The sequence below is a fragment of the Mesorhizobium sp. M0621 genome, from assembly GCF_040320745.1.
Taxonomy (GTDB): Bacteria; Pseudomonadota; Alphaproteobacteria; order Rhizobiales; family Rhizobiaceae; genus Mesorhizobium.
In genome coordinates this window covers 109,147-161,935 of the sequence record NZ_JAMYQF010000009.1, presented here as the reverse complement: position 1 = coordinate 161,935, position 52,789 = coordinate 109,147, and the positions used below count along the sequence as shown (strand labels likewise).

Sequence of the window (52,789 nt, the reverse complement as noted above, 5' to 3'; positions counted from 1 at the left end):
GGTGTGTCTTCCTAACGCCCCCTGCTCTATAACGGGTTTTCGTCTCTTCTCCTGGGGGGATTCAAAACGCCCCTGGCTCGGGGGGGGGGGCTCCCCCTACACCTCTTCCGGCCCCCCCCGCCGTTCGAAGGCGCGGCACTGCTTGTGGAACGTCTTGGCGAAGGACGGCCTGCAGATGCGTTTGATGAGCGTCTCCGCTTCACCATGCAGGACGAGGCCGGAGGTGATCTGGATGGAGTCGCGCGCCGCCGAAAGCAAGGCCAGCGGATTGGCCACCCCCTGGATCTGCCGTGGGATTCCCACGACGTGGATGCGATCGGCCGGCGGCAGCACGGCGCGAACCGCCGCCCAGACGGCGTCGGCGCCATGCCTGGTCCAGGGCCTCGCATCCGCAAGCAGCGGCGCCGAATAGTCGCACACGCCACAGCTCAGCCATTCGATCACGTGGTGGCCGCTGGCCCGGCGCCGCATCAGCGGCAGCAGCATGACCGGCGCGCTCGTCGCAGTGTCGCTCACCTCGACGACGAGCAGTTCGGCGCTCTTGGGCATCAGCCGCGCGGCGATGCCTTCGACCCAGGCATAGTGCTGATGGGCGGTGCAGACGCCGTCCGCCTGGTGTTGCAGCCAGAGCGGCTTGACGGTCTCAAAGCTGGTGTGCAGCCGTGCGGTGTAGCGCGCGCCGGCGCCGGCGCTGGCGGCAATCGGGGAAACCGGCCCATCGTCCGTCATCGCAACCACTTGCATTGCCCGGCTTGCCACGTGCTTGTCCTGTCATTCCGGTCCCCCACGCAAGCGCCGCAAACCTCGCATCAGTCCCTGGATCGTCTTGAGCAGCCGAGGTTTGGAGCGCACGAACACCTCGGTCCGGTTGCGGAGCTCGAGGGCGGTGGTCACGGCATTGCCCCGCACTGTAATCCCGTGACAAAGCTCGCGCAGGGTCGAACCCGTGGCGCCCATATGCTCCTTGTAGCTCTGGTTGCCTACCGACAGGTCGAAATAGTCGAAACCCTTCTCGCGCGCCCAGCTCATCAACTTGCCCATGATCAGAAGCCCCGGTGAAACGTTGGGCACCGCGCCCTGGTCGATTGATATCAGCAGAGCATGAACAGTAACTTGATGGGTAAGCAGGTATTGGACCGCGATCAGCGCTTCACCGACGCGCAGCCCGAAGAGCCGCACCGACCCATCCGACAGGCCCTCGAGAGCGGCGTTTCGGTAGAAGTCGACAACCGTCCCCTGCGTCAGCAGGTCGAAACGGCCCAGTTCGCGAAAGCGGCTGAGCCGCATCCGGACCAGGCTGCCGAAGATGAGCTCCACCAGAGCCGGTGTGTTGGCCTCGACCAGTTCCACGCTGCCGAGCCGTTCGATCCGGCGCCAGTCCTTGTTGAAGGCCTTGACGAACGAAGGCCTGCATAGGCGCTTGAGGACGGTTTCAGGGTCGCCGTCGATGGCGAGGCCGAAGCTGGTATGAAGGGAATCGCGCGTGGCCGCGAGCAAGGCCAGCGGGTTGGCGACGCCGCTGATCCCTTGCGGAATTCCCGTGATGTGGATGCGGTCCGCCGGCGGCAGCACGGAACGCACCGCAGCCCACGCGGCCTGCGCGGATTGCCTCGTCCACGGGCTCGCATCGGCCAGCAGCGGTGCCGAATAGTCGCAAACGCCACAGCTCAGCCATTCGATCACCCGATGGCCGGGAGCCGGTCGCCGCATCAGCGGCACCAACATCCGGGGCGCGCCCGTCGTGGCGTCGTTCACCTCCACGATCAGCACTTCCGCACCTTTCGGCATCAGTCGTGCGACGATTCCCTCGGCCCACGCATATTGCTGGTGGGCGGTGCACACGCCCTCCGCCTGGTAGCGCAGCCAGAGCGGCCTGGCCGCTTCCAGGCTGGTGTGCAATCGCACCGTGTAGGCATCGTTCGCGGCGACGGTTACGGGATCGAGGGCCTGCCCTTCGGGCAAGCCGGTCGCCGCAGCACTTTGCACTGCCTGGCCTGCCATATCTTCATCTTCTCCTATCGTTTTGCCGTCGCGAACGTGACCGCCCGCCGCCACGAACCCAACCGGCTGTCGCGCGCCTCATCCGGATGCTCGAGATTCCATATGCGGTGATGCGCGAAATACCATGATGCCGCGAGCACGAAGATCTCGGACACGGCGGAACCCACCAGCGCCCACGGCGGAGATGCAATCGCCAGCAGGATCGCGATCAGTACCAGCCCGACAACCGCGCCGCCCAGCGTGGTGAATGCGACGATCCGGAAATCGCCGAGTATCTCAAGCACGATGCGGGGCATGATATAGAGCATGATCGGGACAAAATTCGCGATCACGAAAAGCCCGATGAACCCGACCGAGGCGTCCTGGAGGGCCTGGGATTTAATCATCGGCAGAACGAACATGATGGCGCATCCATAAACCAGGCCGCCGAGCCCCATGACGAGCGCCCAGATCTTCGCCTGCGCCCAGACACGCACTGTTTCGTTGTTCCGCATCAGCCTCGCGAGGTCTGGCTGCGTCATGTTTACGAAAGCAAGACTGATGATGCGCAGCGGGGCAAACAGCACCAGGACCGCCGCCAGCGGTGCGTAGGCGGCAGGCCCGGCAATGCCCGCGACCAGCAGCGCCAGACATTGCCCCTGGATGTTGGTGGTAGTCGCGCTGAATGCCGACCAGCGCAGCTGGTGCCAGAGCCTGGTGTAGCGTCGCCGCGTCGGCATGCGGAAGCTGATGCGAATTGTGCGCCGAGCCAGTCGGACCAGGACGAAAATGCCAAACACATTTGCCGCGGCAAGCGCGTAGAACACGGTCTGCAGCGGGTCCTGGACCTTCCAGATCGTCAGCCCGGTCAGGACAATGCCGGCGATCGTAAAAGCGCCGTCGCTGATGGAAACGACCACCTGCAGGCGACGTGCGAAGAAAGTCGTGCGCATATGGCTGCGCAACGACCAGGCACCGACGAAGCAGCCGGCGGCAATTCCGCTTGGATCGCCAAGGACATGCATCAGTACAGCCGTGCCGACGGCCATCAGCAACGCCACGATCAGCGCCGCCGTTCCGAATGCCACGTCATGGGCATCGACGCCGGCGCTGTTGGTGCTTTTGCTCATCCAGATGCTGGCGGGAACGGCGGTGAGCGACCTGATATAGGACAGGCCGACGCCGCCCATCACCATGCCGATGGCGAAGAGGCCGTAGCCTTGCGCCGACAGCAAGTGCAACAGCATGATGTTGAGGGCGAAGTGAAAGCCGCTCTGCATCGCCTCGCCGCCGATCATCAGCACGAGGCGTCGAACCAGATGGCTCGGGAACGCAAGCTTCACGGTCGTGTCTCCGCTTCGCGGGCAGCCCGCGCCCTGCCCGGCCGCGCCATGGTCGTCTTCAGCTTGTCGGCGGCGATCGCGGTGATCGCGGCGGCCGCGACCGGCTCGGAGAAGATTGCCTCGTAGCGCGCGCGCCCGGCAGCGACAAAACCGCGCCAGGCATGCGGCCGCAGGATGATCTCCTGCAATTTCGCGCCAAGAGCTGCTGCGTCGCCGGGCGGAACATGCCAGCCGGTCTCGCCGTCGCTGACCACCTCCACCAGCCCGCCGATCGCCGACACCAGCGGCGGCCGGCCATAGGCCATCGCCTCGATGGCTACGCGCCCAAGCGATTCCGGACGCCGTGACGGCACGGTGACGATGTCGGCCCAGCGGTAGTGCTCCGAAGGGTCGGGTATGAAAGGCAGGACGCTGACGCGCCCGGTGAGGTCCATGGTCTCGACCAGTTCGGCCAGCGCATGCTCGCGCTCGGTGCTTTCGAAGGCGCCGCCGACCAGCCGCACCTCGATCCTCGCCTGCAGCTCTGCCGACATCGAGGCGATCGCTTCCAGCAGCACCTCCTGCCCCTTGATCCTGTTGATGCGGCCGAGCAGCAGCACGCGCAACGGGCGCTTGCCGTCGTAGGTCGTCGGTTCGACCGCCGCCGGCCCGGCAACGCCGTTGTAGACAACATGGGCGCGCGCGATCCTGGGATCGCCGAACGCGGCGCGCGTCGCGCGCGAGTTGAAGATGAGATCCGCATGGCTCCAATGCATCAGGCCGACGAGTATCCTGCGCATGGCGCCTTCGGGGATTTCGTGGATGTGCAGGACAGCTTTGTGGGGAAGAAGGCGCGCGGCCAGCGCATAATCGGCCACGATCGAGGTGTTGACGTAAACCAGGTCGCAATTCCTGAGGCGCCGCCACGCCCTGAACACGGCAACCGGCAATCGCGCCATCTCGACCGTCGCAAGGCGCGCAATGGCTTGGCGCCTCAGCACCCAGAGCGGTTCGAAGACGATCCGGCTGGCATGCGCTTCCAGAATCTGCACGATCGGCCCGCCGCGCGGCAGAACCACCTCGATGTCGGCCGACGGAAACGCGACGCGCAACGCAGCAACGCTTTCCGCGAAGCTGCGGTCCGAACCATAGAGTTCATAACCCTGATGAACGCAGGCAATCCGCATCTTTGTATCCCGCCGGGTGCTACAACCATCGCGCTGGGCGATAATGTGCAGAGGCCTTGCCGCAAGAATCATGCCGGATTCAGTAGGCCGCCTACCGGCCGCACGACCCTGGCACTGCTTCGTTTCGATACAGCTACGCACAGAAGGGTTGACCGAGAATGAAACAACCACCGGATTCAACACCGTTTTTTTACAACCCCGCGCGATGATCGCTCCCCAAGAATGCTGAAACAGGAAGATGGCATGGAAGTTGCCATCTGTTTCCTAAAAATTCAGTAATCGCTAATATATAGAAGACACCTGAAAGTGCCGCCAGCCATGAAACCAGAGACGCCCGCCATTCTGATCCTGGGGACCCGCGGCATACCCGCGGCCCATGGCGGCTTTGAAACCTTTGCCGAAAGACTGGCGCTGTTTCTTGTCGGGCGAGGCTGGAAAGTTGCCGTCTATTGCCAGGATGAGGTCGAGCGGATCGACCAGCGCGTGCGCAGCGAAACCTGGCGCGGCATAGAACTCATTCACATCCAGGTTGCCTCCAAAGGGCCGCGCGCGACACTGGAATTCGACTGGCAATGCGTCCGCGACGCCGCCAGGCGGCAGGGCGTCTGTCTCGTGCTCGGCTACAACGGCGCGGTCTTCCTGACCTGGCTCAGGCTCAAGCGGCGCAAGATCTTCACCAATATGGACGGCATCGAGTGGCGGCGACCCAAATGGGGCATGGCGGCGCGCACCTGGTTCTGGCTCAACGAATGGATCGGCGCCTGGGCCTCGCATCGGCTGGTGGCCGATCATCCCGCTATCGCAGATCATCTGGCGACACGCCGGCCGCGCAGCGCCATCGCCACCATCGCCTATGGCGCCGATCCGGTGACATCGGCACCGGAAGCGTCGGTCCGGGCGCTCGGCCTCGAGCCCGGGCGCTATCTGATCTCGATCGCGCGCATCGAACCCGACAACAACATCCTGCCGATCGTCGAAGCCTTTTGCTCCGCCAAGCGCGACATGAAGCTGGTGGTGCTGGGAACGCTGTCCGACGACATCCCGTATCATGCCGCCATTCGCAAGGCGGCGAACGGCTCGGTGGTCCTGCCAGGCGCCATTTACGACCAGGCAACGGTGAAGGCACTGCGCTTCCACGCCCGCGCCTATCTGCATGGCCACACGGTGGGCGGAACCAACCCGTCACTGGTCGAAGCGCTGGCAGCCGGCAACATGGTGATTGCCCACGACAATCACTACAACAGATGGACCGCCGGTGCGGCAGCGATCTACTTCACCGACAAGAACAGCTGCGCCGAGCGGATGCAGCTGGCGCTGGACGACGATGACCTGGTCAGGACCTGCGGCGTTGCCGCCAGGGCGCGCGCCCGCGAGGCCTTCCGCTGGGAAGATGTCCTGCTTGCCTATGAAAATGAAGCCTATCGCTTGCTCGGCGTGACCGCCGCCGAGACGGTCGCAATCAGTCGCGCATCAGCCGGCACCGCATGACAGGCTGGTCGCGCCGTCGGGTGCTGCGGACCGCGCTGTCCACGGCGGCGGCGGCCCTTGGCCCTCTCTCGATCGCACCAATCGCCCGCGCCGCTGGGCCGCAGTTTCGGCGCGGCGTCAACGCCTGGCCGTGGTTCTCGCTGACGCGCGAATTTCCCGCGCCACGCACCGACTATGACTGGCCGCCTTTCCAGTCGCAACGGCCGGTTCCCACACCGGACGACCTCGGTCGGCTGCGCAGGACCGGGCTCGATTTCATTCGCCTGCCCGTCGATCCCGGCCCCTTCCTGGCCGCCGACGCCAAGACGCGCGGCCAGTTGCTGGACATGCTGGACGCCGCCGTCACCGCCACGCTCGATGCCGGTCTTGGCATCATCGTCAACGTCCAGGCCAATGGCGCCACGCACTACTGGAACCCCGACCGCATGGTCTCCAGCACCGCCGCACCCGCCTTCGATCTATATCGCGGGCTGGTCGGCGAGCTTGCCGGCAGGCTGGAGCGCTTTCAGCCCGGCAGAATAGCGCTCGAGCCGGTCAACGAGCCGGCGCAGGCCTGCGAATCGAACGTCTGGTCGCAGATCCAGCTTTCACTTCTGACTGCGGCAAGGGCGTCGGCCGCAACCTTGCCGCTGGTCGTCACCGGCGGCTGCGGCTCGATGGTGAGCGGACTGACGGCTCTCGATCCGACGCCACTGTCGCCGTTCGAGCCGATCCTGTTCACCTTCCATTTCTACGAGCCCTATCTGTTCAGCCATCAGGGCGCGCCGTGGATGCGCGAGCCCGTCTACCGGTCGCTCAACAACGTGCCGTGGCCGGCATCCGCCGGTTCGTTGGAAAAGACGCTGGCGTCGGTCAGGGCGCGCATGGCGCAGGACACCGAAACCCCCGAAGACGCCAAGCAGGCCGCCTATGCCGAAACCGAGCGCGTGCTGAAAGTCTATTTCGACGCCCGGCCCGACCGCTGGTTTGTCGACAAATATCTTGCCGAGGTTCGCGCCTGGGCCGACGGCCACGGCCTGGCGCCGGAACGCATCATCATGGGCGAGTTCGGCGCGCTGCGCACCGACGCGCGCTATGTCGCCGCGCCCAACCCGGACCGCGCACGCTACATCGCCGATGTCAGGCAGAGCGCCGAGGAGCTCGGCTTCGGCTGGGCGTTCTGGGATCTCTTCGACGGCATGGGCATGATGGACGACACCACGCGGGCGCTGGACCCGGCCATGATCGAGGCGCTTGGCCTGGCCATGGCGGAGTAGGCACCCGCCATCCCGGCATCTGCCGTAGAGCGCTACGTTTGCGCCGACTGCGGCCTTCGTTGCACCACCGCCCGCGCCGGCCGGTAGAGCACCAGCGCCAGCACCACGAATTTGGTCAGCAGCGTCGTCTTCGACGCGACGCTTTCCGAAGTGTTGATCAGGATGATCCAGCCCAGCATCGGCAGCCAGATGCCGGGATGGCAGCGCCGCGCCACCTCAAACAAGAACAGCACGAAGCCAAACGTCAGCAAAAGGGTGAAGAAGGCGCCCTGGTAGACGATCGTGCGGATGATCGGGTTCTCGATGCCTTGTTCGAGACCGTTGATGCGGCGCAGGCTGTCGACCAGGTCGACATCCGGCCCCACGATCAGATCGCGCCATTCCAGGTATTTGAAGAGTTCGAACATCTCGACGCGGGCGTTGGCGCTGCCGCTGTCCGACACGAAGCGCTCCAGCAGCGCGTCGAAAAAGCCATAATATGCCGCCACGACGATGACGACCGGCAACAGCGCGGCAAGCATGAAGCCCAGTGCTGCACCCAGCAGGTTGACGCGGCCCCGGCGCAATTTGGTGATGCCCTGAAAAAGCAGATAGAAGCCGCCGAGCACGATCGTCGTCACCATAGCCGTGCGGCCGCCGAAGGCGACGAGTGCCGCGCATTGCAGGCCGATCAACCCTATCCGCACAGGCATAGACAGGGATCTCGCACCGGAGAGCAGCGCAAGCACGTAGATCGCTGTCACCATGGCATTGGCAAGCGGATGCCCCTGCAGCGCGCTTGAGCGCAGATCGGTGGTAAACGCCACGCCGTCGAGGCGATAGGGGAAAATCAGCGTTTTGGTGGCGAACTCGAAAAGGGCAAGCAACGCATTCGCCGTCATGACCACGTGAATGACGGTCTGCAGCCCGGCGAATGTCCGTTCGTCATCCTCGCTGAGCATCAGCACCACAAGTGCCGCGGCCAAGAACGTATCGATCATGCCGGCCATGCCGGGACGCTGCCTGGCGATGACGACGAACAGAAGCACGATCGAAATGGCGGCCATCAGCGCGCTGGCCGGTCGCCTGTCGGCGACATGGACGAGGTAGCCGACCGGGTTGCCGAAGGTGCAGGAGCGCCAGGCAAGCAAGAGCACGATGAGATAGGTGGACGGGTGGATCTTGGTCGCCGGGTTGCCGAACAGGCCGTCGTAATTGTAGCCCACGAGCCACAGCATACCGCCCGAGACGCTGAACAGCACCGCCACCGCCGCGATCAGTCCGAAACGCGTCAGCGCATCGACCGACGTGCCGGCGCGGGGTGCGGCAGCACCGAAGTTCGAAGCGCTTGCGCTCCAGCTGGTGGCCATGTCAGGCCGCCTCGTCGACCAGCAAGGCGCCTGTCGGCAGCCGCCCCATGACGGAGACGGCTTGCGACGTCGCGGTGACGTCGCGCATCGGCGTGGCGTTCAACGTGGCGACGAGCACGATCTCGTCGACCATCGCAACCAGCGGCGAGGCATTGAGATTGTCGGCCAATGCGCCGCCGTCGATGACGACGAGCTCGAAGCTTCGGCTGGCCTGGGCCAGCATGTGCTGCGCGAAGTAGATGCCATGCGCTTCCTGGAAGACCGCCTTTGAGCGGCCCCTGCCCAGCAGGGCGACGTTGCTGCCGGCCGCGTAGTGGCTGACGGCTTCAAACGCGTATTCGCCGCGCAGCACGTCGAGGATTCCCGGCTGCGCCTCCTTCTGACTGCCGCCGCCATTGGCATCGATGAACAGCACACGGCTGCCCCTGGACGCCGCGGTATTGGCCAGCAACCGTGCCACCCGGCTGCGCTGCGCGCCCTCGCCCGGCGACGATGTCACCAGGATGGACGGCACCAGCGGCCAGTCCGGCGGCCGCTGGCCCGAACTGAACATGCGCCTCAATGCAAGACCGACGACGGCATCGGTTTTCCGGCTGGACGCGGCGGCCGCACTCCCACCGAACGGCCACCAGCGACGGCCAGTGCCTGACTTTGCCGGCACCACCCCCAGCACCGGCGCTTCGATGGCCGACTGCATCTGGGCGCTGGAAAGCACCGTCGGCGAGGCATATTCGGCGATCAGCGCCAGGCCGGTGCCGAGCCCCAGCCCGCCGAAGATCGCGCCGACAAGCAGCAGCGACAAAGGCGGCCAGCTCTTCTTCAGGGCCGGCATGGCGTTGGAGATGATGCGCGCATTGGTGCTGTCGACATTGATCTGCTCGCGCGTTTCCTGGGCCCGCTGGAGATAGTTCGCGTAGACGGAGCGAACCGCCTCGAGATCGCGCTGCAGTTCGCGCAGCCGCACGGAGGCCTGGTCGGTGTCGAGCGACTTGCTCTTCATACCCGCGACCTTGGCTTCCAGAGCCTGCTGGTTGGCCAGCGCCCGCTCGTAATCGGTCTCGGTGGCGGTGGCGATGCGGCCGAGTTCGCGCGCGATCAGCTGGCGCGTGTCGCGCAGCTGCTGCTGGGCTGCGATCATCGACGGATGGCGCGGCCCCATTTCCGTACCAAGCTGCGAGACCTGATCGACCAGCGTCGCCTCTTGTGCCCGCAGACTGGAGATCACCGCCGAGCGCATCGCTTCCGAGGTGGCGTCCGCAGTGCCGCTCTGCCGGCGCATCTGGTCGACCTGCGCCTTCAGCGCCGCGGTGCGGCTCTGCGCCGCCGAAAGCTGCGTGTTGATCTCGGTCAGTTCCTGGTCGCTGACCAGATTGCCTGCCGCCATCACCATGTTGTTGGCCGACTTGTAGGCCTCGACGGCGTTTTCGGCTTGCTGGACGCGCTTGCGCTGTTCGTCCAGCCGCGCGGTGATGGACTCCGAAGCGTCCTTGGCCATTTTTGCGCGCGCGCTTGCCTGGTCGACCAGATAGGCTTGGGCGATGGCGTTGGCCAGAAGGGCGGCCTTGTCGGCGCTCTTGGCGGTGACGATGACGTCGAGGACCAGGACCTTGTCGGCCCGCTTCACCGCCAGGCGTCGGCGTAACGCGTCGAGCGTCTGCGCCGACCTGTCGCCTTCGGCCGATCCCGAACCGAGCAGGCGCGACAGCAGGCCCTGCCCGTTGAATTCCGGATCCTGCGTCAAGTTTGTCGCCGCGATCGCCCGCATCAGCACGCCTGTCGACTGGACCACGCTGACCTGGCTCTCGACCTGCGTGATGCCGCCGTCGGGTGAGATACGGCTGGGATTGACGTCGTTGGTGACCACCTGCAGGTCTTGCGGATCGATGAGGATTTCCGCCGACGAACTGTAGAGCGCGGGCGTGAAAAGACCGTAGAGCAAGGTGGCCAGCGTCAGCAGCGCGACGGTGCCGAAGATCCAGAACCGGCGGCGCACCAGGATACGCTTCAGATCGCCCAGTTCGACAGTCGAAGCCGCGTATGATCCCGCTTGTCCCGCATCCGGAGAGTGTTGCTGAGGAACCATGGGCAGAGATGATTGCATGGCTGCCTCCGACAATACCCCATATGCCGGCAAGATCAGATTGCGGCACTAACCTAGCTATTCCTCCAACTGTTAAAAGATTGTTAATTATGTTGGGAAGTCATGTGAATTTTGGCACGCAGTTTGCTTAAAAATATACATACCGAGGTGCTGGGTGCACAGCGAGCGGAGACGTATGCGGATGGGGCTACAATTTGACCGGACCGGCAAGGCCGGATACCGCCTTTTCGGGTCTCCGACATGCGGATAAACCTGCGCCTGGACGGCGACCGCGTACGCGCCTTCCATGTTGCGCTGCTGGAACGCCTCGCGGCGCCTGGTGATGTGCAGCTGTCCGTCGATATCAGACCCGCGGGCGGCGGCATCCCGCGCAGCGCCGCGGCCCTGTTTCAACTCGAAACGGCGATACACGGCCTGTCCCATGATGGGCTGGCGAAGCGTGTGCCGCTTTCGATGCTCGCTCCCTACCGGACGCAGTCCCCCGCTTCGCCCGACCTAGTGGTTGACCTCTGTGGCGATGTCGAGTTGGAAGGCACGCGGATCTGGCGCGTCACCTATGATGGCGCCAGCGGCGAAGCGGCCTTGCTGGCCTTGATCCTCGCCGGCCGCACACCGCTTGCCCGCATCGAGGAGAACGGTGTTTCGATTGCCGCCGGGCGCTTGGGGACCGAATATGGCGGCATCGCGCTTGCGTCCTTCCAGGACATGCTGGCGCGCACTGCCAGCCTGATCGTCGCGGCGATGTCGGGTGCTGCCAAGGCCGTGCCTCATCTGCCCGAGCCGGCGCAAGCCGGTGCGCCGCCGCCAATGCCCTCGGCCGGCAAGCTTGGCGTAAGAGCCGGAAAGGCGCTGGCGCGGCGGATCGTCCAGAAGATCTATCACCTTTGCTACAACGCGCCGCACTGGAAGGTCGGCTGGCGGCAAACCAACGGCCGCGATCTGTTCGACCTGCGCGCGCATCCGGCATCGGGCTGGCAAGAGCTGCCGGACGATGGCAGCCGCTTCTACGCCGATCCGTTCCCGATCCTGTATCAGGGTCAGCTGACCCTGTTCGTCGAGGACTATATCCATCGGCTGGGCCGGGCCATCATCTCCGCCGTGCCCTTCGGCCCGTCGGGCCCACTCGGCCGCCCTGAGCCGGTGCTGGACCTGCCCTACCATCTCTCCTACCCCTTTGTCTTCGAGCGTGACGGCGAGGTCTGGATGGTGCCGGAAAGCTGCGCCAACGGCACGGTCGATCTCTACCGGGCCACTACCTTTCCCGGCGGATGGGTCAAGGAGGCGACGCTGCTGTCGGGCGTCGTCGCCAGCGACGCCACCCTGGTCGAGCATGGCGGTGCCTGGTGGATGTTCGCAACCGTCCGGGAAGGCGGCGGTGCCTTCTCCGACGCGCTGCATCTGTGGTCGGCGCCGGATTTTCGCGGGCCCTGGACGCCGCACCCGAACAATCCCGTGCTGATCGACATCGCCTCGGCGCGGCCGGCCGGCCGCATGGTCAAGCGCGGCGACGACCTGCTGCGCCCGGTGCAGGACTGCCGCAGGAGCTATGGCGCGGCTCTCGGCATTGCACGCATTTCTCACCTTGATTTGATCGGCATGGAGCAAGTCGTTGAAACCATCTTAAACTCTGGTGCGCTATGGAGTGGGCGCAAACTTCACACACTCAACGAGGCGGGCGGTTTTGAGTTCATCGACGGCTCGGCGATCGCACCGCGCTGGAAACGACGGATCCGCGATTAACCTAAACATTGGTTACTACCAGACACGCGCGCCGGTTGCTTGAGGTTGATTTGGGTCCGGCAGATATTTTCTACCGCGGATTGCATATCTGGAAGTTACTAGCAGAAAGGGCAGCGAAATGAGTACCGCAGAGGCTGGCCAAACCGAAGTCGAAGTGGCGATCGTCGGCGCCGGAATGGCTGGCACCACCTTGGCAACCGTACTGGGCAAGGCCGGGCGCAAGGTGGCGTTGATCGATCCGCACCGCGTTCATCACGACGAGTTCCGGGCCGAGAAAACTCGCTCGGAACAGATGCAATTGTTCGAGAAGATTGGCCTCGGTCCCGTCATCAAGCCCCTCGTCACCCCGGCGACCGAAATCCATGTCTTCCGCTTGGGACAGTTCTTCCAGCGCAAGCAGGACTCGGAGTTCGCATTCTCCTACGGCCCTCTGGTCAACGGCCTGCGCGACGCCCTGCCGCCGGAAGTGCCGCTGACGGTGGGTAAGGTCGCCGAGGTCTCGACCGGGCCGGACCGGCAGCGGCTTGTACTGGCCGACGGCACCGTCATCAATGCCCGCCTGCTGGTGGTGGCCACCGGCTACAGCGAAGCCGTACGGCGTGCCGTCGGCGTGGAGCGCATCGAGCATTCGAAGGCGCATTCCCTGTCGGTCGGATTCGACCTTGCGATCTCGCCGCAGGAATTCGGCTCCCGGTCCCTCACCTTCTATCCCAGGCGCGTCGCGGACCGCATACCCTTTATTACCATCTTCCCGATCAGAGACCGAGTGCGGGCAAACATGTTTGCCTACCGGACCGTTGCCGAGCCATGGACGCAGGCGTTCCGCGCGAATCCGCAACAAGTGCTTTTGCAATTGATGCCGGAGATATCAGCGCAATGCGGCAACTTCACCGTCGCCAGCCCGGTCGAGGTCAGGCAGGTTAGCCTGACGACCACCACGGGCCACCGCCGCGACGGCGTCGTCTTCATCGGCGACGCGTTCTCCACGACATGCCCGGCGCAAGGTCACGGCATCCACCGAGTGGTTACGGATGTCGATCGCCTGTGCTCGACCTACATCCCCGCCTGGCTGGAAACGCCTGGTATGGGCGCCGACAAGATCAGCGCCTTCTATGACGACCGGATCAAGACCGCCGCCGACGCCAAAGCCATGCGCTCCAGCATCTATGCCAAGGCGATTGTCACCGAGACCGGATTGGAATGGCGCATCCGCCGCCTGCGCAACAACACGGCACGCCAGCTGATGATCATCGGCCGCAAGGTGCGGCATCTGGGACAGCGGCGGGCGGGCGAGGCAATTCCCGAAAGGCGTGCCTAGATTGATCTCCCGACCTAAAGCGCATCATGTTTGAATGGATTCAGCGACGCGCTTGTGGTCTTGATTTTGCTATGTCGTTTCCTCAAAATCGGGACCACTTTTGGACGACATGCAATAGCTCGACGGCATCCAGCAGAAGTCAGCGCCAGGCGGCCTCATTCTTTTGTTCGTAGTCGCTGAAGGCCTTTTTCAGGCCGCCGAGGACTTCTGCCGCAGTTTCGAACATCGCCTTGAACTTGGGCTCGTCCACCTTGCCGATGTCCTCGCGAAGGTGATCTATGGTGTCCTGCAGGCGTGCCTGCATCTTCTGGGTATGGTGCAGTGGATCGCGGTCGGCTTCGCTGGCCATGACTCTCTCCTTCGTTCTGCTGAACCCACCCGCCGAGTTCGATCGGCGAATTGCCACTTCAACGAACAAGACTGAAGTCCGTTCCCCACGTGGAAAGCCGATCGCGAGGCCTGCTTTGAGGGCGCCATGCCTCGAACGACCGAGGCCTCGTGGCGCTGACCGCAAATCATCCTCGAGCCGAAGATCGCAGCCGACCTCACCCCAGCGTCAGCCCCGCCTTCCTCGCCTCCTCGCGCAGGAACGGCAGGCCGACGCCAATGACATCGTGGGGATTGTCCGCCACCGGCCGCCACACGGCCAACCCGCCGGCAATGTCGACATCGACATGGTTCATGCTTTCCAGGGTAATGGCGCCGCTGTAGCCGATGTCCGATATCGCCTTCATGCAGGCCCCCCAGTTGAGCATGCCGCGCCCCGGCACGCCGCGATTGGCCTCGGAGACATGGACGTAACCGAGATAGGATGCGGCGGCGCGGAAGCCAGCCTCAAAACTCTCCTCCTCGATATGCATGTGGTAGGTGTCGAGATGGATGAAGATGTTGTCCGCGCCGATGCGCTCGATGACTTTGGCCGCATCGATGCCGCGATTGATCAGATGCGTCTCGTAGCGGTTGCACGGTTCGATGCCGAGCTTCAGCCCATGCGCCTTGGCTGCCTTGGCGGCGTGCGCGAGGAAGCGGCACATGCCGTCGATTTCCTCGGCCGTCGGCGCACGACCCGAAGTCTTGCCGATCGTGCCATAGGTGACGCCGCCGAGCGCCTCGCTGCCCACCGCCTCGCACACGCCGAAGACCGGTTCGAGGAAAGCCAGCGCCTCGTCCGGCCGCGCCACCACATCGAGTGAAGCCGGCAGTCCGAGCGACGGGACAAGCGCGACACCCCAGCGTTCGGCGAAGGCGCGCGTGCGCCTGGTGTCGATCTCCTCGGGGCGCAGCAGCGGAATTTCCAGCAGACCGATGCCGAGCCCCTTCAACCGCTCCATCCGTGGCTCGATCAGGTCGAGGTTCCAGACAGGGGCAATGGCGAAAGTGTGCAATCCAAGGATGTTCATCAGCTCCAGCCTCTCTGTTCGTGCGTCGCCGCAGCGCTGGTGTCGCCGCCGCCGACGACGACGATGCGGCAGACGACTTCGTTCATGTTGGGTTTGGCTGTGACAAGATTGGCGAGCCAACGGATTCCCGCATCAAGACCCGGCAAGGCTCAAGCCGCGCGATCGGCGGGCCCTCCCCGCCTTCAATCCTGGCAAACAGCGCTTCCATGGCATGGCCGGCGATCTGGCGCACCGGCTGCACCACGGCGGCGATGGCCGGCCATGTCACCTGCATCCATTCGGCATCGTCGAAGCCGACCAGCGAAATGTCGTTGGGGCAGTGCCAGCCACGCCGGCGGAATTCGGACAGCGCCACCAGCGTGCCCTTGAGGAACAGCGAATAGACCGCCGTCGGGCGCTCTCCCTTTGCAAAATAGTCGCGCAACCGCGCCCTGAGCGGCTCGACATCGGTTTCGGCAAGCACAACGTCGATGCGCACATCCGGTGCCAGCGCCCGTGCGGTGGCGCGAAAACCATCGAGGCGGGCGCGTACTGTCGCCGCCTGTTCGCCAAGACCGACGACCAGGATATGGCGGTGGCCCTTGCCGATCAGTTCGCGCGCCACCTCGGCGCTCGCGGAAGCACTGTCGGCCGATACGGTGTCGAAGGCGTCGTCGGACAGCACGCGGTCGATCAGCACGCCGGTCATGCCGTTGGCCTTCATGAATGCGGCCGCCGGGCCGTGCTCGTTGCGCACCGGCGCCAGCACCACGCCGGCCACCCGCCAGTCATGCATGCGGGCCAGGATTTCCGTTTCGCGCGCCTCGGATTCGCGGCTCGATGCCGCCACCAGCGTGTAGCCGCGCTGCTCGGCGAGGCTCTCGAGCTGGGTGACCATCTGGCCGAAGAACTCGCTTTCGAATTCGGGCATGATGGCGCCGATAATGCGGCGCTTGGCTCGGCGCATGTCGGAGGCCAGCGGATCGACGCGGTAGCCCAACAGCTCGACGGCGTCGAAGACACGCTGCGCATTCTCGGGCTTCACCGTGGTGACGCCGGCCATCACCTTGGAGACGGTGGCGGCCGACACGCCGGCACGGCTTGCCACGTCGTGAATCGACGGACGCCGCTGCTGATCCTGCCTATGCGCCATTGGTCCTCCTCCCGAGGTGCGAACGTCAGCATTTGTCGTCCGCTGAAGAATGCGTAAATCGATTTTTCTTTGTTGTAAATCGTTTAATCCAAGGTAATTTGGCCCCCGAGAGAGGGCGATCAGGATCGCGCCGGGAGGAACCGTCATGCCGAACAACGATTTGCCGCTGGTCATCAGCGCGCCGGAGCCACGCACGCTCGACCTCATCTTCACGGCGCCGCAACTGGCTCGCTTCAAGGCGAAATACCGTATCGTCGAGACCACCGCCGACGGCGTTGCGAAACTGCCGGCCGAAGTGCTGGCACAGGCCCGCTACATCGTTGGCCAGCCGCCAATATCGCCCGAAACGCTGGCACGGATGACGGCGCTGCGCTGCGTCTTCAATGTCGAGACCAATTTGATCAACAACATGCCTTACGAGACGCTGTTCGCGCGCGGCATCCATGTCGTCACCACCGGCCTGGTGTTCGCCGAGCCGGTGGCCGAGCTTGGCCTTGCCATGGCGCTCAATCTCGCCCGCGACATCGTCGATGCCGACCTCGCCTTCCGGCAAGGCAGGGAATTGTGGGGCGGCGACGGCAATTCGACGGCGCGGCTCTTGTCCGGCGCCGATGTCGGCATCATCGGCTTCGGCGATCTCGGCCGCGCGCTGAACCGGCTGCTGTCGGGCTTCCGCACCCGAACCAAAGTCTTCGATCCCTGGCTGCCGCCCTCGATCCTCATCGACAATGGCGTCGAGCCGGCCTCGCTCGACGACGTGCTGTCGACCAGCGACTTCGTCTTCGTCGTCGCTTCGGTGACCAGCGAGAACCAGGGGTTTTTGGGCGCCGAGGCCTTTGCCAGCATGCGAAAAGGCGCCGCCTTCATCCTGCTCAGCCGCGCCGGCGTCGTCGATTTTTCCGCCCTGATGGCGGCGGTGAAGAGCGGCCACATCGTCGCCGCCAGCGACGTCTTCCCCGAAGAACCGCTGGCGCAGGACCATCCCGTGCGTGCTCTGCCCGGCTTCCTGCGCTCCGCCCACCGCGCCGGCGCGCTCGACGTCGCCTTCAAGCGCATGGGCGACATGGTGCTGGAGGACATGGACCTGATCGACCGCGGCCTGCCGCCGTTGCGCTCCAAGCGCGCCGAGCGCGAAACGGTATCGCGCATGCGCTCCAAGCCGGCCGACAGGAATTGAAAGGGGCCGTTTTCGTCGCTGTCCAGTTGGCCGGCCTTGACCGCTTCAGCTTGACAAGAGCGCGGCCGACGACGCTGCCTCGTTGGGTACGTTTTCGGACAGTTGGCGTTGGTCGCCAACTCACTGCTGGCAGCCCTCCTCCGCCGAGACGGTTGGCTCAAGTCGCGGCCAGCAGCCTTCGCTGGCGACATGCTGCACGTGCATTCGATGCCGGCCTCCCCGGTCGGAACATTTTCTTTCGGCCCGCATTCTGGAATCCACCGAAGGAGAGTTTTCTTGACCCGACTGCCTCAGGATAAAGACCGGATTGAACGTGCCACCCGCGAGGCTCGGTCCATCATCGCCATCGAACGTCAGGCGCGTGAGGCAAAGACGGCGCGGCTGCGAGAACTGCGGCTTTCGTCGGAGACACCGGCTTCGAGTGCGACGGCAAAGCGCAAGCCCCGCGCCCGAAAAGCGACAGGCAAAACTATCGACGTGAGGTGAGCTTGTGCTCGACGTTGTATTCGAACACGGAGATCGCCTGGGTTCCTGGAACGAAATACCTTTTGCGAACTTGCAGGCGTCAAGAGCGCTTGTGAGCATTGCGCGCCCGCCAGCCGCATCGCAGCGTTCATGGCTGTTTTTTTGACCTGCGTGCGACCGCTTCCATGAAGGAGCGTGCTGCAGCGTCGCAAGCCGTTCTGGAGGGTCCGTTTGCGAACAGCACGACCTCCGCGGCTTTCTTCGACATGCCGTATTTCTTTGCAAAGACCGCGGTGTCGTAAGGTTCGTCTTCAACCCCGGGCGTCGAGGACGTGACCCTGACCTTGGTCATTGCCGAGTCCGCCTGAAACTCTCGAGCAACTCACTTTCATTTCGACAGCCATTCTCGAAAAGCGAGAACACCGTGGCTGCCAGCCGCTGCACGTCCGGCTCCACCGACATCGGGTTCAGTTTGCGTTCGGAGCAGACCTGATCGAAGACGCGTTGGCATAGCTGCAGGTCGGAAGGATAAAAGCCGGGATGGCGCTTGTTAGGGCTCGACATGAGAATCCCCACTCCGAGCAGCGCCCACTTGCCTGACGCTGTGATCGAAAATCTAAATTGGCCGCGAGGAGAGTCAATATCGACGTAATCACCGTACGGATCGTACAATTCTCCCGCGGGCAAACTCTGTCGTTGGCTGGCTTTCGAAGGCTTCGCAGGAGCCGGGTGCCAGATGGCGCCATTGTCGTTAGCCGACGGATTTCATCGGCCCTCCCCGTGACCCGCCTCGCTCGGACAATATGTCGGTTTCGTACCAAGCGGCGCTTGGTACGTTTCTGACACTAACGTTTGGGTCGATCTTTTCGTATGCGAGCGGCTTTGGGGGGATGCCGTGCATCGAATTCCTAGGTTTATTCGTCAAGACGGTTTATATGTGGGCAATCGTCCGCACGTTGTTACGGGCGCGGACGGCTGGGAGATCAGATGGCTCTTGCCCTGCATTGGGCCGCGCCATGACTAATCCCGATAAAACCCCAGAACCCGACCAGAACCACCAATACCGAAATCAGCTTTTGCGGCGGATGAACTCGGATGACCTCGCGCTGCTCAAACCGCATATGCAGCGCTGCGCGCTGCCGTTGCGCATGATGCTGGTGACCCCAAATGTCCCGATCGAGGCGGTCTACTTCATCGAACAGGGCATCGGCTCGGTGGTCGCCAGGACGGCGAGCGGCCACGAGGCCGAAGTGGGCTTCATCGGCTTCGAAGGCATGACCGGAGCTTCGCTGGTGATGGGCGACGACCGTGGGGTGCATGCATGTTTCGTACAACTCGAAGGCGAAGCCATCCGCATCGAAGCCGGCGCCTTCAATGCGGCATTGGCGGCAAGTGCGACCTTGCGCATGTTCCTGCTACGCTTCGTCAATACGCTCCAGACCCAGACCGGCTGCACCGCGCTCGTCAACGCGCGGCTGAAGCTCGAGGAGCGGCTGGCACGCTGGCTGCTCATGTGCGACGACCGGGTGCCTGGCGAACACCTCGCCATCACGCACGAATTCCTGGCCATCATGCTTGGTGTCAGGCGGCCAGGCGTCACCGTCGCGCTCCAGTTGCTCGAAGGCCGCGCGTTGATCCGCTCGCGCCGTGGTGAGATCGTCATTCGCGATCGGGCCGGACTGCTGGAACTCGCCAATGGCAGTTACGGCGAAGCCGAGGCCGAATATGTCAGGCTGATCGGCGAGATCGGCCAAGTTTGAATCGGCCAAGCCTGAATCGGCCAAAGACTGATTAAGAGCGGTCGTCACCCGCGGCCGGCTTGCCCGATGGGCCGACCTTGCCGGGCCGTGCCGCACTGCCTCCAAAGGCATCCGCTGCGCCGTGCCGGCTAATTGGCAGCCCGGCATGCTCCAGGCTTGCGAGCTTGCATTTCGTCTGTTCGGCCGCCGCTCCGACAAGGCAATCGATGGCGACCATGGCGCCGGCATGCTCGCTGGCGGCGACCGCCTGGCGTATCTTGCTCAATTGCGCGTGCGTGTAGTCCAGAAGCTCGACTAGGTCGGTATGATCCAAACCGCCCTCCATCACAGGATGTCGAGAGGCCGATATGAGGTCGCTCTTGGCACCGGGATACGCCCATTTGCAGGACTTGCATAGCCAAACTGTCAAAACCGTACGGTTTGCCTGCTCTATTGGCCAAAGGTCCTTATTTGCGCCGGCCCGACAGTGTGGGATTGATATATAAGCAAGTGCTTGAATAATGGTTCGTACGTCTATCGCGGTGACGATGTCGTGCCAATTCGTGAGAATCTCGCCGCCAACCTCAGGCGGCTGATCAAGCGCCACGCTTCCGTGAGCGCGGTGTGCCGTGAGCTTGGCATCAACCGCACCCAGTTCGAGCGCTATCTGCAAGGCCGGGCCATTCCGAACAAAGCCACTGCTGGGCTGATCTGCGATTATTTCCAGATCGACGAGAATGAGCTGTATCGCGAGCCCGCCGCCACACCAGCCAAGGACGACGGCCACGCATCGCTGTGCCAGACACTGTATGAGAACATGGTGCGGCCCCCGTCGCCCGCCATCGCCGGCGGCACCTATTTCACCTATTTTTCGGTCCCCGGCCGCCCCGACCTTCTGATGCGCTCGGTCACCTTCGTGCGGCGCGAGGCCGAGCTGGTCACCTTCAGGCGGGTAACGCGGTGGGCCCCGGGCGATGGCCAGGGCGGAGCGAGAATACCTGGCAACCATTATGGCGTGGCGATCTCGCGCCTGAACTGGATCTACTTCAGCGGCATCAACCGCCGCCAGACCGGCGAGCCCTCGATCGTCACCGTGCAGTGGGCCCCCATCTCGGAGCCGGTTCTGGTCGGCAAGGCGATCGTCCTGGCCGGATCGGGGCCGGCCTTCGTGTCGGTCATCATGCGGCAGGACGTCACCGGTATCAGCATGAGACGGGCGATGCAGATAGCTCATATCGTCAGTCTCGACGACCCCGGCGTCGATCGTCTGGTGGTCAGTCTCGCGCGTGAAACCTGATCCGCCGGCGCCCAACGGGAAAAATTCGGGAAAATTTCAAGCTTTCTCGACTATATTTTTCTTCGATCGGGCGGTTTTGCGCAAAACAAGCCGGAACTTTCATCCAGACCTGTCGTTTTCCAAGACGATCGTTGCTCGACGATCTCAAGGCAACAGGGAGGATCATACCATGAACATCAAAATGATCTGCTTGGGCGCCATGGCGCTTTCGATGGTCGGCGGCGCGGCGTTCGCCAAAACATCGGCTCTCGACGATCCGGCCAAGATGCAGCCCTTCTACACCGACACCGGCATGAAGACGATGGTCAGCAACGACGCCTTCGTGAAGGCGTGGAAGGCCCTTACGCCGGACGACCAGACCGCGATGATGAAGGCCTGCGAGGACGAGGCGAAGGACGCCAACGCGGCCAACACCCACCCGGAATTCTGCAGCAGTGTGAAAGCAATCGGCGGCAGCAAGTAGCAGGCCACCGGACTGACGAGGAGGATCAGCGCCGCCCCTGATCCGCCTGCCGGCACCTTCGTATAGTGACGGGGAAAAAGTGCCCGGCCGGGCGATGAGGGGCGGCATTTGCGAACATGAGGTATTATCGTCATCAACGGACACCGACACTCATTTCTCACCGTTTCGCGGCAAGCTGCGCCTGCCCTTTCCCCGTTATCTCCCTATTCCGGTCATGTTGCGTTGCGATAGATTTGTTGCATTGCGATATCAGCCCGCCCGACCGATACTGCCAAGGGCTCGGGGCTGGGCGTGCACGAAGGAGCCATCGTGGCAGCATCGTTCCGGCCGGACATACAGGGATTGCGCGCGCTCGCCGTCGGCGGCGTCGTCGCCTATCATTTCGGCCTCACCGCGCTGCCCGGCGGCTTTGCCGGCGTCGATATCTTCTTCGTCATCTCCGGCTGGCTGATATCAACCCACCTCATGCAGGAGATCGGTGATACCGGCCGGCTCGACCTCTGGCGCTTCTATGCCAGGCGGGCGCGGCGGCTTTTGCCGGCAGCTTTGTTCGTCATCCTGGCGACGCTCGCCGCCGGCTACTTCATCCTGGCGCCGCAAGAGCAGGCGCTCTACTCGCACGGCGCCATGTTTGCCTCCGCCTACACCATCAATCTGTGGCTGCTGCGCTGGTCGTTCGACTATTTCGCCGCCGATGCCACCAGCAATCCCTTCATCCACTTCTGGTCGCTCTCGGTGGAGGAACAGTTCTATCTGGCCTGGCCGGCACTGCTTCTGCTGGCCGCCTGGCTTCGTCCAGGCCGGCGAACGGCCGTGGCGGTGATCGGCGCGGCCGGCCTCGCCTCCTTCGCCGCCTGCATGTGGCTGACCAGCGCAGCGCCTGCCTGGGCCTTCTACTTCTCGCCACTGCGTGCCTGGGAGTTCGCTGCCGGCGGCCTTGCGACGCTGGTGCCTGCGGCTTTCCTGCGGCACCAGCCATGGTTGCGGCCTGCACTTGGCTGGCTCGGCCTGGTGCTGATCGCGGCGGCCTACCTGCGCTTAAGCGAGAACATGCCCTTCCCCGGCTGGCGTGCGCTGCTGCCGGTTGCCGGCACCGTCCTGGTGCTGCTGAGCGGCGCCGGCGCGAAACAGACCGGCAAGCAGGCCGAACAGCGGACCGGCTGGCGGGCTTTTGCGCCGGCCACCGCTCTGTCGCTGCCGCCGCTGCAATGGATCGGCTCGCTCTCCTATTCGCTCTATCTCTGGCATTGGCCGGTCATCGTCTATGCCGGGATGCTGGCGCCGGACCTCACCGTCGCGCAGCGCCTTGGCTGCGGCGTGCTGGCGCTGGCGCTGTCGGTGCTCACCTATCATTTGATCGAAAACCCTGCCCGGCGCGGCGCCTGGCTGATGGCGGGCGCCCGTGCGCTGATCCCGGCCTTTGCCCTGACCGGTGCCGGCGTGGCGGTGGCCTATGCCAATGCGCACCTGGCCACGCGCAACATCGACCCCGCGCAGCGTGGCATCGAGCAGGCTGCCGAAAAACCTTCCATCGTACGCGCCGCCGACAAGAGCTGCCTGGCCGACTTCCAAACGGTGACGCCAAAACCCTGCGTGTTCGGCGCGGCGGACGCCGCACACACCATCGTGCTGTTCGGCGATTCGCATGCCGACCACTGGTCGACACCGCTGATCGAAGCAGCCAAACGCAACGACACCAAGGTGGTCACCTATCTCAAATCGTCGTGCCGCGCCTCGCGGCTCTCTACCTTCAACACGGTGCTGAAGCGCGACTACACCGAATGCGACGCCTGGCGCGAGCAAGCCATATCAGACATCATCCACGCCAAGCCACGCCTGGTGGTTATCTCGGAATTCTCGATCGGCAACCTGACCCGCGACATGCCTGCCGCCGATCGCGCCGCCGAAACCGCGCGCTGGCAGTCCGGCCTGCGCTCGACCTTGCAGGCGTTCAGCCGGGCGGGTGTCGAGACGGCCGTCATTCGCGACACGCCGCTCAACGCCAGCTTCGCCGACTCCTGCGTGGCGCGCGCCTTGTGGTGGCGCGAAGCCCCCTCGCCGCACTGCGACACTCCCAGGACCGAGGCCGCCAACGACAGCATCGCCGCCGCCGAGCGCGCCGTGGTGAACAGCGTCCCCGACACGCGCTACATCGACCTCACCGACCGCTTCTGCGGCCCGACATCCTGCCACGTCGTCATATCAGGCCAACTCGCGTTTCGTGACCGGCACCATCTGGCGACGGCCTTTGCCGAGACGCTGGAGGCGCCGATTGAGAGGGCGCTGTTTTAGGAAGGGTTAGCTCGACTATAAGTCAGAACTACTATCGCATCACAAGTTGGCAAAAAACAGCGCTTCGCTAGTTGGCCCCCTGCGTGTCGTCTCGCTGGCGAGCACACTTGATCTTTTGACGGATCGATAGTCGCATAAGCCCGCGTATAACTCGCGCACCGAATCGTGATCTGCGTTTGTCACCACCACTGCAGCTCCCCTTTCTATCGCACTTGCGACTGCGTCTCGAAGGCGCACTTGGTCGCCCCAACTGAAGAGGTTTTCGTTATATTTAATGAAGCCATTCAAATTGTGACGCACCGTATAAGGAGGATCAACGAACACAAAATCTCCCTCACGCGCTTCTCCAACAATCGGCTCGAAATCAGAGCATCGAATCTCGGCATTACTCAGCTGATCAGCAATTCCTAAAAAATCATCATTATCGAAAACGACGGTAGATTTTGTTCCTATGGGAACGTTAAATACGCCACTCAGATTTACCCGATATAGGCCATTCCAACAAGTTCTATTAAGATACATAGTGCGGGCCGCGCGATCCACACCATCTTTCGGATTGCTTTCACGCAATTTATAGTAATATTCTGGACTATGCGCCGCGTGATGGATTTTCATAAGATCCATTAACTCTACCGGATTATCGCGAATCACCTCATACAGCTCGATTAGCTCTGCATTCACATCAGATAGGATCGCTCTGGATGGCTTCAGGTGGAAGAAAATCGCTGCTCCTCCCAGAAACGGTTCAATGTACCGCTCATAGGAGCTTGGCAACGGAAGCTGCTTCGAATTGGCCAGCCAACGCTTGCCGCCAGCCCATTTCAAAAATGGCTCAGTCATTGGCGCTAACCGTCGAACAAACCACCCTAAAAATCCGACTCATGCGCAGAGACTCCAGACGCCTATCCGTTCCGCTTCGCAAATTGTGGGCAACCCCTTCAAAGTACGGGTCATCCAGTCATTCAATGAGTTTGGTTCGGGATCAAGTGACTCAACGAATTCGATCATTGCCAGCTCGACGTCAACCCACAAATCAGTTGGCTCGGCTAACGCATTTCCCGGCGCCCAAAACCCTCTTGCTTCTGCCCAAGGATCGATCCAAGGCCTAAGATCCCCGGTCGCACAACTGACACCGGCCTCCACAAAGGATGAATGCGTAAAGGCGGTCGCAACTCTTAGTAATAGAAAAGCTCTGGCGAGCATTTCCGTCGGCTGCGCGGGCTTGGCTGCGCTGTTCGCATGTTGAAGCAATTCTGGATTTCTCGGCTGCTGAGCATTGGTCAGAAACTCAACATTCGCGAGCGCCTTGATTGACGCAGGAAGCTCTTGGTACCGAGTGGCGATGGCGCCCTGAGAGTAATTCTGATTGAGAGATACCGTCCTGTGTTGCTTCAAAAGTAGAGACCGAAGCAAAAAGCGATCTAGATTGTCAAAACTGGCTCCTGCTGTCGGCTCGAACAATGCCCAGAACCCTTCCACGAAGCGGAGCCCAGCTGGTGCGGTCAACCCTAGAGGGTTCATAGCCTGTGGCGAGTAGCTGGAGATATTCCGATACACGTGCTCATCTTTGCCACGCTTGAGATCGACGCCCCAGGCTTCAATTAACGCTGTTGCCGCCCCGGATGCGGGTATTCCCGGCCAGATCGAGTCAAGGCATTCCTTCAACGAAATACCTCTAATCTTCACTAAATTCAGAAAAATCCGAGACGTCTGAACCTCAGTAGCCCACTCCTTAAGAGCTTCCCAAACAATGTCATGAGTTCCCATACCAGGGCCGCTGGTCTTCTTGGCCGGAGGCTGATCAAGTCGCGCAATGACACCGGTAGCCGTGACAACAAAATTTGTACGATTGAAGATTCCGACGCCGAGATTGGCCAAAATCGAGAGGCCAGCGCGCAATTGAGCGTAGTATGCTAGGTGGCGGGCCGCATGAGCATCGCCGGCTAAGAGCGCTGACAGCGCACGTGAGGCATAGCTCCAACCATCAATGCAATGGTTTGGCGCCGATGCAGCCACGGCCTCAACAACTTGCATTGGGGGGAGAGCTAGAACCTGCTTCCATCCCCTTGGAAGCTGGCCATCACTGGCCGGGTGTCCGGTCGGACACCATTGGTCTGGAGCTTTGTTTGCAAAGCTGGACAGAGCCCTAAGGATATGGCCACGATCTGCCGTGGCCAGTACGCCTGCGACGATACTCATATTAAGAGCCTGCTGCTATTAGATCTTTGGCTGTACTGCCAACGATCGTATCATCAGCCGAAATTATCTGAAGGACATCGTCGCGAAGTGCGGTATAGCCCCCGCTACCGCGATAAGATCGTTTACGAACGGCTACGTCTTCGTCGTCTTTTACTTCTGGACCCTCTAGCGACCGCCAATCAAAACAACTCAGGCCATCTGCCAACTCTATCATTCGCTGCCGGAACGGCGCATTGGCTAAGCTCGACAGTGCCGCATCGATTTCTTCTGGAGTGGTTTCGTTTTCACCATGTTCAGGGAAGTGCCATTGATTGAGCTGCCACTCCAGCGCCGAGTAGTAAAATATGTCATTGGCAACCGTTAAGACAGCTCGGACACCCTGATCCTGGTTTAGCCAAGAAGTTTTATCGGTAAACGCTCGATTGGCGTCCTTCTTATAGGCACGGATCCAAAACTGGGTCTTGTTGCGCTCGATCGCCTCCTGGAGGTCAATCCAACATTGAATGATGAAGGCTGCCTGCTGCGGGCGTGTCCATTCGAGCGGCTCTCCGTACTCGATAAGATCTGATTGAAAGAGGCCCGGTCGCCCCTGACCTCGTCCAGTCCCTAAAAATGTCGTAAGGAGTGCCCGCACCCAGGCGGCCTGGCTAACGCCGCCTCCGCCACGTTCTCCCAGCATATTTATCCTATTTTTCCAAGGACTCTTAGGGTGAGAGTAGACTAACTCCGTTAATTCTTGAGCGCGCGCTTCTCGGTATACCGTTAGTTCGCCGACCCGATCGAGCCAGTCCTGAGTTCTTAAAAGGGGATAGAGATCGAACGCATGACTTGGATTTATCCGCTTCGGCGACACATTTATCGACCAGAAGAGATAGGCTTGCCAAGCAATATCAAGGCCATGAAACGCAACAACCGGAAGTTCAAAGTCATCAGGAATCGCGGGCTCATCCCCACCAGAGTCGAAAGCCCAAAGTCTATGCTGCCCGTCAATTACCTCGAACGGCGCCAGCGCACTCACGCCAGAGCCCGTGAACGCGGGTACCTGGATAGTGCATCTTGATCCTTCCTCATTCTTTATTTCGGCTAGATGCTCAGGTCGAACTTTCCTGCCTCGGCGCTCATCGCCGTCTACCAGAATATTGATAACTATCGCCGTTGGCAGCCAACCTGGCTTGCGCAACGGCAATGTCTCAGGAGTTCGCTGGGGGAGTTTTAAATCGCCGTATGGGTAGCCATACCGAACATAGCGTTGAATTCGACCGGTTCGCGAAGGGTCCCGTAGCCTCTGGATGCCCTCGGCCTCGGCTCCATCACGTTCTCGTTTGTAAACATCGCACAGCCGGCGAAGTTCGGCGGCGGCCATTGAAAACATATAGAGATGTTCGGGCGGACGACGTCGGTAAGCGCTCGTGCTAAAATCGTACCGATTCCAATCGTCAAGCCATTGCTTGAATCGCAACGCCGGAATGTCGCGCGTATTTGCCATTGTCTTATCGGCCAAGATATCTCCCCTCTGACATCCGCTATACTTAATATCCTCGGCGACATCTCTGCCGTATATCTACTTCTATGTCTATCCGAGTTAACATTGTCTGCCACCTCAGCCTGCCATCGTTTCGAAACCACGCTATGAGGGATCACCTGCCCAAGGCCAGAAGGCATCGGCGCCCTGAATGCAAGGAGCTAGGGACCTGGCTCACCCCTCACCATCCGATAACGCACCGCCAGCAGATCCAGCCCAACCTTCAGCAGCTTCGTCACCACATCTCGGCCCCCGCCAGGCTCTTGATCAAGCCTTCCACGCAAGCAGATTCCCCGCCACGACAGCCACATCCCACTTGGCGGACCAGGAAAACAGCGGCCCCAGGGCTCTCGCGCCCCCGGTATCGGCATCCTTTGTCTTACGAATCTGTGGAACGCCGCCGCGTCTCGGGGGTTATATTAGGTCAACCTTGAAAAGGAGGTAGCTATGAAGAAGCTCCTGCTTGTTTCGGTTATCGCCATTGCTTCGGCGGCGGCGATGATCGCCCCCGCTGACGCCCGCAGTCGTATCACTATCGGCATCGGCGGCTATGCAGACAACTATTACGACGACTATTACGGTGACTACGGCGATCGCTACGTCTATCGTCCCTATTACCAGTACGACGTCTACGACAACGGCTACAGGCCGCGTTATTACCATCGACACCACCGGTACCACCGTTGCCACATCGAACTGGTGAGGCACTGGCGCCACCATCACAGGATCGTCGAGGAGATTCGCATCTGCAGATAAGCTGATCTTGTGAAAACTGATCCGGCCGGCATCGCCGGTCGGATCGCCTCTCACCCATCACCGCCTCTCCATCGTCATCCCGTAGTGCACCGCCAGCAGATCCAGTCCGACCTTCAGCAGCTTCGCTACGACATCCCTGTCCTCCCCCGTCTGCTCGGCCATGCCCTTGATCGACCCGCCCGCGCAGCAGACTCGTCGCACCACGGCGGCCACTTCCCAATGGCCCAGCGCTCTGGTGGCGGCGGCGTGGGCGCGGCCTGCGTCCAGCACGCTGTCGGCGATTCCGCCGCCGTGGCGGCCGCCGTCGACGCGCTCGGTCCAGCGCATCGGCTTGACGCTGGCCTGCTGGCTGCAGCGGAAATCCTCGCGATAGCGAAGCCCGGCTTCGCGCTGCTGGCGCGACAGCGAGGTGATGCCCAGCAGCGGATCGATAGTGCCCACCCGCACGATGCCGCCGGTGGCGGTGAAGCCGTCATTCGATACCTCGTAGACGCGGGCAGCCTCCCGCGTGCCGGCGGTCAGCCGCTTGCGGCCGAAGGCGTCGTCCTTCAGTGCGAAATCATGGCCGATCTCGCGGCGGATGCGCACCTGCTCGGCCTCGCCCTTCGGCAGTTTCGGCGCCTGCGGCTTTGCGGGTTTGGCTTTCCTGGGCATGGGGCGGGTCCTCGGTTGGGGGTATTGGGTTGCAGATCGCCGACGAAAATCGAAGACACAGAGCCGCATGAAGGGCCGTTCGCTTGCACCTCTACAGCCGTGCCGGCATCCGGTTTGATGGAACCAGCGCGAATTTTCGACGTTATGCGGCGTCTACGGGAGACATGCAGATGACAGCGTTCATGCCCGTTACCCTGCGCTTTTGCGACAACAGAACCATGCTCGTCGGTTCGGTGGCCGAGGCCGCCGGGGCGCTCAGGCAGCAATGGCCCGACAAGACCTCGCCGGGCTATGTCGAGGCGGCCCGGCTGGTTGCGCTCGCCGTCGACGGCACCTGCTGCCAGCGCATCGCCTTCGAGGCTCTCACCAAGGCGGCCAGGCAACAGAACATACTGGTGATCAGGCCGAAAAGCCGCGCCCATGACTGGCTGGACGCCGTGGTCAGTTCGTGAAAGGCGCGCGCCGACCGGAGAATTGATGCAACCGCCCGCCCGCGCGGCGCGTTTACTGGAGCGGTAAGTGAAGCCGCGCGCAAAGCGAAGGTGAACGCCGTGGGTACCATGAAGACTGGAGTTCCGCTTAAGGTGCGAATGAACGGAGAGATCGAAGAGATCGACAGCGTCAGCGAAGCCGCCGATTTTCTGCAGCGCTGGCCGCTCGAGCGGCGCGGCCATGTCTACCGCAGCGCCCTTAACGCCTGCAGCGCTGCAATCGCCGCGCAGATTTCCGAAGCCGATGCCATGAAAGTGTTCACCGGCTTTGCCCGGGTGGCCAATATTCTGGTGGCCGAAGGCGGCCCGACCATGACGCCCGAGGCCAAAACCATGCAAAGCCACATGCCCAAGCAGGGCCGGCAGGCGCCGAAATAGGGCGATGAGGCTTCTTTCTCCCCGTTTACGGGGGGTGAGGCGTGGTCTGCGCAGCGGACGAAAGGCCAATTGCTTGGCTTTTCGAACAACGAACGCCCGGCAGGGCAATGAGGGGCGGCGCTTCGGTCAGATGCTTGAAGTTCATATCTGCTTTCCACTTCAGTGCTGACCCTCATCCGCCTGCCGGTACCTTCACCCGGCGAACGGGAGAAGGTACGCTTTCTCTCACCCCGCCTCCGCCACAAAAACGCGGCGCTGGAAGCGCGCCTGATGATAGGTGCAGTAGCTTTTCAGCGCGCTGGTCCGCATGCCGCAGCACAGCATGTCGGCACCCGGCCGACCGCCCGGCACATCCTCCTCTTCAGCTATGGAAATGTCGGGGTCCTCTTGCAGCGTCAGATCCAGCGGCGCGCGGCAGCGGGAAAACAGGCAGTCGATGAAGCGCATTGCCACGCCATGCGGCTGGCGGCCAATGGGCGCACGCGGCGGCACCGGCACCTTGAAACGATAGGTCTGGCCGTCGGCGATCAGCACGCCCACCTCGCGCACGAACAGGCGCGGCGGCAGCCGGGCCGGCGAAGGGTCGCGTTTGGCAGCCGCCTCGCACACGCCGGGACGGCTGGTGGTGGCGTCGATCGTGCCGACGGCCGGCTTGGCGCTCACTTTGCCCTGCGCCGGCATGCGATTTGCCAGCTTGCTTCCAGCATGCTTGCCCGCAGCCCGCTTGGCTCCGACCGGCAGCCCTTTGCCATTGGCAAAGCCGATCGCGCCCAGCATGGCGTTGCGGTGCACGATGCCGACAATGGCATTGCGCGATACCGGACTGTCGCGCAGCGCGCTGAATGCCGTCGCGATCTTGGAGGCGGAAAGCCCCGCCTTCAGCCAGCAGGCGATCTCGTGCAATTCCGCGTCGGTGTAGCTTGCCATTTCCAGGCTCCATCCAAAGTTCTGCCTTCGGCCGCGCGCCGTCAGGCAAGCGTCAGGGGTCGGCCCGCGGGGCCGTACTCAGGGTTGTGTGGTTCGAGGGGCGGCTGACACCGACTCAACCGGCCCGGCTTCGCAGCCCGTCGGTTCAATAAGATGCGAAAGCCGCGCCTCGGCCGTTTTTCTGTCGGGGGCGGAAACCGCCCTGCCCGTCAGCCTGTCGAGCAGGATGACGGTGCCGTCTTGGGTGCGGATGCATGACTGAGCGGACAAGCCGGCGCCATGCCGGTCGTATTGGGGGCCGGAGCCGCTGGGAGCGGCGGCTCCGGCCGTTCCGGCCGCCAGGGACGGGCGGACCGGACCCGAGGCTAGTGCCTTGAAGCACCGAACCTCGGGCTTCGCCCCGGCCGGGGAGGAGGACAGCCGGGACGGAAGGGTGCCGGCAACAGTCGCCGGATGCGCCTCGCGTGAGGCCGGCGCCATTGCGCCATGAAAGCTAGACAGGTTTTGCATGGCCGAATATAAGCATAACTCAAAAATAAATGCAAGCCATTCTTTCATAGACGAGAGCCGCTTTCATCGCTCACATGGGTGCCATGGCTAAAACGGAACTGTCGATCAAGGTCGGGGCGGCGATCCGCAAGGCGCGCAAGCAGCGCGGCCTGGTCATGCGCCATATTGCCGAGCACAATGACACCGATGTCGCCGCCGTCGGCAACTGGGAAACCGGCCGCAACCTGCCCAAGACCGAGAACCTCTTGAAGACCGCCGCCTTCCTGCGCGTCGACCCGGTAGCACTGGGCCAAGGGCAGGTCGTCTTCCTCGACGATGCCGGCCCGGTTGCCGACGCAGAGATCGTCACCGATGCCGGTCCGCTACCCGCCGGGTCGATGGACATCGAGGTGCTGGGTGCGGCCGTCGGCGGCGACGATGGCGATTTCACCTTCAACGGTGAGCCAGCCGGCTACGTCCAGCGCCCGCCGGGCGTCCGCAACCTGCCGAAAGTGTTCGCGCTGCACGTGCTGAGCGATTCCATGGTGCCACGCTACGAGCCCGGCGACCTGATCTATTGCGGCGGCCGCGACGCTGTGCCCGGCGACCACGTGGTGATCGAGACCTTTCCGGAAGAAAACGAGCGCAACGGCAAGGCCTTCATCAAGAAGCTGGTCAAGCGCACCGCGGGTGAGCTGGTCGTCGAGCAATACAATCCGCCGAAGACGCTAACCTTCGACCGCTATGCCATAAAACACGTCTGGCGCGTGATTCCGCTGAAGGAACTGCTGGGGTATTGAAGAGCCATCGCGTCCAAGTGCCATTCCACTAGCCGCGGCTTGCACAACAGCGTATGATTAAGTCATACGCATCCCATTTGCCCAGGGGAATGACAATGCGCACCACTCAGCCACTGACCATTACCTTGCCGCTTGAGATGGCGCAGATGGTGAAGGACAAGGTTTCATCCGGCGAGTACGCCACCGAAAGCGAAGTCATCCGCGATGGCTTGAGAACTCTTGCCGCACGCGACGCAGCGGTCGATCGCTGGCTGCGGGAAGAGGTTGCGCCAACAATGGATGCGCTTCAGAAGGATCCTTCGCTCGTCTCGCCTCTCGAGGAAGTACGCAAGCGACTTCACAATCGCATTGATGCATTGGCGGGCAAGCGTTCACGCCAGGCATGACGCACAGGGTCGTCTTCAGTGAGGCCGCAGAAAAAGACCTGCTGGATTTGCTGATCTATCTGGTTCCACAGGCTGGCGAACGAATTGCGCGAGCCTATGTCGATCGCCTCATCGATTACTGTTCGGACTTTGATACTTTTCCCGAACGCGGGACGCGCCATGATGACGTCAGGCCAGGCCTCCGCACCGTGGGCTATCGCAGGCGGGCGACGATCGCATTCACCATCAAAGACAAGACCGTGACGGTCGTTCGAATCTTTCACGGCGGGCAAGATGTCATCCTCTCCGACGAAGACGACGCCTTCTGACGGCCACCCCTCAAGCCCGTCTCGACCCCTCCAGCGGCACCTCGCGCTCATTCAGCATCCGCGCTTCGCTACGCACCCGCTGGCGCTCATCGATGAACGCCGCTTGGATCGTGACGGTTGCGCCCGGCAGCCCGTCGGCACGGCAGGCCGAGCAGACGATGCGGCCCGACAATGCGGCCAGCGGTGTATTCCCCGTCACCCCGAACCGCTTCAACTGATCGGGCCGCCACCATCTGTTGCGGCCGCAATCGGCGCACTCGACCGAGATCGAGGCGACATGCGCGATCACTGGTTCCCTGCCAGGCAATGCCATCGCCCCTCCTCACCTTTTTTGTTCCTGATTTGTTCGTATATTCCTGCCTTTTGCGCCGGGAGTCGAGTCGCAGTTTTCAAACAGTCCCAAAAGTTTTTCTTCTATGATTTTTTGAGTTATGCTTATATATCTTTGCAAATGTGAGTCGGGACACGAACCACCGCCACATCAGGCCCGGGAGTGACGATGGACGCCGCCGATTTCGACCGTGCCTGCGGTTATACCGGCGACAGCCCTGCCCTTCTTGAAGCCTTCGAAGCAATCCGCCGCAACGGCATCGCCCATGCCCGCCAGGATCACATCAGGCGCAAGGCTGTTATCGACGAGTTGAAACACTCGGAGATCTTGTTCCTGGCCGCGATCGGCCCCGCACTCTCGGCCGAGGAAGCTCTCGAGGATGCCGCCCGCTTCATCGCCTGCTGGCGCAACATGCCGCGCTGGCGCCAGGAGCGGCGCCTGACCGACCTGATCAGAGCCAAGCAACAGCGGCTCGTGGCGCGCTACTTCCGCCGTTACGGCCATCTTCTCTGGGCATGCGAGGCTGAAAAGCGGTTCGCATAGCGAGGGGGAGATGTCCGGCAGGACAGAGGGGGGTGTGACGGAACACAAACCTCCGCCCTGCTGCCCTCACCTTCGCACCCGCGACTTCAGCCACCGGTCGAACGCCACGGCCAGGATCAGGATGAGCCCGATGACGATGCTTTGCGTGTAGGACGACACGTTGTTGAACTGCAGCCCGTTCTGCAGCACGCCGATCAGGGCCGCGCCCACCACCGTGCCGCCGACAGAGCCGATGCCGCCGAACAGCGAGGTGCCGCCGATGACGACGGCCGAAATGACCGTCAGCTCGTAGCCGATGCCGGCGACCGCTTCCGATGAGTTGAGCCGCGCCGACAGCACGAAGGCGGCGAGCCCGGCGAAGAAGCCGACGATGACATAGACAGAGACCAGGATGCGGTCGACGCGCAGGCCCGACAGCCTTGCCGCCTCGGCATTGCCGCCGACGGCATAGACGGCCCGGCCGTAGCGGGTGTAGCGCAGCACGATGTGGCACAGGATGGCGGCCGCCGCGAAGATGAGCGCCGGCACCGGCACGGGGCCGATCAGCCCGGTGCCGAACCAGCGCATCGAGGCGTCGAAGCCCGAAATCGGGCCGCCATTGGAGATGGTCAGCGTCAGCCCGCGAAACACCGTCAGCCCGCCCAGCGTGACGACGAAGGGCGGCACTTTCAGCCGGGTGATGACAAGCCCCTGCACACCGCCGGCGGCCGCCCCCACCACGACGGCGGCGAGCAGCGCAGAGAACCAGCCGAACCCTTGCGTTCCACTCGTCGACAGCGACAGCGTGTTGGCGGTCCCGCCCTTGGCCACCACGGCGGCAACCATGCCGCAGAAGGCGAGCAGCGAGCCGACCGACAGATCGATGCCGGCGGTGAGGATGACGAAGGTCATGCCGAGCGCGATCAGCCCGGTGATCGAGATCTGCCGGGTTATGTTGAACAGGTTGATCGGGTCCATGAAGCTCGGCTTCAGCACCGTGAAGACGACGATCAGCGCCACCAGGAACAGCAGCGGCCCAAAACTCATCAAAAGCCGCGCGAAATTGATGCCGCCGCGCTGGTCCTCCGCCACGCTCATCGTGTCTCCTTGCGGTCGAGTGCCATCAGTTCCATCAATTTTTCCTCGTTTGCCTCGACGCCCGGCATCTCGCCGGTGATGCGGCCCCGGCGCATGGTGACGATGCGGTCCGACACCGCCAGCACCTCGGGCAGTTCGGACGAGATCATCATCACCGCAATGCCACGCGCCGCAAGCTGCACCAGGATCTGGTGCACTTCCGTCTTGGCGCCGACATCGACGCCGCGCGTCGGTTCGTCGACGATCAGCACCTTCGGATCGCGCGCCAGCCAGCGCGCCAGGACCACCTTCTGCTGGTTGCCGCCCGACAGGCCCTCGATCGCCTGTTCGGGCGAGGCCATGCGGATCGACAGCATCTTCCTGAAGCCGGCAAGCGCGTCGCGCTCGCGCCGCTCTGCCATGAACCCGAAGCCGTTGCTGAAGCTGCCCAGCGATGCGACGGAAAAATTCGGCAGGATGCCGAGTGCGGCAAAGATCGCCTGATGCTTGCGGTCCTCCGGCACCAGGCCGATGCCGAGCGCGATGGCATCGGCGGGTGATGCCGGCGCAATCTGCTTGCCGTCGAGCATGATCGTGCCGGCAGCGATGCGGTCGGCGCCGAAAATGGCGCGCGCCAGTTCAGTGCGGCCCGAGCCGACGAGACCGGCAACGCCGAGGATCTCGCCGGCCTTGAGGTCGATGTCGACGCCGTCCAGCACGATGGCGTGCGGCGCCTCGGGATCGCGCACGGTGCGCAGGCCGCGCACCGACAGCACGACATCGCCGGCAACCGCGCGCTGCGCCGGCCGCGCATAAAGTTCCGATGCCGCCCGGCCGACCATCTTCTCGATGATCCTGGGCAGCGCGATCGGCCCGCCTTCGCGGTCGAGATGCCCGGCCAGCCTGCCGTCGCGCAGCACCGTCATACGGTCACAGATGGCGGAGGCCTCCTCCAGCCGGTGGGTGACGAACATGATGGCGACCTTGTCCTTGCGCAGCCGGTCCATGATCGACAGCAGGCGCTGCACCTCGGTTTCGGTCAGCGCCGAGGTCGGCTCGTCCATGATGATCAGCCGGCTTTTCAGCGACAGCGCCCGCGCGATCTCCACCAGTTGCTGTTCGGCCACCGACAGCGCCGACACCGGCGTCGTCGGATCGATCGACAGGCCGACGCGGGCGATGATCGCACGCGAGTCTTGCTCCATGCGCCGCCAGCTGACCAACCCGAGCGGGCCGATCGGCGCGCGGCCGATAAAAATATTCTCCGCCACCGTCAGTGTCGGGATCAGGCTCAGCTCCTGATAGATGGTGACGATACCGAGCCGCTTGGCATCCTGCGGGCTGGACGGGTGGTAGTCGGCGCCGTCGAAAATGATATGCCCGCTCGATGGCGGCATGACGCCCGACAGGATCTTCAGCAGCGTCGATTTGCCGGCGCCGTTCTCGCCAAGCAGGCCGAGGATTTCGCCGGGGCGGATGTCGAGCGAAACATCGCTCAGCGCGGTGACGCCGGAGAAATGCTTGGTAATGCCCTCTACGGCGAGCAGGATAGGTTCGGGCGATGCGGCTTCAGCTGGCGACAATGGTTGCTCCCGGATTGAGGCAGGCAGCGGGACAGCGCCCCCTCTGTCCTGCCGGACATCTCCCCCACAAGGGGGGAGATTGGACCACACGCCGGCCTTCGCCAACTTCAAACGTTGCAAGAAAGGCGCGGCCAAAGAAGCTGCCGATCTCCCCCCTTGTGGGGGAGATGCCCGGCAGGGCAGAGTGGGGCGCTGTCCCGCCGGCTTTGCCAATCGGCTGATCCCCGCCAATCACCCCCTACTTCGTCTCGCCAATCCTCTCCGCCTTGTCGAGATTGTCCTTGCCGATGACGATCGGCGTCAGCAGCACCAGCTTCTCCTTCGGCTCGGTCTTGTCCTTGGCAAACGCCACCGCGATGCGGACCGCCGTGCGCGACTGTTCGCCGGGGAACTGCTCGACGGTGCCGGCAAGCTTGCCGTCGCGCACCGCGACCAGCGCTTCCGGAAGCGCGTCGAAGCCGTAGATCTTGACGTCGGTGAAGTTGCGCGCCGCGCAGGCCTCCATGGCGCCAAGCGCCATGTCGTCATTGGCGCAGACGATGGCGTCCGGCTTGCCATTGGCGGCGAGGCCGGCCTCGGTCACCGACAGCGCCTCGGCGCGGGCGAAGTTGGCGGTCTGTTCGAAGACGATCTGGTACTTGTCCTTCAGGGGATCGAGCACGTTGTGCACGCCCTTGTTGCGGTCGATCGCCGGGCCGGCTCCGGGCTGGCCCTGCAGATGGAAGATCTTGGCCCCGTTGGGAAACGCCGCCACCATGGCATTGGCCTCAGCCTCGCCGCCCTTGACGTTGTCGGCGCCGACATGGGCCAGAATGCCCTCGACACCGTCGACGCGACGGTCGATCGTCACCACGGGAACGCCGGCCTTGACCGCTTCTTCGATGGCCGGCGCCAGCGCATTGACGTCAAGCGGCGAGATGACGATGGCGTTGACCTTCTGCACCAGGGCGGCCTCGATGTCGGCGGTCTGCTTGGTGGCCGAGTTCTGGCCGTCGCTTTCGGTCAAATTGACGCCTTGCGCGGCGGCTTCCGCCTTGATCTCGTTCAGCATGTGCACGAAGAACGGAAAGCCGAGATTGGGCACCGAGCCCAGGATGGTGAGCTTGTCCTGCGCAAACACCGAGGGTGCGGCAAGCATCATGGCGCCAAAGGCCGCGGACGACAGCAGGAATTCGCGTCTGTTCATGGGATCCTCCTCCACAAGAACGCACGATCCCGAAAACCGGGATCGGTTTCAGGAAGATCATGCGTCGGTTCAAAGTGTTGGAGCATCCTCCCTGCGCCCGAAAACGCATGCCGCTCCAGCTGGCCGCCGTTGCAAAAAAGAGCCTCCCACCGACGCCTGCACGGAGATGCTAGCCCAGGGTCAACCTTTTGTGCAACATCGATATAACAGAGCCGTCGGGCAACTTATCGAAATTGTCGGATTTTTGATTGCGGGCATCCTGCTCCTCGGGCGGCTAGGGCCGGAAGCGAGAGCGCGGTTTTACATTTCTGTTGAAGGGGTGCCTATAAATGTGTATAAATACACATGAATAGCGTGGAAATTATCCGCCTATTGGAGGCCGACGGTTGGTTCGAGGTTGCCCGAAAGGGTAGCCATGCGCAATTCAAACACCGCGACAAGCCAGGACGGGTCACCGTTCCTCATCCCAGGCGCGATATCCCAATAGGCACTTTACGCAGCATCGAAAAGCAAGCTGGACTGAAACTAAGGTGATGGACATGAAGCAGTATATCGGACTTATCCATAAGGATGCCGGCAGCGACTTCGGTGTGTCTTTCCCTGACTTCCCGGGCGTGATTACCGCCGGCAAAGATCTGGATGATGCCCGGTCCATGGCTGAAGAGGCCCTCGCCCTCCATATCGAAGGTTTGGTCGAGGATGGCGATGCTATTCCGGAGCCTTCCAGTTTAGAAACAGTGATGGCAGACGCCGATAATCGTGACGGTGTTGCAATCCTGGTCGCCGCCAAGACCGAGGCCAAGAAGGCAGTGCGTATCAACGTGACGCTGCCGGACGACGTTCTCCAACGGATCGATGCCTTTGCCGAAGCCCATGGCTACACTCGATCCGGGTTTCTCGCGAAGGCGGCGGTCAAAGTGATGGAGCTTGAAGCGGCCTAGCTCCGCAACGAGTGCGAGATCGGCCCCCTCCATTTCCTTGTCCGGCGCTTACCTCAGGACAATGCCGTTAGTACGGCCTTGGGAGAACGACATGCACAACCTTCCAAGCCTATAAATTGGAGAAACCCGCATGAAGCCGCAAATCATCTGCCACATGCTGGCATCCCTCGACGGCAGCCTCCACCCCAGCCGCTACACCACGAGCCCTGATGGCACCCGGGCCGAGTGGTCGAGCCTCTATGAGCATATCCACAACGACCTCGCGGGCGACGCCTGGATTGTCGGCCGCGTCACCATGGCCGAGATGAGCAAGGCCGGCGCGCATCCGCCGGCCAATGCCGGCAAGGTCGACCGACCCTATCATTTCGCGCAAATGGGTGCGGGCAGTTATGCCGTGGCGCTCGATACCTCGGGCAAGCTTCACTTTTCCAAACCGGACATCGGCGGCGACCATGTCGTGGTGCTGCTCGGGCGTGACGTTGCCGATAGCCATCTGGCCGAGCTCGCTGCCAACGGCGTGTCCTATGTCGTTGCGGAAACCGCCGACATCGATCTCGCGTCGATGGTCGAGGTTCTCGGCCGCGAATTCGGCATCCGCAGGCTGCTGCTCGAGGGCGGCGCCGGCATCAACGGCTCCTTCCTCGCGGCAGGGCTCGTCGATGAGCTGAGCCTTCTCGTAGCACCCGCGCTCGACGGGCGCGCGGCAAACCAGGGGTTCGTCGAGTTCGGCGAGAGCGGCCTGGCGGGCAAGACGCGTTTGTCCCTGACGAGCTGCGAGGCGCTGGCGCATGGGCTCGTCCATCTGCGCTACGCAGTTACTCCTGGGTAATCGCTCGCAAAACGGCCGGTAACCTGACTGTTACCGGCCGTATCTCGCCAGCCTTGGCGCCGAGGCTTCAGCCCGTCAGGCGGCGTATTGCATGGCGTCGAGATCGGCGATCAGCGTCGGGCCGGTCGGATGCCAGCCGAGCCGAGCCTGGGTCAGCGCGCTGGAGGCCGGCAGATCCATGGGCGCGAACATTCCCATCCAGCCGAAATGCTCCGCCGCCTTTTCCGGAGCGATGGAAACGACCGGTAGTTTCAGGCCCCGGCCAAGCGCCTCGGCGATTGCACGCACTTCGACACCTTCCTCGCCGACCGCGTGATAGCGTGCGCCCGGCTGCTGCTTTTCCACGGCGAGCCGATAAAGCCGCGCCGCGTCGAGGAGATGGCCGGCAGAGTAGCGATTGCGGCCTTCGCCGACAAAGGCCGACACGCCTTTTTCCCGCGCGATTTCGATGAGCAGCGTGATAAGCCCCTGCTTGACCGGATTGTGGACCTGCGGCAGCCGCACCACCGACACATTGACGCCTGCCTCCAGCAAGGCATTGCTGGCCAGTTCCGACGCGATGCGCGGATTGGGATGACTGGCGTTGAAGACGTCCTCGCTGGCCAACTGGCCATGTCCGGGGCTGCCCACGCCAACGCCGGAGGTGATCACCAGCGGCCGGTCGGAACCGGCCAGCGCCGAACCGAGGGCCGCGATGACACGCTTGTCCTTTTCGCAGTTGTCGGCAAACCGCGAGAAATCGTGGTCGAACGCCGTATGGATTACGGCTTCCGCCTTCGCCGCGCCGTCACGCAGGCCGTCGGGCTCCTCGAGCGTTCCCCGATGTACTTCGGCGCCAGCGGCGGCAAGCGCCTCGGCGCCGGCGTCGGAGCGGGTGACGCCGACCACCTGGTGGCCCGCCTTGATGAGTTCGGAAACCAGCGCCGACCCAATGAAACCGGTCGCGCCGGTGAGAAAGATACGCATGCAAAATCTCCTGCACAGTTGCCTGCGCAGTATCGCCGGTCTACTATTCCATTAAAGTAGTGACCTTATCATGGTATAATGGCTAACAGGATGCCCTCCAATTCCGCCGGTTCGCTGGCAGCGTTTTTGAAGGACCGGCGCACCCGGCTCGATCCCGCGTCGTTCGGCTTCTCCGGGCGCAGGCGGACGCCCGGATTGCGTCGCGAAGAGGTCGCTCAGCGCGCCAACATAAGTCCGACCTGGTACACATGGCTGGAACAGGGCCGTGGCGGCGCGCCCTCGGCCGACGTGCTGAACCGCATCGCCAAGGGGCTGATGCTGACCGAGGCGGAACGTGAACACCTTTTCATGCTCGGCCTGGGGCGACCGCCCGAGGTCCGTTACAGGGGCGTTGAGGGCGTCAGCCCCCGGCTGCAGCGCCTGCTCGACACGCTTGACGCCAGTCCCGCTCTGGTCAGGACCGCCACCTGGGACGTCGTCGCCTGGAACCGCGCCGCGCAAATCGTGCTCACCGACTACAGTGCCTTGCCCGCCGGCCAGCGCAACATCCTGCGCTTCATGTTCCGCAGCCCTGTCATCCGTGCCAAGCAGCACGACTGGGAAAACCTCGCCCGTTTCGTGGTGGGAGCGTTCCGGGCCGATGCGGCACGCGCCGGCGCGGTCTCCGAGGTCGCCCAGCTAGTGGACGAACTTTGCAGCACCAGCCCGGAGTTCGCCGCCCTATGGCGGGAGAACGACGTGCTGAGCCACGGCGACGGGACAAAACGCCTGAAGCACCCGGAACTCGGTGATATCGAACTGGAATATTCGGGGTTCGCGGTCGATGGCCGGCCGGATTTGAGCCTGACCGTCTACAACCCGGTCAACAGCGCCGTCGCCGACCGCATCCGCGCCCTCGCCCGACGCCCCTCAGCGCAAGGGTTGGACGAGGGTTGATATTTGCAGCAACTGCGACCATTCCAGGCGCAGTGCTCCGGCCCAACCTGACCAGTCCCTCACTGAGGGGCGTTCGCAGACCGCGTTCAGGACTGCAAGGTCGGCCCCAGGTAGAGAGCTTGCGAAGCCATCGCGGCCCGTGGCATTTGTCGGCTTCACCAACACAGACGGCAGCATGGCACCACGGCAGACACGACAAAGCGGCAGGCAGGCGGCGCCCGGCGTCAGCCTGAACCGCGCGCTGTCGAAGCTTGGCCTGTGCTCGCGCACGCAGGCCGAGGTGCTGATTGCCGAAGGCCGCGTGCGCGTCGGCGGCAAGGTGGTGCGCAATGCGGCGCTGCGCGTCGACCTCGACCGCGACCGCATCGTCGTCGACGACAGGCCGGTGATTGCCGAGCGCAAGGTCTATCTCATCCTCAATAAGCCGCGCGGGTTGGTCACCACCCGCGACGACCCGCAGCAGCGCGACACCGTCTATGCCTGCCTCGAAGGGCTCGATTTGCCTTTCGTCTCGCCGGTCGGCCGGCTCGACAAGGCGAGCGAAGGCCTGCTGCTGATGACCAACGACACACAATTTGCGAACCGGCTGATGGACCCGGCCTCGCATCTGCCCAAGACCTATCATGTGCAGATCGGCACGGCGCCAGATGAGGCGATGCTGGACAAGCTCCGCACCGGTGTGACCGTCGACGGCGAAACCCTGACCGCCAGCTCGATCGAACTGTTGCGCAGTGGCGGCCGCACCGCCTGGCTGGAGATTGTGCTCGACGAAGGCCGCAACCGCCACATCCGCCGCCTGCTCGCCGCGCACGGCATCGAAGTGCTGCGCCTCATCCGCATCGCCATCGGCCGGCTGCAGCTTGGCGATCTCGCCAAGGGCACCGCGCGGCACCTGACACCGGAGGAACTGGCGCTGCTGCTGAGCGGTTAAGCGAACGGGCTGAAAGTAGCGTTCTGTGGCGCCCCCCTCTGTCCTGCCGGACATCTCCCCCACGAGGGGGGAGATCGGCAGCTTGGTCGCCGGCTCTCCTCCTGCAACGTCGAAGATTGGCGAAGGCCGTGATGACGACCAATCTCCCCCCGTGTGGGGGAGATGTCCGGCAGGACAGAGGGGGGCGCCACAGAACTCGGCGGTGGGTTGGCTGTGGGCTCTTGAGAGCGCCTCAGAAAAAATTCTCACCCCCACCGATGATTTCCACCCGCCTGCACTGTCTTCACCTACAGGCACCGGAATCCTCCGGGCCGGAAAAGCGAGGTGATCCATGGGATCGTTACAAGGTCAGAATGTCGTCGTGGTCGGAGGCAGCCGGGGCGTCGGCCGCGCCATCGTCGAAACCGTATTGAGCGAGGGCGCAACGGTTCTCGCCGTCGCCCGCGGCGCGGCCGATCTGAAACAGCTCTCCTGGGAGCACCCAAGGGTGAAGACGCTTGCCGCCGACGCCACGCAGGCCACGGCGCCGGATGCGGTGTTCGCTGCGCTCCAGCCGGACGTGCTGGTGATCTGCGCCGGGGCACTTGCCCCGTCGGCACCCGTTCAGGACCAGAGCTGGGAGGATTTCTCCGCAAACTGGGAGATGGACGTCAAGGCATCCTTCCTGTTCTGCAAGGCGGCCCTCCAGGGCCGGCTGAAGCCGGGCTGCCGCGTGGTGCTGATCTCCAGTGGCGCGGCACTCAGCGGCGGGCCGCCGAACTCCGGCGGCTATTCCGGCGCCAAGCGCATGCAGATGTTTCTCGCCGCCCACTGCCAGAAGGAGGCCGACCGGCTGGACCTCGGCCTGCGCTTCATGGCGCTGGTGCCGATGCGCATCATGGCCGGCACCGGCGTTGGCCAGGGCGGCATATCAGGCGTTTCGGCCTATCTCGGCATCAGCCCGGCGGATTTCCTTGCCAGCATGACCGATGTGCAGACACCGGCCGATGTCGGGCGCGCCGTGGTCGCGCTCGCCGGCGGCGGGCTGCAAGGCGTCTCCTTCACAGTGAGCGGCAGCGGCCTTGCGGCGGCGGCCTGAGGCGCGCAGGATGCCGGCCGAAATCAGCACCGCAGGCTCGCTATGACAGATGCTCCCGGCCCGCTTGAGCCGCTGGGCCAGCCGATCCTCGATCGACTGGCCTTCGAGCGCCTGACAACGGCCCACCGCCGCGAACTCAAGCTGCACTGCTACCGGATGATGGGTTCGCTGCACGAGGCCGACGACCTCGTCCAGGAGACGTTTCTCAGGGCATGGCGCGGCCGCTCGCAATTCGACGGGCGCGGCCCGCTGCGCGGCTGGCTCTACACGATCGCCACCAACAGCTGCCTCAACGCCATCAAGGCGAGGTCATCGGTGCATCGCATTCTCGAACCGCCCGGACGGCCGCCGACCGAGGGGCGCGCCGCTGCCGGGCCGGCCGCCGAACTCGTCTGGCTGGAACCCTACCCGGACGCCGAACTGCCGGATCTCGTCGACGGCGAGCCCGGTCCGGAAGCGCGCTACGAAACCCGCGAAGCCGTGCAGCTTGCCTTCGTCGCCGCGATCCAGCTTCTGCCGCCAAGGCAGCGCGCCGCGCTGTTGCTGTGCGACGTACTGGGCTGGTCTGCACTCGAAACGGCGCAACTGCTGGGGGGCACGACCGCCTCGATCAACAGCGCCCTGCAACGCGCCCGCGCAACGCTTGGTGCGCACTATCCCCAAGGGCGTCCCTTGCAGCGCGAGCGGCCCAACCGCGAAGAGAGCCTGCTGCTCGAACGCTACATGCGGGCCTGGCAGGCCGCCAATCTCGACGGCTTCGTCGAGCTGCTGCGCGAGGACGCCACCTACCACATGCCGCCATGGCTGGATTGGTATCAGGGACGCGAGGGGATCCGGGCTTTCTTCAAAACCGTCTGGGGCAATTTCGCCGGCTACCATGCGGTCGCGACGAGGGCCAACGGCCAGCCCGCCGTCGCGATCTATGCGCGGCGCCATCAGGAACCCGAATGGCACGCGCAGTCACTGCATGTCATCGAGCCGACCGACGGCCAGATCGCCTCGCTGACGGTCTATGTCGGCCCGCTCGGGGCCGAGCTGTTCGTCGCCTTCGGCCTGCCGGCCGTCTTGCCCGAGCCGAACAAATGATCGTCGCACCCATCTCCTGACAGAAAGCTGTCAGTAGGCATGGCCTATGGATCTGATGTGGAGCCCGGCAATGGCTCCAGCAGTCCAGGGAGCCATGCAATGAATTTCGTCTCTGTCCGCATCATCACGTCAGACGTTCAGCGCCTCATGCGCTTCTACAGCGAGATCACCGGCATGCCCGTGACGATGTACACGGAAGACTTCGCCGAACTCGCGACACCTTCCTGCACGCTGGCGATCGGCAGCACACGCACCTTGATGCTGTTCGGCGGCGACATCGCCCGCCCGGCCGACAACCACACGGCAATCATCGAATTCCGCGTCGGCGACGTCGATGCGGAATTCGCCAGGCTCTCGGACACCTTAAGGGATGTCACGGTGCAGAAGCCGACCACCATGCCCTGGGGCAACCGCTCGCTGATGTTCCGCGACCCCGACGGCAATCTGGTGAACTTCTTCACGCCGGTGACCGCCGACGCGATCAGGAAGTTCGACAGATAGAGACATTTGGAAGTGCCGAAACCTCCCAACTTCGTCATCCACGGGCGGAGCAGGAGCGAAGCTCCGTCGCGAAGACCCGAGGATCCATGCCGTGACCTTGGCCCTGAAATGCAGCGGAACACAATTCTGCACCGTAGCAACGCTTTGAAGTCGCGGCATGGATCCTCGGGTCTGCGCTGCGTCGCTACGCTCCTTGCTCCGCCCGTGGATGACGAAGCGACGGCGTTTTGCGCCGAGCCGGCATTACTGCCGCCCTACTTCTGGTTCCATTTCCGAATGACCGGCTCGCTCAAATCATGTTCGTAGCCGAGCACGCTTATGCTGGCCGTATCGAGAACGAACAGCGCACCGCCTTCGGGCGGCAGGCCGATCCAGCGGGCGGTGAGCACGCGCAAAAAATGTGCGCTGGAAAACACCAGGATCGAGCCGCCAGCTTCTCGAAGCTGTCTGACGATCGCATCCGCCCGCGCGCCGACATCGGCCGCCATCTCGCCTTGCGGACAGCCGTCGCGAAACACGGTCCAGCCCGGCCGCTCGGCCAGGATCTGTTTCGTGGTCAGCCCCTCATAGGCGCCGTAGTCCCATTCCTGCAGATCGTCGTTCTTGACGCTTTGCGCACCGAAGCCGGCCAGCACGCTGGTGTTGTAGGCGCGTTGTGACGGGCTCGACCACACGGCCGAAAACGACAGGCCTTTCAGGCGATCCGCGACACCCCGCGCTGCCGCCTCGCCGGCCGGCGTCAACGGCATGTCGGTGCGGCCGGTATGCTGCCCCGAAAGGCTCCACGCCGTCTCGCCATGCCGGACCAGATGGATCTGCGGAAACGCGCTGCTCATGGGATGCCTTTCGATGTCGCCCGCACCTTAGGGGACGATCCCGCAAAGGGGAATCCTGCTGACGCAAAACGTGTTGCCGCCTGGCCCCGATCCGCATCGAGCTGGCCCTGTGATCAGTCCGATGGCGCGACTATATCAAGGTAGCCTCCCAAGGCTCCCGCCACCACGAGGGCATCGGCCCTTGCACAACAGGTCGAGATCATCATGTACAAACATCTGCTCATTGCCACCGACGGATCGGAACTGGCCGACAAGGGCGTTGCCCACGGCCTGACGCTGGCCAAGGGCCTCGGCGCCTCCGTTAGCTTCATCACCGTCTCCGAACAATTCCCGATCTTCGCCTGGGGCGGCGCCATGGCTGGCTATGCCGCCGGCGATGAACTGGCGGCCTATCAGGAAGAAGCGCGCAAATATGGCAAGGAGGTTCTCGACAAGTGCAAGGCATCGGCGGACGCAGCCGGCGTCTCCGCAGAGGTCGTGCATGTCGAGGACAAAAGGCCGGCCGAGGCGATCCTGGAGCTGTCGCAGGCGAGAGGCTGCGACCTGATCGTCATGGCCTCGCACGGGCGTCGCGGACTGGGCAAGCTGCTTCTGGGAAGCCAGACGGCGGAAGTGCTGTCCTACACCGAAATTCCGGTGCTGGTAGTGCGCTAAGCCTGTCTGCAAATCTCAGGCGCGACTGTAATGACAATGTCATTACAGTCTGCTATGATCTGGATGAAGAAGGGAGCTATTCATGCCACCGTCACATCATCCGTTGCCGAAGAGCGTTCCGCTCAATATCCGCGTCAAGCCGGAAGTTCGCAATCTGATCGACCGGGCAGCGGAACTGCTCGGCAAGAATCGCACCGACTTCATGCTTGAAGCGTCGCAACGCGCCGCAGAGGACGCGTTGCTCAACCGTCTCGTGTTTACCGTCGAGCCGGTTGTCTACGCTGAGTTTCTGGCACGTCTCGACACGCCGCCGCAACCGAACGATCGATTGCGCCGCACCATGACGGCAAAGACTCCGTGGGACGCTGCGTGAGGCTGTCGGCTCCGGTTCCGCTCGCCGACCATCACGAACTCAGCGAATTTTTATCGGGCATACCTTCACTCGACGATTGGTTGAAAAAACGTGCCCGGACCAATCAGGCGGGCGGTGCATCCCGTACCTATGTGACCTGCGACGGCAACCGTGTCGTTGGCTACTACGCCATTGCCAGCGGCGGCGTGAAGATAGTCGAAGCTCCTGGTCGCTTCCGGCGCAATATGCCCGATCCGATCCCGGTTGCGGTGCTGGGCAGGTTGGCGGTCGACCAGGCACATCATGGCCGAGGCATCGGTCGTGCGCTCGTGAGGGATGCCGGTCTACGGATACTTCAGGCCGCTGAGATACTGGGAATCAGAGGCATATTGGTGCACGCGATATCCGAGGACGCCCTAGCCTTCTATCTGGCCGTCGGATTCGAGCCTTCTCTGGTCGAGCCATTGACGCTGATGGTCACGCTCGCCGATCTCAATGCGAGTCTCAACTGACGATTGCGGGCTGCAAAGCCTGCGCTAGCGCATAGCCTCGCCCACAAGATACACCCCCAGCGCCAGCAGCCCTGCGAAGAACACCGTGCGGAAGGTCTCGACGCTCATCTTCTGCCGCAGCGCCTGGCCGGCGAACATGCCGGCCAGCGCCGGCACCAAGGCCACGAGCGACCCCGCCAGTTGCGCCGTCGGCGATGCCAGGGCGCCGGTCCTGAATAACCCGATGGCCAGCGCTGCCGTCGACACGGTGAAGGACAGGCCGAGCGCCTGGATCAGATCTTCCTTGCCGAGCCGCAGCGATTGCAGATAGGGCACCGCCGGGATGACGAAGACGCCGGTGGCGCCGGTGACCAGCCCGGTCGCAACGCCGACCAGCGGTGACGCCCACACCTCGTGGCGTGCCGGCGTGGTGAAGCCGGCCCTGGCAAGGCCGACGACGGCATAAAGCACCAGCGCCGCGCCCAGCCCCGCCGAGGCCGCGCCCGTATGCGCGCCGGTCAGCAGGCCGGCGCCAGTGACGGTGCCGAGGGCAACTCCTGCCATCATCGTCCACAGCCGCTTGCACAGGCCGCCGAAGGACGGGCCGGTCAGCAATTGCCAGAGATTGGTGACCAGCGAAGGGATCAACAGCAAAGCCGCGGCCTGCGCCGGCGGCATGGTCACCGCCAGCAATCCCATCGCCACGGTCGGCAGCCCCATGCCGACGACGCCCTTGATGAAGCCGGCCGCCAGGAAGACGGCGCCGGTCCAGGCGAGGACGCCGGCGCTCAGCATGGTGGCACAGTCGTGGCGGGATCAGTCATGCAGCAGCATGTCGGTCGCATCAGCGGCATCGCGTGTGGCCTTTGCCTGCGCGGCATCGCGGCTGACGGGAGCGGCCGTGCATCCCCGCAAACCGGGCTCCGCCCGCGCCATGGCAAGGCAGGTCACGGCGATGGCCAGCACAATCGCCGCGCCTTCAAGAATGCCGAACCCTTGGCGGCCTGATACTCGTTCGCTCATCGCATATCTCCTTCGAAACTGTTTGACGAAGATCTCGGCCGATCACAATGTGGAAATTGCACTGCCAGCCTTCGGCCTCGACGAAGGCTGGAGCAGGAAACCGACCGCCTCCCCCGGGGCGCCGGACCGTTTGCAGGAGCAAAAGAATGCGCTTCGATCTGGTCGATCTCCGACTGTTCCTGCTGGTGGCCGAGCGCGGCAGCATCACCCATGGCGCCGAGCTTGCCGGGCTGGCCTTGGCGTCGGCCAGCGCCCGCATCAAGGGCATGGAGGAACGGCTCGGCGCACCGCTCCTGGAGCGCCGCCGCCGTGGCGTGGTGCCGACGGCCGCCGGACAGGCGCTGCTGCATCATGCAAGGGCGGTGCAGAACCAGATCGAGGCGATGGCCGGCGACCTCGCCGCCTATGCCGATGGCCTGCGCGCCCGCGTGCGGCTGATGGCCAACACCGCCGCCACCAGCAAGCTTCTGCCCAAAATCCTGCCCACTTTCCTGATCGCGCAACCCCGGATCGACATCAATCTAGACGAGCGGCCGAGCCATGAGATCGCGGAAGCCGTGGCCAGCGGTGCTGCCGATCTCGGCATCGCCGCGACCTGGGCCGGCCTGTCGCATCTTGAGCAGAAACCCTTCTTCACCGACCGGCTGGTGGTGATCGCCGCGCGGAACCGACCCGGTCTCGAAGGCCGCACCATCAGCCTCACCGAAGTTCTCGGCGAATCCTTTGTCGGCCTCAGCACCGGTCATGCCCTGCAGGAGCACATCACCCGCCAGGCCGCCCGCCTTGGCGGCCATCTCCGCATCCGCATCCGCGTGCCCGGCCTCGACAATGTCTGCCGGCTCGTCGCGCAAGGGGCGGGCATCGCCATTGTGCCGGAAAGTGCGGCGCGCCGCTCTGTGCGTAGCCTGCGGCTGACCGATGACTGGGCGACGCGCCAGCTCAACCTCTGCGCCCGCCGCTTCGATGATTTGACACCGCAAGCAAAGCTGCTAGCCGCCGCGCTGGCCTGAATTCCGCAGCCGAACAACAAGCGGCCGCGTCCGCGCCGGCGACCCATTGTTCCCATCAATGCGAAAACAGCGCCTTGCATTTCAAAAATCCGTGACGTAGCTTGTTTGCACATTGGCAAAAAAATCGTCGAAGTTTTTTCCTTTTATGAAAGATGGGGACTTTGCGGGAACATCTCGATCTGACCGATCGGCGGCTGGTCAAACAGCTGTCGCAGGACGCGCAGCCGGGCATCAATCGTCTCGCCGAGATGTTGGCGATTTCGGTGCCGACGGTGCGCACGCGGCTGCGCAATCTGCTAGACCGCAACCTGCTCAAGATCGTCGGGCTGCTGAACCTGACCGAGCGCCCCGAACTGATCTCGGCCATTGTCGGCATCAACGCCCAGGGGCGCGGCCGGGCCCGCGAACTGGCGCAGCGCATTTCCGAACTGCCCTTCGTCAACTCGGCTTCGGTGGTCACCGGGCGCTTCGACATCATCGTCGATGTGACGGTGGCCGGTGACGTCGCCGATCTCTACCGCGTCACCAGCGAGCTGATCCCGGGCGCCGGCGAGCCGGGCGAAGTCGTGCGCAGTGAGACCTTCGTCGTCATGGCGTCGTGCAACAAATGGGTCAGCCTGCCGGAAGGCTGCTGGTCGGACGACCGCAAGGAGCCGGCATGAAGATCGCGGTTCTCGGCGGCCTCGGCCTGCAAGGCCGAGCGGCCATCGCCGACCTCGTCGCCAGCTACGGCGTCGAGGAAATTGTCTGCGTCGACACCGCACCGGACGGCCCTGCCCGACTTGCCGGCCTGACCGACCTTGCCCGCGTGCGCTTCGTCGTGCCCGATGGCGCCATCGGCCCGGCGCTGGCCAACGTGCTTGATGATGTTGATGCCGTCATAGATCTGTTGCCGCAGCCGCTGATGCGCGAGGCGATGCAGGCGGCAATCGCCACCCGCACGCCGCTGGTCACCACCAATTACGCCAAGTCGATCGCCGACCTGGCGCCAGCCGCCGAACAAGCCGGCGTCTCGATCATGACCGAATGCGGGCTCGACCCCGGCATCGACCTCGTGCTCTACGCCCGCGCCGCAAAGCAGTTCGACTCCATCACAGCAATCGATTCCTACTGCGGCGGCATCCCCGAGCCGCAGGCGATGGCCAAGCCGCTTTGCTACAAGGTCAGTTGGAATTTCGACATGGTCCTGGTCAGCCAGAACCGCGACAGCGTGATGATCGAGGGCGGAAAGCGCGTCGCCGTGCCGGCCGGTCAGCAGCACGACAACCCTTTCATCCATGAGATCGAGGTCGCTGGCCTGGGCAGGCTGGAAGCGTTCCCAAATGGCGATGCGCTGCATTATGTCGAGATGCTGGACGCCGCCAGGGGGCTGCGCCGCTCCGGCCGCTATACGCTGCGCTGGCCGGGATGGTCGGCCTTCTGGGCGCCGCTGAAGGAGCTCGGCTTCCTCTCCGAAGACAAGGTGCCTGGCACCGGCAACAGCCCGCGCGAATTCCTCGGCCGGCTGCTCGGACCCCAATTGCAGTATGGCCCCGGCGAAAAGGACCTTTGCGTGATGCGCAATGTCTTTTCCGGCCTCGAAGGCGGCCGCGCCAAGACGGTGACGTCGGACCTGATCATCGAGCGCGACCTGGCTTCCGGCCTGTTCGGCATGAGCCTCGGCGTCGGCTATCCCGCCAGCATCGTGGCGCAGATGCTCGCGCGCGGCGAGATCAGAAAACCCGGCCTGCTCAACCCGCTGCTCGACGTGCCCGACGAACCCTTCTTCGACGAGCTTGCCAGACGCGGCATCAGGGTCACCGAGACGGTGGCCTGGGACTGAGGATTTTCGAACGGTGGCTGCCGCCGGCAACGGCGCTGCCGCTCAAAAAGCACCCCAAAGGGTGAAAAACAACGAAGACATGGAACAATAAAACAAGGAGGACTACCAAAATGAAGATTGCCAGACTTTTCATCGCCGGACTTGCACTCGCCGGCCTCACCACTGCTGCCACAGCCGGAACGCTGGACGACATCACCAAGCGCGGCGAACTGCGCGTCGCCGTGCAGACCCAGGGACCTCCCTTCTCGCTGGTCGGCGCCAATGGCGAACGCACCGGCAGTTCGGTTGAACTTGCCGAACTGATGGCCAAGGAAATGGGTGTGAAAATCACCTTCCTCGACTTCGACTGGGACGGCCTGATCCCGGCGCTGCTTTCGGGCAAGGCCGACCTGCTGGTCGCCGACATGACGCCGACACTGGCGCGCGGCATGAAGGTCGCTTTCACCACACCTTACATGTATACGGGCAGCACCGTCTTCACCAAGGCCGACAGCAAGTTCAAAACCACCGAGGACTGCAAGGCCAAGGGCACCAAGATCGCCGTGTTGCTGGGCGCCACCGGCGAGAAGGAGGCCAAGGCCGCCTTCCCCGATGCCGACATCAAGAGCTACAAGGGCGGCGGTCCGCTGCTGCTCGATGCCGTCAACAACGGCCAGGCCGATTGCGGCGTCAACGACGTCTCGGCGGTCAAGGGTCAGTCGACGGCCTATCCGGCCGGCTCCTTCACCATCATGCCGGACCTTTTGTCGAAGGAACCGCTTGCCTTCGCCACCCGCTATGACGAGCCGGACCTGCTGGTCTGGATGAACCTGTTCCTCAACCAGGTCAGCATAGACGGCCGCCTGCAGAAGAACCTCGACTACTGGGTCAATTCCGACGCCTGGAAGAAAGACCACTGAGGAATTAGCGAATAGGGAGTAGCGAGTAGGGAGTGGTGAACGGCCGTTCCGGCCACGCTTTGCCGCTCCCTACTTCCCTACTTCCCTACTTCCCTACTTCCCTACTCGCTACTCGCTACTCGCTACTCGCTACTCGCCATTCGCTATTCGCTACTCGCTATTCGCTAATCACTAATCACCCTTCCCTCTTCACCGCCGCGCGCCCATGCTCGAAAATTTCAGTTTCCGCACAATCGTCGAATATCTGCCTCTGTTCGGGCAGGGCCTGATCACGACCATCTGGCTGTCGGCGCTGTCCTTCGTCGGCGCGCTCGTCGTCGGCATCGTGCTGTGCGCCATGAACCTGCAACGCGGCTGGCTGTTTCGCGCGCCGGCCAAGGCCTATATCGACGCCGTGCGCGCCACGCCCCTGCTGGCGCAGCTCTATTTCCTCTATTTCGGCTTGCCCCGGCTCGGCCTCGTCCTGCCGGAGCTGGTCGTCGGCATCCTCGCGCTATCGCTCAACAGCGGCGCCTATATCGCTGAAATCATTCGCGCCGGCATCCTGTCGATCCCGCGCGGCCAAGTCGAAGCCAGCGTCGCTTCTGGCATGACCTATGTCCAGCGCATGCGCCTTGTCGTCCTGCCGCAAGCCTTCAAGGTGACGATCCCGCCGCTGCTCGGCCAAGCGATCGTGCTGGTCAAGGATTCCGCTCTGCTGTCGCTGATCTCTGTTTCCGAACTGACGCGCGCCGGCCAGCTGCTCGCCTCCGACCGCTTCATGCCGGCGGAAGGTTTCCTCACCATCGCCGCCTTCTATCTGCTGCTCTATTACGGCCTGAAAGGACTGGCTGGCCTCTCCAGCCGCTGGCTCGGCACGGCGGGGGCGCGAACATGATCTGGCAGCAGTTGCAAAGCCTCGCCGGCTCCTATCCGTTGGCCCTGCGCGGTCTCGGCATGACCGTGGTGCTGTCGCTGATCAGCCTGGTGCTGGGCACCCTGCTCGGCTTCGGCCTCGGCATCTTGCGAACCGGCGGCAACCGGCTGATCGGTGCGGCAATTGGCGCCTGGGTCGACTTGATCCGCGGCACGCCGTTCCTGGTGCAGATCTTCCTGATCTTCTTCATCCTGCCCGAATTC

The 52,789-nt window shown here is 63.4% G+C and carries 57 protein-coding genes and 1 pseudogene (1 of these 58 cut by a window edge); 33 read left to right on the top strand and 25 right to left on the bottom strand.

Features of this window, described 5'->3' with window-relative positions:
- Positions 1–111: 111 nt before the first annotated feature.
- From NKI38_RS09525 to NKI38_RS09510, 4 genes and pseudogenes are all read right to left on the bottom strand, one after another.
- Positions 112–744 (bottom strand): annotated as a pseudogene (locus NKI38_RS09525) (GNAT family N-acetyltransferase); the annotation flags it as partial.
- 27 nt (positions 745–771) lie between these two features.
- Positions 772–2,001, bottom strand: a complete 1,230-nt coding sequence (locus tag NKI38_RS09520; protein WP_352656715.1) for a GNAT family N-acetyltransferase — start codon at positions 1,999–2,001, stop codon at positions 772–774.
- A 14-nt stretch (positions 2,002–2,015) separates the two neighbouring features.
- Entirely contained in the window at positions 2,016–3,323 is a 1,308-nt protein-coding gene (locus NKI38_RS09515; RefSeq protein ID WP_352656713.1) for a polysaccharide biosynthesis protein, read from the bottom strand.
- Complete coding sequence (locus tag NKI38_RS09510; RefSeq protein ID WP_352656711.1) at positions 3,320–4,489, bottom strand: glycosyltransferase; 1,170 nt, start codon at positions 4,487–4,489, stop codon at positions 3,320–3,322. Before NKI38_RS09510 ends, NKI38_RS09515 begins: the two co-directional genes overlap by 4 nt.
- A gap of 318 nt (positions 4,490–4,807) precedes the next feature.
- Between NKI38_RS09510 and NKI38_RS09505 the strand changes: the two genes are divergently transcribed.
- Positions 4,808–5,977, top strand: a complete 1,170-nt coding sequence (locus tag NKI38_RS09505; protein ID WP_352656709.1) for a glycosyltransferase — start codon at positions 4,808–4,810, stop codon at positions 5,975–5,977.
- Positions 5,974–7,233 carry a glycoside hydrolase family 5 protein gene (locus NKI38_RS09500; protein WP_352656707.1) on the top strand — a complete coding sequence of 420 codons (1,260 nt, stop codon included), beginning with the start codon at positions 5,974–5,976 and terminating at the stop codon, positions 7,231–7,233. Before NKI38_RS09505 ends, NKI38_RS09500 begins: the two co-directional genes overlap by 4 nt.
- A gap of 32 nt (positions 7,234–7,265) precedes the next feature.
- On the opposite strand, the gene NKI38_RS09495 is transcribed toward NKI38_RS09500, so the two are convergent.
- Both NKI38_RS09495 and NKI38_RS09490 read right to left on the bottom strand, forming a co-directional pair.
- Positions 7,266–8,582 carry a VpsF family polysaccharide biosynthesis protein gene (locus NKI38_RS09495; RefSeq protein ID WP_352656705.1) on the bottom strand — a complete coding sequence of 439 codons (1,317 nt, stop codon included), beginning with the start codon at positions 8,580–8,582 and terminating at the stop codon, positions 7,266–7,268.
- Position 8,583: 1 nt separating this feature from the next.
- Positions 8,584–10,683 (bottom strand): GumC family protein, encoded by a 2,100-nt coding sequence (locus NKI38_RS09490; protein WP_352656703.1) that lies wholly within the window; start codon positions 10,681–10,683, stop codon positions 8,584–8,586.
- Between the two features lie 240 nt (positions 10,684–10,923).
- On the opposite strand from NKI38_RS09490, the gene NKI38_RS09485 reads away from it, so the two are divergent.
- Together NKI38_RS09485 and NKI38_RS09480 are read left to right on the top strand one after the other, a co-directional pair.
- Positions 10,924–12,423, top strand: coding sequence for a glucosamine inositolphosphorylceramide transferase family protein (locus NKI38_RS09485; RefSeq protein ID WP_352656701.1), 1,500 nt, complete (start codon positions 10,924–10,926; stop codon positions 12,421–12,423).
- Between the two features lie 118 nt (positions 12,424–12,541).
- Positions 12,542–13,741, top strand: coding sequence for an FAD-dependent oxidoreductase (locus NKI38_RS09480; RefSeq protein ID WP_352656699.1), 1,200 nt, complete (start codon positions 12,542–12,544; stop codon positions 13,739–13,741).
- 139 nt (positions 13,742–13,880) lie between these two features.
- On the opposite strand, the gene NKI38_RS09475 is transcribed toward NKI38_RS09480, so the two are convergent.
- The 3 genes from NKI38_RS09475 to NKI38_RS09465 all read right to left on the bottom strand — a co-directional run bounded on the left by NKI38_RS09475 (position 13,881) and on the right by NKI38_RS09465 (position 16,273).
- Positions 13,881–14,090 (bottom strand): hypothetical protein, encoded by a 210-nt coding sequence (locus NKI38_RS09475; RefSeq protein WP_352608685.1) that lies wholly within the window; start codon positions 14,088–14,090, stop codon positions 13,881–13,883.
- Positions 14,091–14,286: 196 nt separating this feature from the next.
- A complete protein-coding gene (locus NKI38_RS09470; protein WP_352656696.1) occupies positions 14,287–15,141 on the bottom strand; it encodes a sugar phosphate isomerase/epimerase family protein in 855 nt (284 codons plus the stop codon).
- An 82-nt stretch (positions 15,142–15,223) separates the two neighbouring features.
- Positions 15,224–16,273 carry a LacI family DNA-binding transcriptional regulator gene (locus NKI38_RS09465; protein WP_352656694.1) on the bottom strand — a complete coding sequence of 350 codons (1,050 nt, stop codon included), beginning with the start codon at positions 16,271–16,273 and terminating at the stop codon, positions 15,224–15,226.
- Positions 16,274–16,418: 145 nt separating this feature from the next.
- Here NKI38_RS09465 and NKI38_RS09460 point away from each other — a divergent pair, with 145 nt between their 5' ends.
- Positions 16,419–17,450: a hydroxyacid dehydrogenase gene (locus NKI38_RS09460; RefSeq protein WP_352656692.1), complete on the top strand. Its 1,032-nt coding sequence runs from the start codon at positions 16,419–16,421 to the stop codon at positions 17,448–17,450.
- A 613-nt stretch (positions 17,451–18,063) separates the two neighbouring features.
- Here the strand turns inward: NKI38_RS09460 and NKI38_RS09455 are convergent.
- Together NKI38_RS09455 and NKI38_RS09450 are read right to left on the bottom strand one after the other, a co-directional pair.
- Positions 18,064–18,267: a hypothetical protein gene (locus NKI38_RS09455; RefSeq protein ID WP_352656690.1), complete on the bottom strand. Its 204-nt coding sequence runs from the start codon at positions 18,265–18,267 to the stop codon at positions 18,064–18,066.
- Positions 18,264–18,587, bottom strand: coding sequence for a hypothetical protein (locus NKI38_RS09450; RefSeq protein WP_352656688.1), 324 nt, complete (start codon positions 18,585–18,587; stop codon positions 18,264–18,266). Before NKI38_RS09450 ends, NKI38_RS09455 begins: the two co-directional genes overlap by 4 nt.
- A 344-nt stretch (positions 18,588–18,931) precedes the next feature.
- Between NKI38_RS09450 and NKI38_RS09445 the strand changes: the two genes are divergently transcribed.
- On the top strand, positions 18,932–19,675 hold the full coding sequence (locus NKI38_RS09445) for a Crp/Fnr family transcriptional regulator (RefSeq protein ID WP_502899277.1): 744 nt from the start codon (positions 18,932–18,934) through the stop codon (positions 19,673–19,675).
- Positions 19,676–19,706: 31 nt separating this feature from the next.
- On the opposite strand, the gene NKI38_RS09440 is transcribed toward NKI38_RS09445, so the two are convergent.
- The gene (locus tag NKI38_RS09440; protein ID WP_352656685.1) at positions 19,707–19,988 is read right to left on the bottom strand and encodes a hypothetical protein; all 282 of its coding nucleotides are present in this window, start codon (positions 19,986–19,988) and stop codon (positions 19,707–19,709) included.
- Positions 19,989–20,207: 219 nt separating this feature from the next.
- Here NKI38_RS09440 and NKI38_RS09435 point away from each other — a divergent pair, with 219 nt between their 5' ends.
- From NKI38_RS09435 to NKI38_RS09425, 3 genes are all read left to right on the top strand, one after another.
- Positions 20,208–20,951 (top strand): helix-turn-helix domain-containing protein, encoded by a 744-nt coding sequence (locus NKI38_RS09435; protein ID WP_352656731.1) that lies wholly within the window; start codon positions 20,208–20,210, stop codon positions 20,949–20,951.
- Between the two features lie 169 nt (positions 20,952–21,120).
- A complete protein-coding gene (locus NKI38_RS09430) occupies positions 21,121–21,414 on the top strand; it encodes a hypothetical protein (RefSeq protein ID WP_352656683.1) in 294 nt (97 codons plus the stop codon).
- Positions 21,415–21,723: 309 nt separating this feature from the next.
- On the top strand, positions 21,724–23,706 hold the full coding sequence (locus NKI38_RS09425) for an acyltransferase family protein (RefSeq protein WP_352656682.1): 1,983 nt from the start codon (positions 21,724–21,726) through the stop codon (positions 23,704–23,706).
- Between the two features lie 39 nt (positions 23,707–23,745).
- Here NKI38_RS09425 and NKI38_RS09420 read toward each other — a convergent pair whose 3' ends face one another.
- The 3 genes from NKI38_RS09420 to NKI38_RS09410 are packed head-to-tail and all read right to left on the bottom strand — an operon-like array spanning position 23,746 to position 27,406.
- Positions 23,746–24,546 carry a DNA adenine methylase gene (locus NKI38_RS09420; RefSeq protein ID WP_352656680.1) on the bottom strand — a complete coding sequence of 267 codons (801 nt, stop codon included), beginning with the start codon at positions 24,544–24,546 and terminating at the stop codon, positions 23,746–23,748.
- 39 nt (positions 24,547–24,585) lie between these two features.
- The gene (locus tag NKI38_RS09415) at positions 24,586–25,905 is read right to left on the bottom strand and encodes a hypothetical protein (RefSeq protein ID WP_352656678.1); all 1,320 of its coding nucleotides are present in this window, start codon (positions 25,903–25,905) and stop codon (positions 24,586–24,588) included.
- 1 nt (position 25,906) lies between these two features.
- Positions 25,907–27,406 carry a DGQHR domain-containing protein gene (locus NKI38_RS09410; protein WP_352656677.1) on the bottom strand — a complete coding sequence of 500 codons (1,500 nt, stop codon included), beginning with the start codon at positions 27,404–27,406 and terminating at the stop codon, positions 25,907–25,909.
- Positions 27,407–27,874: 468 nt separating this feature from the next.
- On the opposite strand from NKI38_RS09410, the gene NKI38_RS09405 reads away from it, so the two are divergent.
- Positions 27,875–28,183: a hypothetical protein gene (locus NKI38_RS09405; protein WP_352656675.1), complete on the top strand. Its 309-nt coding sequence runs from the start codon at positions 27,875–27,877 to the stop codon at positions 28,181–28,183.
- Between the two features lie 57 nt (positions 28,184–28,240).
- On the opposite strand, the gene NKI38_RS09400 is transcribed toward NKI38_RS09405, so the two are convergent.
- On the bottom strand, positions 28,241–28,837 hold the full coding sequence (locus NKI38_RS09400; RefSeq protein WP_352656673.1) for a DUF6456 domain-containing protein: 597 nt from the start codon (positions 28,835–28,837) through the stop codon (positions 28,241–28,243).
- A gap of 170 nt (positions 28,838–29,007) precedes the next feature.
- Between NKI38_RS09400 and NKI38_RS09395 the strand changes: the two genes are divergently transcribed.
- The gene (locus tag NKI38_RS09395; RefSeq protein WP_352656671.1) at positions 29,008–29,289 is read left to right on the top strand and encodes a DUF982 domain-containing protein; all 282 of its coding nucleotides are present in this window, start codon (positions 29,008–29,010) and stop codon (positions 29,287–29,289) included.
- Positions 29,290–29,397: 108 nt separating this feature from the next.
- Positions 29,398–29,706 (top strand): DUF982 domain-containing protein, encoded by a 309-nt coding sequence (locus NKI38_RS09390; RefSeq protein ID WP_352629005.1) that lies wholly within the window; start codon positions 29,398–29,400, stop codon positions 29,704–29,706.
- A 225-nt stretch (positions 29,707–29,931) separates the two neighbouring features.
- Here NKI38_RS09390 and NKI38_RS09385 read toward each other — a convergent pair whose 3' ends face one another.
- Positions 29,932–30,633: a GcrA cell cycle regulator gene (locus NKI38_RS09385; RefSeq protein WP_352656669.1), complete on the bottom strand. Its 702-nt coding sequence runs from the start codon at positions 30,631–30,633 to the stop codon at positions 29,932–29,934.
- A 584-nt stretch (positions 30,634–31,217) separates the two neighbouring features.
- On the opposite strand from NKI38_RS09385, the gene NKI38_RS09380 reads away from it, so the two are divergent.
- From NKI38_RS09380 to NKI38_RS09370, 3 genes are all read left to right on the top strand, one after another.
- Complete coding sequence (locus tag NKI38_RS09380; RefSeq protein WP_352656667.1) at positions 31,218–31,922, top strand: XRE family transcriptional regulator; 705 nt, start codon at positions 31,218–31,220, stop codon at positions 31,920–31,922.
- A gap of 95 nt (positions 31,923–32,017) precedes the next feature.
- Complete coding sequence (locus NKI38_RS09375; protein WP_023760062.1) at positions 32,018–32,308, top strand: ribbon-helix-helix domain-containing protein; 291 nt, start codon at positions 32,018–32,020, stop codon at positions 32,306–32,308.
- The gene (locus NKI38_RS09370; RefSeq protein WP_352656665.1) at positions 32,305–32,616 is read left to right on the top strand and encodes a type II toxin-antitoxin system RelE/ParE family toxin; all 312 of its coding nucleotides are present in this window, start codon (positions 32,305–32,307) and stop codon (positions 32,614–32,616) included. Before NKI38_RS09375 ends, NKI38_RS09370 begins: the two co-directional genes overlap by 4 nt.
- Positions 32,617–32,626: 10 nt before the next feature.
- Here NKI38_RS09370 and NKI38_RS09365 read toward each other — a convergent pair whose 3' ends face one another.
- Complete coding sequence (locus NKI38_RS09365) at positions 32,627–32,929, bottom strand: hypothetical protein (RefSeq protein ID WP_031260430.1); 303 nt, start codon at positions 32,927–32,929, stop codon at positions 32,627–32,629.
- A 186-nt stretch (positions 32,930–33,115) separates the two neighbouring features.
- On the opposite strand from NKI38_RS09365, the gene NKI38_RS09360 reads away from it, so the two are divergent.
- Positions 33,116–33,490, top strand: a complete 375-nt coding sequence (locus NKI38_RS09360; RefSeq protein ID WP_352656663.1) for a hypothetical protein — start codon at positions 33,116–33,118, stop codon at positions 33,488–33,490.
- A 66-nt stretch (positions 33,491–33,556) separates the two neighbouring features.
- Here the strand turns inward: NKI38_RS09360 and NKI38_RS09355 are convergent, their stop codons facing one another.
- From NKI38_RS09355 to NKI38_RS09345, 3 genes are all read right to left on the bottom strand, one after another.
- On the bottom strand, positions 33,557–34,567 hold the full coding sequence (locus tag NKI38_RS09355; protein WP_352656662.1) for an ABC transporter permease: 1,011 nt from the start codon (positions 34,565–34,567) through the stop codon (positions 33,557–33,559).
- Positions 34,564–36,129 carry a sugar ABC transporter ATP-binding protein gene (locus NKI38_RS09350; protein ID WP_352656660.1) on the bottom strand — a complete coding sequence of 522 codons (1,566 nt, stop codon included), beginning with the start codon at positions 36,127–36,129 and terminating at the stop codon, positions 34,564–34,566. Before NKI38_RS09350 ends, NKI38_RS09355 begins: the two co-directional genes overlap by 4 nt.
- A 238-nt stretch (positions 36,130–36,367) precedes the next feature.
- Complete coding sequence (locus NKI38_RS09345) at positions 36,368–37,315, bottom strand: substrate-binding domain-containing protein (protein ID WP_109660434.1); 948 nt, start codon at positions 37,313–37,315, stop codon at positions 36,368–36,370.
- A 345-nt stretch (positions 37,316–37,660) separates the two neighbouring features.
- Between NKI38_RS09345 and NKI38_RS09340 the strand changes: the two genes are divergently transcribed.
- The 3 genes from NKI38_RS09340 to NKI38_RS09330 all read left to right on the top strand — a co-directional run bounded on the left by NKI38_RS09340 (position 37,661) and on the right by NKI38_RS09330 (position 39,085).
- Positions 37,661–37,849, top strand: a complete 189-nt coding sequence (locus tag NKI38_RS09340; protein ID WP_352656658.1) for a type II toxin-antitoxin system HicA family toxin — start codon at positions 37,661–37,663, stop codon at positions 37,847–37,849.
- Between the two features lie 5 nt (positions 37,850–37,854).
- Entirely contained in the window at positions 37,855–38,256 is a 402-nt protein-coding gene (locus tag NKI38_RS09335; protein ID WP_352656657.1) for a type II toxin-antitoxin system HicB family antitoxin, read from the top strand.
- Positions 38,257–38,386: 130 nt separating this feature from the next.
- Positions 38,387–39,085 (top strand): RibD family protein, encoded by a 699-nt coding sequence (locus NKI38_RS09330; protein WP_352656655.1) that lies wholly within the window; start codon positions 38,387–38,389, stop codon positions 39,083–39,085.
- A gap of 75 nt (positions 39,086–39,160) precedes the next feature.
- Here the strand turns inward: NKI38_RS09330 and NKI38_RS09325 are convergent, their stop codons facing one another.
- On the bottom strand, positions 39,161–40,051 hold the full coding sequence (locus tag NKI38_RS09325) for an SDR family oxidoreductase (protein ID WP_352656653.1): 891 nt from the start codon (positions 40,049–40,051) through the stop codon (positions 39,161–39,163).
- A 90-nt stretch (positions 40,052–40,141) separates the two neighbouring features.
- Between NKI38_RS09325 and NKI38_RS09320 the strand changes: the two genes are divergently transcribed.
- From NKI38_RS09320 to NKI38_RS09300, 5 genes are all read left to right on the top strand, one after another.
- On the top strand, positions 40,142–40,987 hold the full coding sequence (locus NKI38_RS09320) for a helix-turn-helix transcriptional regulator (protein WP_352656652.1): 846 nt from the start codon (positions 40,142–40,144) through the stop codon (positions 40,985–40,987).
- A 175-nt stretch (positions 40,988–41,162) separates the two neighbouring features.
- Positions 41,163–41,918, top strand: a complete 756-nt coding sequence (locus NKI38_RS09315; RefSeq protein ID WP_352656651.1) for a pseudouridine synthase — start codon at positions 41,163–41,165, stop codon at positions 41,916–41,918.
- A 331-nt stretch (positions 41,919–42,249) separates the two neighbouring features.
- Complete coding sequence (locus tag NKI38_RS09310; protein WP_352656650.1) at positions 42,250–42,996, top strand: SDR family NAD(P)-dependent oxidoreductase; 747 nt, start codon at positions 42,250–42,252, stop codon at positions 42,994–42,996.
- Between the two features lie 42 nt (positions 42,997–43,038).
- Positions 43,039–44,082 (top strand): RNA polymerase subunit sigma-70, encoded by a 1,044-nt coding sequence (locus tag NKI38_RS09305; RefSeq protein WP_352656648.1) that lies wholly within the window; start codon positions 43,039–43,041, stop codon positions 44,080–44,082.
- 99 nt (positions 44,083–44,181) lie between these two features.
- Positions 44,182–44,583, top strand: coding sequence for a VOC family protein (locus NKI38_RS09300; RefSeq protein WP_352656646.1), 402 nt, complete (start codon positions 44,182–44,184; stop codon positions 44,581–44,583).
- 254 nt (positions 44,584–44,837) lie between these two features.
- Here NKI38_RS09300 and NKI38_RS09295 read toward each other — a convergent pair whose 3' ends face one another.
- Positions 44,838–45,419, bottom strand: a complete 582-nt coding sequence (locus NKI38_RS09295; RefSeq protein WP_352656644.1) for a histidine phosphatase family protein — start codon at positions 45,417–45,419, stop codon at positions 44,838–44,840.
- A 204-nt stretch (positions 45,420–45,623) separates the two neighbouring features.
- Between NKI38_RS09295 and NKI38_RS09290 the strand changes: the two genes are divergently transcribed.
- The 3 genes from NKI38_RS09290 (at position 45,624) to NKI38_RS09280 (ending at position 46,937) form a co-directional block, all read left to right on the top strand.
- Positions 45,624–46,073 carry a universal stress protein gene (locus NKI38_RS09290; protein ID WP_352656643.1) on the top strand — a complete coding sequence of 150 codons (450 nt, stop codon included), beginning with the start codon at positions 45,624–45,626 and terminating at the stop codon, positions 46,071–46,073.
- Between the two features lie 82 nt (positions 46,074–46,155).
- Positions 46,156–46,446, top strand: a complete 291-nt coding sequence (locus NKI38_RS09285) for a type II toxin-antitoxin system TacA family antitoxin (protein WP_352656641.1) — start codon at positions 46,156–46,158, stop codon at positions 46,444–46,446.
- On the top strand, positions 46,443–46,937 hold the full coding sequence (locus NKI38_RS09280; RefSeq protein ID WP_352656639.1) for a GNAT family N-acetyltransferase: 495 nt from the start codon (positions 46,443–46,445) through the stop codon (positions 46,935–46,937). The genes NKI38_RS09285 and NKI38_RS09280 overlap by 4 nt, the downstream gene beginning before the upstream one ends.
- Positions 46,938–46,961: 24 nt before the next feature.
- On the opposite strand, the gene NKI38_RS09275 is transcribed toward NKI38_RS09280, so the two are convergent.
- Both NKI38_RS09275 and NKI38_RS09270 read right to left on the bottom strand, forming a co-directional pair.
- Positions 46,962–47,711: a sulfite exporter TauE/SafE family protein gene (locus tag NKI38_RS09275; RefSeq protein WP_352656637.1), complete on the bottom strand. Its 750-nt coding sequence runs from the start codon at positions 47,709–47,711 to the stop codon at positions 46,962–46,964.
- A 21-nt stretch (positions 47,712–47,732) separates the two neighbouring features.
- The gene (locus NKI38_RS09270) at positions 47,733–47,939 is read right to left on the bottom strand and encodes a hypothetical protein (RefSeq protein ID WP_352656635.1); all 207 of its coding nucleotides are present in this window, start codon (positions 47,937–47,939) and stop codon (positions 47,733–47,735) included.
- 146 nt (positions 47,940–48,085) lie between these two features.
- Between NKI38_RS09270 and NKI38_RS09265 the strand changes: the two genes are divergently transcribed.
- The 6 genes from NKI38_RS09265 to NKI38_RS09240 all read left to right on the top strand — a co-directional run.
- Positions 48,086–48,949 (top strand): LysR family transcriptional regulator, encoded by an 864-nt coding sequence (locus tag NKI38_RS09265; protein ID WP_352656633.1) that lies wholly within the window; start codon positions 48,086–48,088, stop codon positions 48,947–48,949.
- A gap of 161 nt (positions 48,950–49,110) precedes the next feature.
- Complete coding sequence (locus NKI38_RS09260; protein WP_095091173.1) at positions 49,111–49,611, top strand: Lrp/AsnC family transcriptional regulator; 501 nt, start codon at positions 49,111–49,113, stop codon at positions 49,609–49,611.
- Positions 49,608–50,771 (top strand): saccharopine dehydrogenase family protein, encoded by a 1,164-nt coding sequence (locus NKI38_RS09255; RefSeq protein ID WP_352656631.1) that lies wholly within the window; start codon positions 49,608–49,610, stop codon positions 50,769–50,771. Before NKI38_RS09260 ends, NKI38_RS09255 begins: the two co-directional genes overlap by 4 nt.
- A gap of 110 nt (positions 50,772–50,881) precedes the next feature.
- Positions 50,882–51,670, top strand: a complete 789-nt coding sequence (locus NKI38_RS09250) for an ABC transporter substrate-binding protein (protein WP_352656629.1) — start codon at positions 50,882–50,884, stop codon at positions 51,668–51,670.
- A gap of 205 nt (positions 51,671–51,875) precedes the next feature.
- Positions 51,876–52,547 carry an amino acid ABC transporter permease gene (locus tag NKI38_RS09245; RefSeq protein WP_352656627.1) on the top strand — a complete coding sequence of 224 codons (672 nt, stop codon included), beginning with the start codon at positions 51,876–51,878 and terminating at the stop codon, positions 52,545–52,547.
- On the top strand, positions 52,544–52,789 hold the 5' portion of the coding sequence (locus NKI38_RS09240) for an amino acid ABC transporter permease (RefSeq protein WP_352656625.1). 429 nt of this gene lie beyond the right edge of the window; 246 of the gene's 675 nt are visible here — the first part of the coding sequence; it begins with the start codon at positions 52,544–52,546; its stop codon lies beyond the right edge, outside the window. Before NKI38_RS09245 ends, NKI38_RS09240 begins: the two co-directional genes overlap by 4 nt.

Excerpts from the sequence above, each read along its gene's own strand:
- NKI38_RS09520 (WP_352656715.1), bottom strand. The coding sequence starts at position 2,001 with ATGGCAGGCCAGGCAGTGCAAAGTGCTGCGGCGACCGGCTTGCCCGAA.
- NKI38_RS09470 (WP_352656696.1), bottom strand. The coding sequence starts at position 15,141 with ATGAACATCCTTGGATTGCACACTTTCGCCATTGCCCCTGTCTGGAAC.
- NKI38_RS09420 (WP_352656680.1), bottom strand. The coding sequence starts at position 24,546 with ATGACTGAGCCATTTTTGAAATGGGCTGGCGGCAAGCGTTGGCTGGCC.
- NKI38_RS09365 (WP_031260430.1), bottom strand. The coding sequence starts at position 32,929 with ATGGCATTGCCTGGCAGGGAACCAGTGATCGCGCATGTCGCCTCGATC.
- NKI38_RS09390 (WP_352629005.1), top strand. The coding sequence starts at position 29,398 with ATGAAGACTGGAGTTCCGCTTAAGGTGCGAATGAACGGAGAGATCGAA.
- NKI38_RS09345 (WP_109660434.1), bottom strand. The coding sequence starts at position 37,315 with ATGAACAGACGCGAATTCCTGCTGTCGTCCGCGGCCTTTGGCGCCATG.
- NKI38_RS09375 (WP_023760062.1), top strand. The coding sequence starts at position 32,018 with ATGCGCACCACTCAGCCACTGACCATTACCTTGCCGCTTGAGATGGCG.
- NKI38_RS09445 (WP_502899277.1), top strand. The coding sequence starts at position 18,932 with ATGACTAATCCCGATAAAACCCCAGAACCCGACCAGAACCACCAATAC.
- NKI38_RS09285 (WP_352656641.1), top strand. The coding sequence starts at position 46,156 with ATGCCACCGTCACATCATCCGTTGCCGAAGAGCGTTCCGCTCAATATC.
- NKI38_RS09355 (WP_352656662.1), bottom strand. The coding sequence starts at position 34,567 with ATGAGCGTGGCGGAGGACCAGCGCGGCGGCATCAATTTCGCGCGGCTT.
- NKI38_RS09295 (WP_352656644.1), bottom strand. The coding sequence starts at position 45,419 with ATGAGCAGCGCGTTTCCGCAGATCCATCTGGTCCGGCATGGCGAGACG.
- NKI38_RS09325 (WP_352656653.1), bottom strand. The coding sequence starts at position 40,051 with ATGCGTATCTTTCTCACCGGCGCGACCGGTTTCATTGGGTCGGCGCTG.
- NKI38_RS09290 (WP_352656643.1), top strand. The coding sequence starts at position 45,624 with ATGTACAAACATCTGCTCATTGCCACCGACGGATCGGAACTGGCCGAC.
- NKI38_RS09475 (WP_352608685.1), bottom strand. The coding sequence starts at position 14,090 with ATGGCCAGCGAAGCCGACCGCGATCCACTGCACCATACCCAGAAGATG.
- NKI38_RS09320 (WP_352656652.1), top strand. The coding sequence starts at position 40,142 with ATGCCCTCCAATTCCGCCGGTTCGCTGGCAGCGTTTTTGAAGGACCGG.
- NKI38_RS09370 (WP_352656665.1), top strand. The coding sequence starts at position 32,305 with ATGACGCACAGGGTCGTCTTCAGTGAGGCCGCAGAAAAAGACCTGCTG.
- NKI38_RS09495 (WP_352656705.1), bottom strand. The coding sequence starts at position 8,582 with ATGGCCACCAGCTGGAGCGCAAGCGCTTCGAACTTCGGTGCTGCCGCA.
- NKI38_RS09340 (WP_352656658.1), top strand. The coding sequence starts at position 37,661 with ATGAATAGCGTGGAAATTATCCGCCTATTGGAGGCCGACGGTTGGTTC.
- NKI38_RS09430 (WP_352656683.1), top strand. The coding sequence starts at position 21,121 with ATGAACATCAAAATGATCTGCTTGGGCGCCATGGCGCTTTCGATGGTC.
- NKI38_RS09330 (WP_352656655.1), top strand. The coding sequence starts at position 38,387 with ATGAAGCCGCAAATCATCTGCCACATGCTGGCATCCCTCGACGGCAGC.
- NKI38_RS09465 (WP_352656694.1), bottom strand. The coding sequence starts at position 16,273 with ATGGCGCATAGGCAGGATCAGCAGCGGCGTCCGTCGATTCACGACGTG.
- NKI38_RS09275 (WP_352656637.1), bottom strand. The coding sequence starts at position 47,711 with ATGCTGAGCGCCGGCGTCCTCGCCTGGACCGGCGCCGTCTTCCTGGCG.
- NKI38_RS09505 (WP_352656709.1), top strand. The coding sequence starts at position 4,808 with ATGAAACCAGAGACGCCCGCCATTCTGATCCTGGGGACCCGCGGCATA.
- NKI38_RS09405 (WP_352656675.1), top strand. The coding sequence starts at position 27,875 with ATGAAGAAGCTCCTGCTTGTTTCGGTTATCGCCATTGCTTCGGCGGCG.
- NKI38_RS09310 (WP_352656650.1), top strand. The coding sequence starts at position 42,250 with ATGGGATCGTTACAAGGTCAGAATGTCGTCGTGGTCGGAGGCAGCCGG.
- NKI38_RS09255 (WP_352656631.1), top strand. The coding sequence starts at position 49,608 with ATGAAGATCGCGGTTCTCGGCGGCCTCGGCCTGCAAGGCCGAGCGGCC.
- NKI38_RS09265 (WP_352656633.1), top strand. The coding sequence starts at position 48,086 with ATGCGCTTCGATCTGGTCGATCTCCGACTGTTCCTGCTGGTGGCCGAG.
- NKI38_RS09455 (WP_352656690.1), bottom strand. The coding sequence starts at position 18,267 with ATGACCAAGGTCAGGGTCACGTCCTCGACGCCCGGGGTTGAAGACGAA.
- NKI38_RS09360 (WP_352656663.1), top strand. The coding sequence starts at position 33,116 with ATGGACGCCGCCGATTTCGACCGTGCCTGCGGTTATACCGGCGACAGC.
- NKI38_RS09510 (WP_352656711.1), bottom strand. The coding sequence starts at position 4,489 with ATGCGGATTGCCTGCGTTCATCAGGGTTATGAACTCTATGGTTCGGAC.
- NKI38_RS09490 (WP_352656703.1), bottom strand. The coding sequence starts at position 10,683 with ATGCAATCATCTCTGCCCATGGTTCCTCAGCAACACTCTCCGGATGCG.
- NKI38_RS09460 (WP_352656692.1), top strand. The coding sequence starts at position 16,419 with ATGCCGAACAACGATTTGCCGCTGGTCATCAGCGCGCCGGAGCCACGC.
- NKI38_RS09385 (WP_352656669.1), bottom strand. The coding sequence starts at position 30,633 with ATGGCAAGCTACACCGACGCGGAATTGCACGAGATCGCCTGCTGGCTG.
- NKI38_RS09300 (WP_352656646.1), top strand. The coding sequence starts at position 44,182 with ATGAATTTCGTCTCTGTCCGCATCATCACGTCAGACGTTCAGCGCCTC.
- NKI38_RS09395 (WP_352656671.1), top strand. The coding sequence starts at position 29,008 with ATGACAGCGTTCATGCCCGTTACCCTGCGCTTTTGCGACAACAGAACC.
- NKI38_RS09315 (WP_352656651.1), top strand. The coding sequence starts at position 41,163 with ATGGCACCACGGCAGACACGACAAAGCGGCAGGCAGGCGGCGCCCGGC.
- NKI38_RS09380 (WP_352656667.1), top strand. The coding sequence starts at position 31,218 with ATGGGTGCCATGGCTAAAACGGAACTGTCGATCAAGGTCGGGGCGGCG.
- NKI38_RS09400 (WP_352656673.1), bottom strand. The coding sequence starts at position 28,837 with ATGCCCAGGAAAGCCAAACCCGCAAAGCCGCAGGCGCCGAAACTGCCG.
- NKI38_RS09250 (WP_352656629.1), top strand. The coding sequence starts at position 50,882 with ATGAAGATTGCCAGACTTTTCATCGCCGGACTTGCACTCGCCGGCCTC.
- NKI38_RS09270 (WP_352656635.1), bottom strand. The coding sequence starts at position 47,939 with ATGAGCGAACGAGTATCAGGCCGCCAAGGGTTCGGCATTCTTGAAGGC.
- NKI38_RS09500 (WP_352656707.1), top strand. The coding sequence starts at position 5,974 with ATGACAGGCTGGTCGCGCCGTCGGGTGCTGCGGACCGCGCTGTCCACG.
- NKI38_RS09335 (WP_352656657.1), top strand. The coding sequence starts at position 37,855 with ATGAAGCAGTATATCGGACTTATCCATAAGGATGCCGGCAGCGACTTC.
- NKI38_RS09480 (WP_352656699.1), top strand. The coding sequence starts at position 12,542 with ATGAGTACCGCAGAGGCTGGCCAAACCGAAGTCGAAGTGGCGATCGTC.
- NKI38_RS09485 (WP_352656701.1), top strand. The coding sequence starts at position 10,924 with ATGCGGATAAACCTGCGCCTGGACGGCGACCGCGTACGCGCCTTCCAT.
- NKI38_RS09245 (WP_352656627.1), top strand. The coding sequence starts at position 51,876 with ATGCTCGAAAATTTCAGTTTCCGCACAATCGTCGAATATCTGCCTCTG.
- NKI38_RS09415 (WP_352656678.1), bottom strand. The coding sequence starts at position 25,905 with ATGAGTATCGTCGCAGGCGTACTGGCCACGGCAGATCGTGGCCATATC.
- NKI38_RS09305 (WP_352656648.1), top strand. The coding sequence starts at position 43,039 with ATGACAGATGCTCCCGGCCCGCTTGAGCCGCTGGGCCAGCCGATCCTC.